49 protein-coding genes (2 of these 49 cut by a window edge) are annotated in these 57,671 nt (G+C 43.9%); 36 read left to right on the top strand and 13 right to left on the bottom strand.

All coding sequences use genetic code 11. The features are described 5' to 3' along the window. The 12 genes from K6V26_RS13420 to K6V26_RS13365 form a co-directional block, all read left to right on the top strand. On the top strand, positions 1-1,191 hold the 3' portion of the coding sequence (locus tag K6V26_RS13420) for a sulfatase family protein (protein ID WP_224265586.1). The gene continues 393 nt to the left of window position 1, outside the view; 1,191 of the gene's 1,584 nt are visible here — the last part of the coding sequence; its start codon lies off the left edge, out of view; it ends in the stop codon at positions 1,189-1,191. 4 nt (positions 1,192-1,195) lie between these two features. Further along, positions 1,196-3,697, top strand: coding sequence for a carboxylesterase family protein (locus K6V26_RS13415; protein ID WP_224265585.1), 2,502 nt, complete (start codon positions 1,196-1,198; stop codon positions 3,695-3,697). Positions 3,698-4,323: 626 nt separating this feature from the next. Then, a complete protein-coding gene (locus tag K6V26_RS13410; RefSeq protein WP_224265584.1) occupies positions 4,324-5,742 on the top strand; it encodes an energy transducer TonB in 1,419 nt (472 codons plus the stop codon). A gap of 19 nt (positions 5,743-5,761) precedes the next feature. Then, a complete protein-coding gene (locus tag K6V26_RS13405) occupies positions 5,762-7,177 on the top strand; it encodes an energy transducer TonB (RefSeq protein WP_224265583.1) in 1,416 nt (471 codons plus the stop codon). Positions 7,178-7,242: 65 nt separating this feature from the next. Then, the gene (locus K6V26_RS13400; RefSeq protein WP_046147484.1) at positions 7,243-8,598 is read left to right on the top strand and encodes a TonB family protein; all 1,356 of its coding nucleotides are present in this window, start codon (positions 7,243-7,245) and stop codon (positions 8,596-8,598) included. Positions 8,599-8,737: 139 nt separating this feature from the next. Further along, the gene (locus tag K6V26_RS13395) at positions 8,738-9,760 is read left to right on the top strand and encodes a sensor histidine kinase (RefSeq protein ID WP_007658533.1); all 1,023 of its coding nucleotides are present in this window, start codon (positions 8,738-8,740) and stop codon (positions 9,758-9,760) included. Positions 9,761-9,767: 7 nt separating this feature from the next. Then, a complete protein-coding gene (locus tag K6V26_RS13390; RefSeq protein WP_007658531.1) occupies positions 9,768-10,520 on the top strand; it encodes a LytR/AlgR family response regulator transcription factor in 753 nt (250 codons plus the stop codon). 112 nt (positions 10,521-10,632) lie between these two features. Then, positions 10,633-12,153 (top strand): 4Fe-4S binding protein, encoded by a 1,521-nt coding sequence (locus K6V26_RS13385; protein WP_224265839.1) that lies wholly within the window; start codon positions 10,633-10,635, stop codon positions 12,151-12,153. 22 nt (positions 12,154-12,175) lie between these two features. Then, positions 12,176-13,555: an aldo/keto reductase gene (locus K6V26_RS13380; protein WP_224265582.1), complete on the top strand. Its 1,380-nt coding sequence runs from the start codon at positions 12,176-12,178 to the stop codon at positions 13,553-13,555. 119 nt (positions 13,556-13,674) lie between these two features. Further along, on the top strand, positions 13,675-13,899 hold the full coding sequence (locus K6V26_RS13375) for a DUF3791 domain-containing protein (RefSeq protein ID WP_224265581.1): 225 nt from the start codon (positions 13,675-13,677) through the stop codon (positions 13,897-13,899). Continuing rightward, positions 13,896-14,375: a DUF3990 domain-containing protein gene (locus K6V26_RS13370; protein ID WP_317197534.1), complete on the top strand. Its 480-nt coding sequence runs from the start codon at positions 13,896-13,898 to the stop codon at positions 14,373-14,375. The genes K6V26_RS13375 and K6V26_RS13370 overlap by 4 nt, the downstream gene beginning before the upstream one ends. Then, the gene (locus tag K6V26_RS13365; protein ID WP_224265580.1) at positions 14,372-14,593 is read left to right on the top strand and encodes a hypothetical protein; all 222 of its coding nucleotides are present in this window, start codon (positions 14,372-14,374) and stop codon (positions 14,591-14,593) included. The genes K6V26_RS13370 and K6V26_RS13365 overlap by 4 nt, the downstream gene beginning before the upstream one ends. Before the next feature lie 105 nt (positions 14,594-14,698). On the opposite strand, the gene K6V26_RS13360 is transcribed toward K6V26_RS13365, so the two are convergent. The 7 genes from K6V26_RS13360 to K6V26_RS13330 all read right to left on the bottom strand — a co-directional run bounded on the left by K6V26_RS13360 (position 14,699) and on the right by K6V26_RS13330 (position 25,561). Further along, positions 14,699-15,472, bottom strand: coding sequence for a prephenate dehydrogenase (locus tag K6V26_RS13360; protein ID WP_007658525.1), 774 nt, complete (start codon positions 15,470-15,472; stop codon positions 14,699-14,701). A 183-nt stretch (positions 15,473-15,655) separates the two neighbouring features. Beyond that, positions 15,656-16,723 (bottom strand): bifunctional 3-deoxy-7-phosphoheptulonate synthase/chorismate mutase type II, encoded by a 1,068-nt coding sequence (locus K6V26_RS13355; protein WP_007658523.1) that lies wholly within the window; start codon positions 16,721-16,723, stop codon positions 15,656-15,658. Between the two features lie 13 nt (positions 16,724-16,736). Continuing rightward, complete coding sequence (locus tag K6V26_RS13350; RefSeq protein ID WP_046147479.1) at positions 16,737-17,927, bottom strand: pyridoxal phosphate-dependent aminotransferase; 1,191 nt, start codon at positions 17,925-17,927, stop codon at positions 16,737-16,739. After that, positions 17,902-18,747, bottom strand: a complete 846-nt coding sequence (locus K6V26_RS13345; protein ID WP_007658519.1) for a prephenate dehydratase — start codon at positions 18,745-18,747, stop codon at positions 17,902-17,904. The genes K6V26_RS13350 and K6V26_RS13345 overlap by 26 nt, the downstream gene beginning before the upstream one ends. 264 nt (positions 18,748-19,011) lie before the next feature. Then, positions 19,012-19,938 (bottom strand): hydrogen peroxide-inducible genes activator, encoded by a 927-nt coding sequence (locus tag K6V26_RS13340; protein WP_007658518.1) that lies wholly within the window; start codon positions 19,936-19,938, stop codon positions 19,012-19,014. 189 nt (positions 19,939-20,127) lie between these two features. Then, positions 20,128-21,213: an outer membrane beta-barrel protein gene (locus K6V26_RS13335; protein WP_224265579.1), complete on the bottom strand. Its 1,086-nt coding sequence runs from the start codon at positions 21,211-21,213 to the stop codon at positions 20,128-20,130. A gap of 10 nt (positions 21,214-21,223) precedes the next feature. Then, positions 21,224-25,561 (bottom strand): T9SS type A sorting domain-containing protein, encoded by a 4,338-nt coding sequence (locus K6V26_RS13330; protein ID WP_224265578.1) that lies wholly within the window; start codon positions 25,559-25,561, stop codon positions 21,224-21,226. Positions 25,562-25,966: 405 nt separating this feature from the next. Here K6V26_RS13330 and K6V26_RS13325 point away from each other — a divergent pair, with 405 nt between their 5' ends. The 12 genes from K6V26_RS13325 to wecB all read left to right on the top strand — a co-directional run bounded on the left by K6V26_RS13325 (position 25,967) and on the right by wecB (position 39,544). Next, a complete protein-coding gene (locus tag K6V26_RS13325) occupies positions 25,967-26,455 on the top strand; it encodes a Dps family protein (RefSeq protein ID WP_048318171.1) in 489 nt (162 codons plus the stop codon). Positions 26,456-26,990: 535 nt separating this feature from the next. Continuing rightward, positions 26,991-28,085, top strand: coding sequence for an MraY family glycosyltransferase (locus tag K6V26_RS13320; RefSeq protein WP_224265577.1), 1,095 nt, complete (start codon positions 26,991-26,993; stop codon positions 28,083-28,085). Between the two features lie 95 nt (positions 28,086-28,180). Next, entirely contained in the window at positions 28,181-29,386 is a 1,206-nt protein-coding gene (wecC, locus tag K6V26_RS13315) for a UDP-N-acetyl-D-mannosamine dehydrogenase (protein ID WP_224265576.1), read from the top strand. A gap of 76 nt (positions 29,387-29,462) precedes the next feature. Then, positions 29,463-30,977 carry an oligosaccharide flippase family protein gene (locus K6V26_RS13310; protein ID WP_224265575.1) on the top strand — a complete coding sequence of 505 codons (1,515 nt, stop codon included), beginning with the start codon at positions 29,463-29,465 and terminating at the stop codon, positions 30,975-30,977. A 3-nt stretch (positions 30,978-30,980) separates the two neighbouring features. Next, the gene (locus K6V26_RS13305; protein ID WP_224265574.1) at positions 30,981-32,228 is read left to right on the top strand and encodes a Coenzyme F420 hydrogenase/dehydrogenase, beta subunit C-terminal domain; all 1,248 of its coding nucleotides are present in this window, start codon (positions 30,981-30,983) and stop codon (positions 32,226-32,228) included. Then, positions 32,225-33,361, top strand: a complete 1,137-nt coding sequence (locus tag K6V26_RS13300) for a polysaccharide pyruvyl transferase family protein (RefSeq protein WP_224265573.1) — start codon at positions 32,225-32,227, stop codon at positions 33,359-33,361. The genes K6V26_RS13305 and K6V26_RS13300 overlap by 4 nt, the downstream gene beginning before the upstream one ends. A 28-nt stretch (positions 33,362-33,389) precedes the next feature. Beyond that, entirely contained in the window at positions 33,390-34,325 is a 936-nt protein-coding gene (locus tag K6V26_RS13295) for a glycosyltransferase family 2 protein (protein ID WP_242507907.1), read from the top strand. Between the two features lie 5 nt (positions 34,326-34,330). Further along, complete coding sequence (locus K6V26_RS13290) at positions 34,331-35,476, top strand: EpsG family protein (protein ID WP_224265571.1); 1,146 nt, start codon at positions 34,331-34,333, stop codon at positions 35,474-35,476. A gap of 20 nt (positions 35,477-35,496) precedes the next feature. Next, entirely contained in the window at positions 35,497-36,576 is a 1,080-nt protein-coding gene (locus K6V26_RS13285; RefSeq protein WP_224265570.1) for a glycosyltransferase family 4 protein, read from the top strand. Between the two features lie 130 nt (positions 36,577-36,706). Beyond that, complete coding sequence (locus K6V26_RS13280; RefSeq protein WP_224265569.1) at positions 36,707-37,588, top strand: ATP-grasp fold amidoligase family protein; 882 nt, start codon at positions 36,707-36,709, stop codon at positions 37,586-37,588. A gap of 105 nt (positions 37,589-37,693) precedes the next feature. After that, positions 37,694-38,398, top strand: coding sequence for a WecB/TagA/CpsF family glycosyltransferase (locus tag K6V26_RS13275; RefSeq protein WP_048317850.1), 705 nt, complete (start codon positions 37,694-37,696; stop codon positions 38,396-38,398). A gap of 9 nt (positions 38,399-38,407) precedes the next feature. After that, entirely contained in the window at positions 38,408-39,544 is a 1,137-nt protein-coding gene (wecB, locus tag K6V26_RS13270) for a non-hydrolyzing UDP-N-acetylglucosamine 2-epimerase (protein ID WP_224265568.1), read from the top strand. 78 nt (positions 39,545-39,622) lie between these two features. On the opposite strand, the gene K6V26_RS13265 is transcribed toward wecB, so the two are convergent. From K6V26_RS13265 to K6V26_RS13250, 4 genes are all read right to left on the bottom strand, one after another. Continuing rightward, positions 39,623-39,895 (bottom strand): hypothetical protein, encoded by a 273-nt coding sequence (locus tag K6V26_RS13265; RefSeq protein WP_046147464.1) that lies wholly within the window; start codon positions 39,893-39,895, stop codon positions 39,623-39,625. Further along, positions 39,892-40,206 (bottom strand): hypothetical protein, encoded by a 315-nt coding sequence (locus K6V26_RS13260; protein ID WP_224265567.1) that lies wholly within the window; start codon positions 40,204-40,206, stop codon positions 39,892-39,894. The genes K6V26_RS13265 and K6V26_RS13260 overlap by 4 nt, the downstream gene beginning before the upstream one ends. 169 nt (positions 40,207-40,375) lie before the next feature. Next, positions 40,376-40,837: a glucosaminidase domain-containing protein gene (locus K6V26_RS13255; RefSeq protein WP_224265566.1), complete on the bottom strand. Its 462-nt coding sequence runs from the start codon at positions 40,835-40,837 to the stop codon at positions 40,376-40,378. Positions 40,838-40,857: 20 nt separating this feature from the next. Next, positions 40,858-41,301: an HU family DNA-binding protein gene (locus K6V26_RS13250; RefSeq protein WP_164727204.1), complete on the bottom strand. Its 444-nt coding sequence runs from the start codon at positions 41,299-41,301 to the stop codon at positions 40,858-40,860. Positions 41,302-41,552: 251 nt separating this feature from the next. Here K6V26_RS13250 and K6V26_RS13245 point away from each other — a divergent pair, with 251 nt between their 5' ends. The 12 genes from K6V26_RS13245 to K6V26_RS13190 all read left to right on the top strand — a co-directional run bounded on the left by K6V26_RS13245 (position 41,553) and on the right by K6V26_RS13190 (position 56,013). Then, positions 41,553-41,777, top strand: coding sequence for a DUF4248 domain-containing protein (locus K6V26_RS13245; protein ID WP_010802611.1), 225 nt, complete (start codon positions 41,553-41,555; stop codon positions 41,775-41,777). A gap of 248 nt (positions 41,778-42,025) precedes the next feature. After that, entirely contained in the window at positions 42,026-42,457 is a 432-nt protein-coding gene (locus tag K6V26_RS13240) for a hypothetical protein (RefSeq protein ID WP_224265565.1), read from the top strand. A 325-nt stretch (positions 42,458-42,782) separates the two neighbouring features. Beyond that, complete coding sequence (locus tag K6V26_RS13235) at positions 42,783-43,265, top strand: helix-turn-helix domain-containing protein (RefSeq protein ID WP_224265564.1); 483 nt, start codon at positions 42,783-42,785, stop codon at positions 43,263-43,265. 11 nt (positions 43,266-43,276) lie between these two features. Next, positions 43,277-44,623, top strand: coding sequence for a replicative DNA helicase (locus tag K6V26_RS13230; RefSeq protein WP_007658471.1), 1,347 nt, complete (start codon positions 43,277-43,279; stop codon positions 44,621-44,623). Further along, complete coding sequence (locus K6V26_RS13225; RefSeq protein WP_224265563.1) at positions 44,620-46,101, top strand: DNA primase; 1,482 nt, start codon at positions 44,620-44,622, stop codon at positions 46,099-46,101. Before K6V26_RS13230 ends, K6V26_RS13225 begins: the two co-directional genes overlap by 4 nt. Positions 46,102-46,135: 34 nt before the next feature. Further along, positions 46,136-47,599 (top strand): capsule assembly Wzi family protein, encoded by a 1,464-nt coding sequence (locus K6V26_RS13220; protein ID WP_224265562.1) that lies wholly within the window; start codon positions 46,136-46,138, stop codon positions 47,597-47,599. Further along, positions 47,587-47,994 (top strand): lipocalin-like domain-containing protein, encoded by a 408-nt coding sequence (locus K6V26_RS13215; protein WP_317197533.1) that lies wholly within the window; start codon positions 47,587-47,589, stop codon positions 47,992-47,994. The genes K6V26_RS13220 and K6V26_RS13215 overlap by 13 nt, the downstream gene beginning before the upstream one ends. 50 nt (positions 47,995-48,044) lie before the next feature. Next, a complete protein-coding gene (locus tag K6V26_RS13210; RefSeq protein WP_007658467.1) occupies positions 48,045-48,830 on the top strand; it encodes a polysaccharide biosynthesis/export family protein in 786 nt (261 codons plus the stop codon). Positions 48,831-48,848: 18 nt separating this feature from the next. Beyond that, positions 48,849-51,242, top strand: coding sequence for a GumC family protein (locus K6V26_RS13205; RefSeq protein WP_224265560.1), 2,394 nt, complete (start codon positions 48,849-48,851; stop codon positions 51,240-51,242). Beyond that, positions 51,239-51,895 carry a hypothetical protein gene (locus tag K6V26_RS13200; RefSeq protein ID WP_224265559.1) on the top strand — a complete coding sequence of 219 codons (657 nt, stop codon included), beginning with the start codon at positions 51,239-51,241 and terminating at the stop codon, positions 51,893-51,895. The genes K6V26_RS13205 and K6V26_RS13200 overlap by 4 nt, the downstream gene beginning before the upstream one ends. 28 nt (positions 51,896-51,923) lie before the next feature. Further along, complete coding sequence (locus K6V26_RS13195; protein ID WP_224265558.1) at positions 51,924-53,720, top strand: fibronectin type III domain-containing protein; 1,797 nt, start codon at positions 51,924-51,926, stop codon at positions 53,718-53,720. 43 nt (positions 53,721-53,763) lie between these two features. After that, complete coding sequence (locus tag K6V26_RS13190) at positions 53,764-56,013, top strand: Helicase associated domain protein (protein WP_224265557.1); 2,250 nt, start codon at positions 53,764-53,766, stop codon at positions 56,011-56,013. Between the two features lie 10 nt (positions 56,014-56,023). On the opposite strand, the gene creD is transcribed toward K6V26_RS13190, so the two are convergent. After that, complete coding sequence (gene creD, locus K6V26_RS13185) at positions 56,024-57,370, bottom strand: cell envelope integrity protein CreD (RefSeq protein WP_046147455.1); 1,347 nt, start codon at positions 57,368-57,370, stop codon at positions 56,024-56,026. A 64-nt stretch (positions 57,371-57,434) separates the two neighbouring features. Beyond that, on the bottom strand, positions 57,435-57,671 hold the 3' portion of the coding sequence (locus K6V26_RS13180; RefSeq protein ID WP_046147454.1) for a winged helix-turn-helix domain-containing protein. It continues 54 nt past the right edge of the window; only the last 237 of its 291 coding nucleotides appear in the window; the start codon falls outside the window, past its right edge — the gene reads right to left on this strand; the stop codon is at positions 57,435-57,437.

Here is a 57,671-nt window from a genome sequence, read left to right as displayed (position 1 = left end):
CTGATCGGTAAATGGCATCTGAAAAGGCAACCGGCCGGCTTCGACCACTTCAATGTGTTCCATGATCAGGGAGAATATGTCAATCCGATCTTCAAGACTGCCGAGAACTGGGTGGACGACGATAAGGGCAAGCAAGGCACCGAGGTAAAAGGTTTCTCTACCGATATCGTTACCGACCAGACCATCGACTGGATACGCAACCGGGATAAGAACAAACCGTTCATGATGTGCTGTCATTTCAAGGCAACGCACGAACCCTGGGATTTTCCCGAACGGATGAAGCATCTGTACGACGATGTTGTCTTTCCGGAACCGGAGAACATGATGGAGTTCGGACCGGAAACGTCCGGGAGGGCATTCCAGGGCCAGCAGCTGGAGAATATGGGATGGCGTTGGGAAACCGCATCGAAAGACCCTGCCGCCTGGTGGTGCCAATATCCGGAACTGCCTTTCTCTACGAAAGGTATGGATAAAGTGGCTGCCCGTAAGAAAATCTATCAGAAGATGATTAAAGATTACCTGCGTTGCGGCGCGACTATCGACGACAACATCGGACGCTTGCTCAAGATGCTGGATGAAGAAGGACTGGCCAAGAATACAATTATCGTCTATGTTTCCGACCAGGGGTATTTCCTGGGTGAACACGGCATGTTCGATAAACGTATGATGTATGAAGAACCGTTGCACATGCCTTTCGTGATTCGTTATCCGAAAGAGATTCCGGCGGGAACACGCAACAAGGATATTATCCTGAATGTAGATTTCGCTGCCACACTTGCTGATTACGCAGGTATCAAGGCGCCGGAAAAATCACAGGGAGAAAGTTTCCGTCAGAACCTGAAAGGTGAAACACCGGCCGACTGGCGTAAGGAAATGTATTACCGTTACTGGACACACCATTCCATCCGCCCTGCCCACATGGGTATCCGCAACGAACGGTATAAACTGATGTTCCTTTACGGCGACCGTCTGAATGCAACCGGCTCGGAAGAAACTCCGACAACACCGGCCTGGGAATTTCATGACCTGCAAGTCGACCCGAAAGAAGATAAGAATATGTACAATGAACCGCAGTATCAGGATATCATCAAAGAGATGAAACAGGAATTGCTGACACTCCGCCAGGAAGTCGGCGACACCGATGCCGATACTCCCCGGATGAAAGAGATTATGGACCAGTATTATTGGTAATCAAATGAAAAGAGTTTATTTTATAACTGTCGCCAGCTTGTTCCTGGGACTGTCCCCTTTGGCGGCGCAACAGACAAAAGGGAACATCGTCGAATATTTTGGAAAAGAGCGTGTGGAACGTGTCGACGAGGGTATGATATTGCACACTTTCCGGCAGGGTTATTTCCTGCCGGTGACGGCTCCTTCCGGTTATTTGTTTACGACCTCCGACGGGCTGGGTTGGGAAATCGCGACCGGCAAATTCCGTGCGCCTTCTGCAAATGACCTGACGGCAACAAATTACGGACGGACCCGCGAAGCCGTGCAATGGACTCCTATCGAGGCCGACTCTACCGGTAAGTTCGCCAACCGTGCTTTACGCCGTGCCTATGTCTTTACGGAATATAAAGCGGATAAACCTCAGATTGCCTTGCTCGAATCGAGCGGGAATACCCGTACGTTCATCAATGGCATGCCTCACGAGGGCGACCATTACGACTTTGCCTATACGCTGATTCCTTTCCGGATGCAGAAAGGGATGAATGAGTTTATATTCACTCCCGGCCGTTTCGGTAGGGTGGAAGCCAAGTTGATTATCCCCACCAAGCCGGTGATGCTGACAAAGAGGGATATGACCCTTCCCGACATCATCAACGGGGAAGGAGAGAAATGGGCCGCCATCCGTATCGTCAATGCACAGGAGAAAGCTCTTACCGGACTGAAGATACAATGTACGCTGGAAAACGGAGAGTCTGCGACCCTTACGACGGACGATGTCATGCCTATGATGGTCCGCAAGGTGAAATTCCGTATCCCCGGCGCTACCTCTTCAAAGAAAGGGGAGACGAAGGCAACTGTTATCTTGCAAGACAAATCCGGCAAAGAGATTGACCGCACGGAGATATCCCTGCAACAGAAAGATGCTTCTTCCATCCACGAACGTACCTTTATCAGCGATGTGGACGGAAGCGTGCAGTATTACAGCGTGAATCCTTCTACTACACAGGGTGATAACCAGGCATTGTTCCTGTCCGTCCACGGCGCATCCGTGGAGGCCCGCAACCAGGCCCGCGCCTATGCACCGAAGGACTGGGGACATATCATTGCCCCGACCAACCGCCGCCCATTCGGCTTCAACTGGGAAGAGTGGGGACGTATCGACGCGATGGAAGTGCTTGCCGAAGCAGAAAAGGTCTTTAAGACAGACCCCGCCCATACTTATCTTACCGGGCATTCGATGGGAGGCCACGGAACCTGGTTCCTGGGTGTAACCTATCCCGACCGTTTTGCCGCTATCGCTCCCTGCGCCAGCTATCCGGATATTGCCAAATATTCAAGGCCGAATGCGGATGCAGCGAATGTCGGTGAGAAACATTTCCCGATGATTTGCCAGGCGGCCAATGCCGGACGTGTCCTCGATTTGAGAAAGAACTTCCTGCAATCGGGCATTTACATTCTTCACGGCGATTCGGACAATGTCGTTCCTATCGAACAGGTTCGCCGCATGCGTGAAATACTGGGTACTTTCCATCCCGACTTCTGTTATTATGAATATCCGGGCGGTTCCCATTGGTATAGCAATGAAAGTGTTGACTGGAAACCTATCTTCGATTACTTCCGGTGGCACAGTGTGCCGTCTGCCGACAAAGTGAAACAGCTGGAGTTCCATACCGCTTCCCCGGCTATCTCTGCCAAAGATTATTGGGTGACCATCAACCAGCAGGATACGGCTTACGATTTTTCTTCTGTCTCTTTCAAACAGACGGATAACGGTATTTCGGGCACGACGTCTAATGTGGCAGCCCTTACATTCGATTTTCCGGCTCTGAAACTTCCGGCAGAAGCCAGCATCACTATCGATAACGAAACAATCCCGGTAGACGGAACCCGGCCGGCTGTGCTGAAGAAGGTTTCCGGCAAATGGACTTTGGTAGAAGAGATTCCGGTAACGGAGAAATATCCTTCCCGTTACGGCGGCTTCAAGCAGGCATTCGATAATCGTGTTGTGTTTGTATATGCTACCGGAGGAAATAAAGAGGAAAATACCTGGTATCAGAACAAGGCTCGCTTTGATGCGGAGACTTTCCTGTACAGGGGCAATGGCTCTATCGACGTGATTGCCGACAAAGATTTCATCCCTTCCGCCTATGCAGACCGGAATGTGGTGCTTTACGGAAATGCCAGTAACAACAAAGCCTGGAACAAGCTCCTGAAGAACGCCCCCGTGCAAGTCTTGAAGGGAGAAATCCGCATGGGAGACAAAGTGCTTAAAGGCAACGACCTGGGAACTTATTTCGTCTACCCGCGTCCCGACAGTCCAACGGCCAGTGTCGGCGTAGTGGCCGGAACAGGCATCGAAGGCATGAAAGCGACTTATCCGAACGACTATATTTCCGGCATTACCGGTTTTCCCGATTTGCTGATATTCAATGTCGATATATTGAAAGAAGGCATTCATGGAATCCGCGTATCCGGTTTCTTCGGCAACGACTGGAGTGTGGAAAACGGTTGTTTTATAACGGAATAAAGAGGGGGCGTTTTAGAATATGAGTTAAATAAACGCGAATAACGCGGATAAAAAAATGGGTGCCCCAACTGTTTTCACTGGCTGCCGCAGCTGTTTCCGGTGGCTGCTGCAATCAAATAAAATAGCTGCCGCAGCCAATCTATTCGGGGGCAGATAGGGTCGACAAAAAGAGGTTTTTGAAAACTTTATAGTAAGATGTTCCTTGTTCCTTTTACGAGTGTGTCGTAGAAGGAACAAGGAACACACTATACAGAAGTTTCCCAAAAAGCCTTTTTGTCGACCCTATCTGCCCCCGATTCTTAAAACGGGAGTGTAGAATCAATAGAGTATGCTTTGTTATTTCGCTATCTGTCAGGTTGTTAATCTTTCTTTGATAGATTATATCCAAATCCCTTATGGCGGGTTTCTACCTGGTCGTTCGTCAGTCCAATGACGGCAAAAAGAGGCTTTCCATGTCTCTTTTGTTACTCAAAAATGGCGACTTTTAACACTTTTTTTAGTTGATTTATGCTCGTTGTGGTCACGGAATAGCGTGTTTGTTCCGCTATTTGGACATGATTTTGCCGGAGATAAGCATTATCCTTTCTTTAATTCCGTATATTTGGAAACAAATTAAAAAGAGCGGTATGGAGAATTACTATCTTTCACTAGTATGTCTCAGTTGCTTGTGGCTTGTTTCTTCCTGCAATGTCTCCACTTCCCGCAAGCAGACGGATTTAATGCCGACAGACAGTGTCGGTCAGATAACGGGCCGGGAGATGTCTGCACAGGAAGTACCGATACGATTGCTCCATAAACTGGGAGAACTTTATGGAGATAATCCTCCCGGAGTCGTCGGTTTCTCGGTAGAAAGCAAGGATTGTCCCGATTTTATCGGTGGTGTCTATATCAACGACCGGGATACGCTGGTTATCCAGATTAGGGGTGATTCTGCCGCCGTACGTAAACAACTGGAAGAAGTTCTGGATTCGAAAGAGTTTATCGTAGAACCGGCCGGGGCTTACACGCAGAAGGAACTGGCTGTTATTCAGAACAAACTGAGCGAACGATGGGAAGCATTGAAGGAAACGCCTGTTATGCAGAATGTGGTAAGTACAGGTGTTGGAATCAATGACATAGAAATCCGTTTGATGCTTAACACGCCGGAGAAGCGGAAAGAGTTTCGTGAGAAAGTAATGGATTCCCCCGCTTTTCGTTTTACCGGGCCGGAGAAGGTTGCCGAAAATGCAATGGTGGGGGGTAATGATACACGGGGCATATCTCTTCGTCCGGAGTATACGGTTTATCCGACCGATGCGGAGAAGGCTTCTTTTATTTTGTATAACAATAGCGGTGATAAGGTTTATTATGGTAGAGATTATACTATCACCTATGAAGATACGGATGGCGTATGGCGCGGACTGCCTACAGACCGAATCGTAGTCTTGATTGCTTATGGTGCGGAAAATGGGGAGCATAAGACTATTGACGCTTCTCTTTATCCTCAAGTGCATGCGAACCTTCCCGGACGCTATCGTTTTTTTCTTGATGTCACCCTTGGAGACCTTCGTATAGGGGATAACGTACGTCTGATGACAGAATTTGTCCTTTCTGATGATAAACAGGAACTGGCACATGCCACTAAAACTCCCATTCCCGAATATATCCTGCAAGGAATATCTGAACAGGAATATCTGATACAGAAAGAACGTGAACTGGAACAGGAATTAGAGACTAAGGTATTTGTGGTGGTGGAACAAATGCCGGAGTTTCCCGATGGTGGTCAGCCGGGTATGCTGGCGTTTTTAGAGAATGCTGTATCGGAAGAGGTTAGAGCAACTGGCAAGGAAGACCGGATAACTCTTAGCTTTGTTGTTGAGAGGGACGGCTCGTTGAGTAATATCGAGATTCTTCGTTCCAAAGGCGATAAGCAACTGGAAGACGAAGCAATCCGTATCATCCGGAAAATGCCGAAATGGAACCCCGGCAAACAACATGGGAAGATAGTCAGGACGAAATACACCATTCCGGTCACTTTCCGTAAAAAGCAGGCGAGTAATGGATAATCAATAAATCAGATGAGGTATGGAAAATCGACTTCTTTTATCAGTATGTATCGGTGGTCTGTTGTTTGCTTTCTCCTGCAACATCTCCACTTCTCGTAAATTGGCGGACACGATGCCGAAAGACAGTATTTGTGAGACTCCAGCTCACAATATGTCAGACCGGGAAGTCTCTGCCCAGGAAGTTCCGATGCGGCTATTGGATAAGCTGAGTGAACTCTATGGCGATAACCCTCCCGGTGTTATCGGTTTTTCGGTCGAGAGCAAGAATTGCCCCGACTTTATCGGCGGCGTCTATATTAATGACCGGGATACGTTGGTTATCCAAATCAGAGGTGACTCTGCCACTGTCCGTAAACAACTGGAAGAGATATTGGGGTCGAAGGAGTTCGTAGTCGAACCAGGTTTGACCTATACTCAAAAAGAACTTTTAGTAATTAACGAAAAACTGACTGAACGATGGCGGCAACTCGAAAGAACTTCTGTGATGCGTAATGTGAAAAGTACCGGGGTTGGAACACATGCTATCGAGGTATGCCTGATTGTCAATACTCCTGAGAAGCAGAAAGAATTTCGTGAGAAAGTGATGGATTCTCCGGCTTTCCGTTTTACCGGTCCTGAGGTGCCCCCTGTAAATACTACAGTAGGAGTGAACGATATAAAAGGCGTTGCTCTTCGTCCTGAATACACCGTTTATTCAACGGAAACCAAGCTGGTAAAATTTATCTTATACAATCATAGCGGAGGTCCTGTTTGTTGTGGTGCACATTATTATATCACCTATGAAGACGATAAAGATGTCTGGCGCGAACTGCCTATCAATGATTTTGCAGTCGATATCCTTTATGGGGTAGAGAATGGAGATAGTTGGGAGTTTTCTGCTTCTCTTTATCCCGATGTGTATCCGAACCATACCGGACGTTATCGCTTTTTCTATGAGGTTACCGTCGGTGATATGCACGTTGGTGACAAACTGTTGATGATGGCAGATTTTCGCCTGTCGGATAGCAAACAGGAACTGGCACAGGCTACCAAAACTCCTGTTCCCGAAACGGTTCTGGGTGGTTTATCCGAACAGGAATATCGTGAAAAGGAGGAACATTTATTTGCAACGCGGGTATTCACTGTCGTAGAACAAATGCCGGAATTTCCGGATGGCGGTCATTCCGGTCTTTTAAAATTCATTGAGGATAATATCTCGAAAAACATAACAAAAGAAGGACGTGTGGTTGTTTCGTTTGTTGTGGAAAGAAACGGTTCGTTAAGTGATATTCAGGTCATTCGTTCTTCTTCGTATAAAGAACTCGATGACGAAGCAATCCGTATCGTCCGGAAAATGCCGAAATGGATACCGGGCCAGCAGCGTGGTAAACCGGTAAAAGTAAAATATACCGTTCCGGTAGATTTCTATAAAGAAGAAAATAACCGACAAGAATGAGATGGGAGGCATGGGATTTTCTGTATATTTGGAAACCGTATAATATCTAATTGGAGGGCCTGTTTATGCGAATTATAGGATTTCTATTCGTGTACCTGTTTTCGTTGGCCGATTTGGGTGCACAGGTAAAAGACCGGTATCTTGAACTCACTCACGATACTCTTTCTGCCGAAATGGTTGGTACTAACTTCCTGCGTACGACATTTTCTTCCGCTCCGCAGGCTTTCTTTATGAATAAGGATTGCATGGATGATTGTAAAGCCTGGGAAATAGAGCAGTTGGACGATATCTATCGGTTCAAAGCGATTGAGGGCCATCGTCTTTTTCATTATTCTACAGACAGATTATCTGCTAAAACGATGGAAGCACCGGCTGACCGGGAGTTGTACGACCTGCTTTCGAATCTGTTCCGCCGTGCCCTCCTGCTGGCAGAAGATGTAGACGGGTATAGTCTCGGACTGGATGGGTATACCTGTTATTTCGCTTCGACGGATACTTGTGGAAAAGTGAACGTCGCTTTGAAATGGGCACCTGAGGCCGGTTCTTTGTGCCGCGAATTGACCGACCTGGGAGATTCCGTTTACAGCCGGATTGTCAGGAATGAGACTGATTGGGCTTTGACGAAGCAGGTTGCTGCCGCCCTTTTGGAGAAGTTGGAAAAAGAACCTGTCGATACAGTCCGTAATCCGGTTTATCGTGGCATCTGGCAGCTGGGATTACAACTGAAAAATCCGGTGGAGTTAAGTGAGGTGCCTCAATTTCCGGGTTTTGTAGATATTGAAAAGTATTTTTATGATAAGATGGAGTATCCTGTAGATATGTTAAAAGCAAATAGGGGAGGTTACGCCGTTTGCCAGTTTACGATAGACACAATGGGGATGGCAAAAGATGTTTTCACGCTGGAAAGTAGTGAGCCGGCCTGTGAAAAAGAGGTAAAGCGTCTGATAAATACAATGTCGCATTGGCTTCCGGCCTATGATAAAGCCGGCAAACGGGTGGAATGTATGTACGCTGTTTATGTCTCGTTTCGTCCGCAACATCATTATACCCGGCAGAAAATACGCGAAGCATGGGATAAACAGAAAGAACAGCTGTTTGTCGATTATGAATCGATGCCGGAGTTTCCCGGCGGTAGTGCTGCCTGTTTAGAGTTTATCAGGAAACATCTACAATATCCTTCTTCGTATATCGGTTCGAATAAGAATGTGAGGGTTACTTGTACATTTACTATAAATACGTATGGAGAGTTGGAGGATATTGAAGTTGTTCGTGGTAGCAATATTCCTGTATTTGATGAAGAGGCTTTGCGGGTACTTCGGCTTATGCCACGTTGGAAACCGGCTGTCGGTTACTATCAGCAACCTCGTTTTATGAAATGTCGATATACTGTTCCTGTTATATTTACAGACCCGGGGAAATAAGAAATTAGTCAAAACGCCTCTTCCGGTATTCTGACAGTGATTTTCTTTTCGTCTTCACGCTGCTTTTTTTCGTTTTCCTACCTGGGGATTGTGAAGTGCCGATTATTTTGTTTTTCTTTGTTACAGGAAATAAGATGCTATGGATTCGTTTGATACCTATATTGCCCGGAGACTTCCGCTGGTCAGCTTGATTAGTACGGTTTTTATCATATACCCAAACATCGCCTGTATCCCCTGGGAGTTGAAATATGTGGAGGGGACTGGCGTTACCGGTCTTCTTTCCTTTTTTGTGTATCGCTTCCTTTTCTTCTGGGGATTAATCAGTTTGCTGATACGCTATAATCTGAAGAAGATGCCGGCTACCCTGTTCAAGCAACGGCTGATGCGTAACTTCCTGTTTTCTTTTATCGCTTACCTGCTTTATGCCTCCATATCGTACGGGGTTTCTTCTTTGGGTATTCATACGGATGCTTTGGGCAGTATTCTGATATTCCAGTTCTTCGTGACATGCTTTCTCTGTACGTTTATCGGATATATTTCCATGTTGTATTCCCGGCAGCGGGAGAAGGAGTCGGAGATAGAGCGTTTGCGTTTTGAAAATCTGCAAAGCCGCTGCGATGCACTGGCCAACCAGATTAATCCGCATTTCTTTTTTAATTCGCTGAACGGCATCTCTTCATTGATTCGTAAAAAGGATGACGAAAAGACGCTGATGTATGTCCATCAGTTGTCCGATATCTTCCGCTATATCCTTCAGAGTGACCGGAAAGGGTTGGTCTCATTGCGGGAAGAGCTGGAGTTTATGCTGTCTTTCCAGTATGTTATGGAAGTACGTTTTGCGAATAAACTGACCTTTTCAGTCCGGGTGGAAGAAGAACGGAAAGATTTGTTGATGCTGCCTGTTCTGTCTTTGCTGCCTCTGGTGGATAACGTGGTTGTCCATAACAGGATAGACAGCGAACATAAAATGGAAATCTCAATCGTGCTGAACGAACAGGACGAACTGGTCGTATCGAACCCGGTCTATCCGAAGCTGTCCGCTCCCGATACCAACGGAACAGGACTTGCGAACCTGGAGAGCCGTTTTACTTTGTTAATGAATAAACAGATACGGATAGAATCGACAGAAGAAACTTTCCGCGTCTGTCTCCCTTTAAAATGATACTTGTATGAACGTGTTGATTGTAGAAGACGAAACAGCAGCTTACGAAAACCTGGTGGATATATTGATGGAGGTTGCCCCGGATATACAGATTGCCGGGAATACCGAAAGTGTCACCCAGACCGTCCACTGGCTTCAGTCGAACCCGGCTCCGGAGTTGATATTTATGGATATACACCTGTCCGACGGTTCGGCCTTCAATATCTTTGATAAAATAGAACTTGAAACGCCTATCGTTTTCACGACGGCTTACGACCGGTATGCGATAGAAGCCTTTAAAGTGAACAGCATCGACTATCTGCTGAAACCGATTAAGGTCGAAGATATCAGGCATGCTTTGGATAAATACGGCAAACTGAACCGGCAGGATATTCTCCAATACCTGTCACAGCTAACCCGGCTGGTCCCTGCCCCTAAATACAAGGATAAATTGCTGGTCCCTTATAAGGACAAGCTCTTGCCGGTCAACCTGAAGGATGTTTCCTGCTTTTACACATCCGGCAAAAATACCTCCATCTATCTGAAAGACGGAGCCAGTTACCCGTATTCCCGGACATTGGAACAGATAATGCCGTCCCTTAATCCGGCTGATTTTACCCGGGCGAACAAACAGTTCATCATAAACAGGGACAGTATATCCAACATCACTATCTGGTTCGACAGCCGTCTGCTGGTGACGCTCGATGTGGAGGTTCCCGAACGTATCTATGTCAGCAAGAATAAAGCATCCGAGTTTAAAGCGTGGCTGGTAAATGATTGACCGGCATTTCGCGATTATTCCCTTTTTTTTCGTTTTGACGAGACGTCTGTATCTTTTATATTAAAAATCCGGCATATTTGTACCGGATTATTAATCAATAATAGGATACATGATGTTACGAAAAATCAGACTGATAGCGGCTACCTTATGTTTCGTGCTTATCACTCTACTGTTCCTCGACTTTACAGGGACGTTGCACGGATGGTTCGGGTGGCTGGCTAAAATTCAGTTCTTACCCGCCGTGTTGGCATTGAATGTGGGTGTTGTGTTATTTTTAGTCCTTCTGACGCTGGCTTTCGGACGTGTTTACTGCTCGGTGATTTGTCCATTGGGCGTTTTTCAGGATGTTATTGCGCGGATTGGCAGGAGAGGGAAGAAGTTGCCTTATTCTTATTCGCCGGCGTTGTCCTGGTTACGTTACGGAGTATTGTTCGTTTTTGTGCTGGCGTTGGTTGCGGGGGTAGGCTCTCTGGTTGCTTTGCTGGCTCCTTACAGTGCGTATGGGCGTATCGCTAATAATTTGTTTCAGCCGCTTTGGATGTGGGGGAATAATTTATTTGCTTATCTGGCGGCACGGGTGGAGAGTTATGCTTTTTATGAGGTGGATGTATGGATGAAGAGTCTGCCGACATTTTTGGCGGCTTTGGCTACGCTGGTGGTTCTTGTCGTATTGGCCTGGCGTAATGGGCGTACTTATTGCAATACGATTTGTCCGGTTGGTACGGTGTTGGGTTTTATCTCCCGTTATTCTTTGTATCGTGTCACGATAGATACGGATAAATGTAACAGTTGCGGCCTTTGTGCCCGCCAGTGTAAAGCAGCTTGCATCAACAGCAAGGAACATAAAATCGATGGCAGCCGTTGCGTAGCCTGTATGAATTGCCTGGACGCCTGTCGTAAGAATGCGCTAACCTACGCACCGGTATGGAAAACGAAGAAACAGGCAACCGGCACGGAGAAACCTGAACTGGAAGATAAAACGAACCTTTCCCGTCGCCGGGCCTTGTCGGCAACAGCTCTGGTTATGATGGGGAGTGCCCTGAAAGCCCAGGAGAAAAAGGGGGAAGAGGTTATCATGAAAAGAGACGGGGGACTGGCACCTATCAAAGAACGGAAAGAACAGGAAAAACTGACGGCGATTGTCCCTCCCGGAGCATTGAGCATACGGAATATGAGGCAGCATTGCACGGCCTGCCAGCTTTGTATCTCTGTTTGCCCGAATCATGTCCTGCGTCCTTCCGGCGATTTGATGACATTGATGCAGCCGGAGATGTCTTATGAGCGGGGCTATTGCCGTCCCGAATGTACAAAGTGTTCCGAAGTCTGTCCGGCAGGAGCCATCAAGCCGATAACGAAAGCTGATAAATCATCTGTCCAGATAGGACATGCCGTATGGGTGAAAGCGAACTGTATCCCGCTGACCGACGGTGTCGAATGCGGTAACTGTTCCCGGCATTGTCCGACGAATGCGATAGAAATGGTTGCATCTGATGCGGATAATCCGAAATCCCTGAAGATACCGGTCATTAATACCGAACGTTGCATCGGCTGCGGTGCCTGCGAACATCTCTGCCCGTCGCGCCCGTTTACGGCTATCTATGTGGAAGGGCATGAAAGACATCGAGTTATTTAATCCGTTTTTAAAGAATAGACCTATGAAGAATCAACATATCAATCGCCGCGATTTTCTGAATATCGTAGGCATCACGGCGGCAACTACTACGGCGGCACTCTATGGCTGTGCCCCGAAAGACCAGAGAGGTTCCGGAAGCAAAGCCTCTTCGCCTGTTCCGACCGACCAGATGACTTACCGCACATTCCCCGGACTGGGGGATAAAGTGTCCCTGCTGGGCTATGGTTGTATGCGCTGGCCGACTATCCCTTCACCTGACGGGAAAGGCGACTTGATTGACCAGGATGCTGTCAACGAACTGGTGGATTATGCCATCGCCCATGGGGTGAACTATTTCGATACGTCACCCGTTTATGTGCAGGGCTGGTCGGAAAAGGCTACGGGGATTGCTCTTAGCTGGCATCCCCGGGACTCGTATTATCTGGCTACCAAATTGTCGAATTTCTCGAACTATACGCGTGAAAACTCGATGGCGATGTACCGCCGTTCATTCAGCGAGTTGCAAACCGATTATCTGGATTATTATCTGCTCCACTCCATCGGTGGCGGCCAGGGAATGAAGACATTCAACGACCGCTATGTCGATAACGGAATGTTGGATTTCCTTATGAAAGAGCGGGAAGCGGGGCGTATCCGCCATCTGGGTTGGTCGTTTCATGGAACGTCGGACGTTTTCGATGAGGTGCTGGCTATGCACGATACCGTTCATTGGGATTTCGTGCAGATACAGCTGAACTATGTCGACTGGCGGCATGCGACAGGTAGGAATGTGAATGCCGAATATCTTTATCAGGAGTTGGAAAAGCGGAATATCCCTGCGATTATCATGGAACCGTTACTGGGTGGCCGCCTGTCGAATGTGCCCCAGCATATCGTTACCCGGTTGAAACAACGCCGCCCCGAAGATAGTGTCGCCTCATGGGCTTTCCGTTTTGCCGGTTCACCCGAACTGGTGCTGACGGCTTTGAGCGGCATGACGTATATGGAGCATTTGCAGGATAATATCCGCACGTATTCCCCGCTTATTCCGCTGACAGATGAGGATAAGGACTTTCTGGAAGAGACTGCGCAACTGATGATTAAATATCCGACAATCCCTTGCAACGACTGCAAATACTGTATGCCGTGCCCGTATGCGATAGATATTCCGGCCGTGCTTCTTCATTATAATAAATGTGTGAATGAAGGAAATGTTCCGAAAAGCCGGACGGATGAAAACTACCGCGAAGCCCGTCGTGCCTTCCTGGTCGGCTATGACCGCAGCGTTCCGAAACTGCGCCAGGCAGACCATTGTGTCGGTTGTGACCAGTGTAACGAGCATTGCCCGCAAGCCATCGACATACCAAAAGAGTTACGCCGCATCGACCAGTTTGTGGAACAGTTGAAACAGGAGACGTTGTAAGGTGGTTTTAGGTTTGTCCTAATCTACGATAGGCTATAAAAAATTAAGAGGAAGGATGATACGAAGGTGTATAGTTTTTTATTATCTTTGTTTTCAGTAGAACTATTTATTAGACAGTGATGAACAAACAACAGCAAAATCGTGTAACTTACATTATCTATTGTATCAATGCTTTTGCCGAACGTTATAAGTTGAGTGCAAAACAAGCTTTTGCCTACCTGCAACGATTCAAAGGGCTTGTTTTTTTGGATGAATGTTATGAAGCCGAGCACCAGCTTTCGCTTAGCGATACCGTTGATGATCTCTCTGTTATCTGTAAACGAAACGGAGGAGCATTAGGATGATTACACTTTATCACGGATCGAATATCGTGATCGAATCTGTTGATTTGGAACGATGTAGTCCGAATAAAGATTTCGGACAAGGTTTCTATTTGACCGATATAGAGGAACAGGCCAGACAAATGGCTATTCGCCGGGTTCGTATTGCTGGTGAAGGGGTACCGGAAGTGACAGCGTATACCTTTGATGAATCGTTACTTTATACAACAGAGTTAGGCGTGAAGATATTTAATATACCGTGTGAGGAGTGGGCTTTATTTGTTATGGCTAACCGTGAAGCAGGACGTACTAATTATCATCATGATTATGATATTGTTGTCGGTCCTGTTGCTGATGATGGTGTAGCTTTCCAATTAGAGCGTTACGCGCGGCAGATGATTTCGATGGAAACGTTGGTAAATGAACTGACATTCCGTAAACTGAACCGGCAATATTTTTTCGGAACTGAACGAGCAATATCTAAATTACAGAAATTATGAATAATGAAGTCCGCTTTTTGATAGATGCACTTATAGAACGATTGGTATTGTTAGTGATGGATGATTTTAAACTTTCGTTGCTGGATGCATTGAGTCTGGTATATAATTCTCAGCTTTATGAGAAGATAACTGATCTAGAAACAGGACTGTATTATCAAAGTGCTTTATATAATTATGAGTTGCTCCGCAAAGAAATAACACTTGGAAAGATAGCATAATTTTGTAACAGTCTTTGCTAAGGTTTCTTTTCCAATACTATTGTTATTAACCAATTTCCCTTCCAATACGGTTTTATAGGTAGGGGAATTGGTTAAATAATATACTTATTCTATATTCTTACGAATCTTAGTCAGATACCCCTTCATCGCTTCGGAGTCTTTGTCTTTGATGATATCTTGCAGGATATTCAATTCCTCCTGTATCCGTGAAATCTGTTTCGGAGTGCGTGGATTGAAGAGAATTTCTGTCAATAGATAATCATCTTCGGACAGCAAGCCGCGTGCAATTTTCATATGACGTTTGAAGGTCGTACCCGGAGCATCCTGATGCTTCATGATGGCTGCAAAAACCATTGTTGAGGCGAACGGAATACCTAAAGAGTAGGCAACCACCTTGTCATGTTCTTCAAATGTATATTCGCGGATATTCAGGCGCAGGCTTGAATAGATATCCTTGAAGAAAATCTTACCCAGGTGGTCACCTTCGGAAATGATAATCGTGTTTTCTTTTTCCAGATTTCCCAGGTTGGCGAAAGTAGGACCGAACATCGGGTGGGTGGAGACATACGGGAAACCGCAGGTTTCGTAAAACTCTTTCAGGTGGGTTTTTACGGAAGCTATGTCTGAGATAATGCAATAGGGTTGCAGATAAGGCAGAACCGCTTTGAATGCTTCGATCGTGTAGTTCAGTGTTACACAGTTGATAACCAATTCAGGAGCAAACTCTGCTACCTCTTCGGGCTTTTGCAGGCGAAGGGCGTTGTAGATGAAACGCATCCGTTTCGGATCGTTTTCCAATACAGCCACTTCATGGTCGAAACTCAGCAGGTCGGTGAAGAAAGAACCCATCTTTCCGGCACCTAATATTAATATTTTCATTGTCTTATTTTGTTGATAAATTATTTCCGGCGGGTTGTTTTTGTTCTTCCGCTTTCACAACGACTTTGTGACGCCCGCCACAACACCCTTTTGGTGTCCGTCACAACGACCTTGTGATGCTCGTCACAAAACCCTTGTGATGCCCGTCACAAGGTCGTTGTGCAAAATCTGTGTGCAGTTTTGTTACTCATTCATGATAATCATCTGCTGGCGAACAGACTCTTCGTGGATCTCTTTCAGGATTTCTTTTACAAAGTCCGTGTTCAGGTCCATCGTCTGTCCCATATCCGAACGTTTTTCCAGGATTTCGCTGTAACGCGGTGACTGGAGGATGGGCATGTTATGTTCCTTTTTATACACACCGATTTCGCGGGAGATACGCATACGTTTAGCCAGCAGTTCGAGCAGTTGCTCGTCGATACCGTCGATCTGGCGGCGCAGTTCTGCCAGGTTTTCTGTTGTCTGTGTCTCGTTACGGATAACCAGCAGGTTGACAACATAATCCAGTACATCCGGAGTGATCTGCTGGGAAGCGTCGCTCCATGCACAATCCGGACAAGGATGCGATTCGATCATCAGGCCGTCGAAGCTCAGGTCCATTGCCTGCTGAGACAGCGGAGCGATCAGTTCGCGCTTACCACCGATATGGCTGGGATCACAGAAGATCGGCAGGTTCGGCATACGGCGGCGAAGTTCGATAGGTATATGCCACAACGGCAGGTTGCGGTACATTTTCTTATCGTATGAACTGAATCCGCGGTGGATAGCACCCAGTCTGCGGATACCTGCACCATACAGACGTTCGAAAGCACCAATCCATAATTCCAGGTCCGGGTTGACCGGATTCTTGATCAGAACAGGTATATCTACACCTTTCAAAGCATCTGCGATTTCCTGTACGGCGAACGGGTTAACGGTGGTACGTGCACCGATCCACAGGATATCTATTCCGGCTTTCAACGCTTCGAATACATGGTCTTTTGTGGCTACTTCGGTAGCTACATACATACCTGTTTCTTTCTTTACACGTTTCAACCACTGCAAGCCTTCGGCTCCGATACCTTCGAATCCTCCCGGTTTAGTACGGGGTTTCCAGATTCCGGCACGGAATATTTTAACGCCTTTTGATGCCAGCTGATGGGCTGCGTCCATTACTTGTTCTTCTGTTTCGGCACTGCACGGGCCCGAGATGATGATAGGACGCTGTGGGTCTACACCGGGTAATAAGATTGATTCTAATTCCATTTCCATGATCGTATAATTTTCAATTTTTAATTTTCAATTCTTTAATTCTCATAAGTGCTTCCTGTAATGCTTCGTTCTTGCAGCAAAGTGAGATACGGACGTAACGTTCGCCACAGCTTCCGAAGATAAATCCGGGGGTAATGAAAACGTTGGCTTCATACAATACCTTGTTTGCCAGGGCTTCGCTGCCTTCTGCTTCTGCCGGGATCTTTCCCCAGAGGAACATGCCAACCTGATTTTCGTCGTAGGTACAACCGATGGCGTGCATGATTTGTCCGGCCAGGTCGCGGCGGCTACGATAGGTACGGTTCATATTGTCATACCATTCTTTCGGCGCTTTCAATGCTTCCACAGCTGCATGCTGCATCGGTTTGAACTGGCCGGAGTCGATGTTGCTCTTCACTTTCAATATCCATTGAACGAACTGGGCGTTCGAGGCCAGCATTGCCATACGCCATCCCGGCATATTGTGCGCCTTACTCATCGAATTCATTTCGATACAGATATCTTTAGCTCCCGGAACACTCAGGATACTTAACGGCTGGTCGTTCAGGATGAAACTGTAAGGATTGTCGTTACAGATAATGATACCGTGTTTACGTCCGAAAGCAACCAGCTTTTCAAAAAGTTCCCTGCTGGCGTTTGCTCCGGTAGGCATGTTCGGATAGTTGACCCACATCAGCTTTACGTTGGAAAGGTCCATCTTTTCCAATGCCTCGAAATCCGGCTGCCATCCTAATTCTTCTTTCAGCTCATAAGGAATTAGATTTGCCTGTACCAGCTTGCTGACAGAGCTATAAGTCGGATAACCGGGATTGGGAACCAATACGCCATCGCCCGGATTCAGGAATGCCAGTGAGATATGCAGGATACCTTCTTTGGAACCGATCAACGGTTGTATCTCTGTTTTCGGGTCCAGTTCAACTCCATACCATGTCTGATACCAGTCGGCGAAACCTTTACGCAGTTCGGGGATACCCACATACGGTTGGTAACCATGCTCATTCGCATTATGTGCATGTTCGCACAATGTCTCGATGGTCTGTTCCGAAGGAGGCAGATCAGGGCTACCTACGCCCAGGCTGATCACATTCTTGCCTGCGGCATTCATTTCGGCTACTTCTTTCAGTTTCTTTGAGAAGTAGTATTCCTGTACGCTGCCTACACGGTCAGCGGGTGTGATGTTACACACTTTGTTTTCCTTCTGCATATTCGCCTAAAATTTTTAAGTCCTTTGTTAATGGAGTGATGGCATCCAATGCCTGTCTGTATCTTGTATAATCAGTAAATGTCAGGTCTATATAGAACAAATACTCCCATTCGCGGCCGATGATCGGTAACGATTGTATTTTAGAAAGATTCATGTCGTAAAAAGAAAGAATGGAGAGGACTTTGGAAAGACTGCCGGAGGTGTGGGGAAGAGCGAAAACTAACGAAGATTTGTTGATGTCTGATTTTTCAAGAAGATCTTCAGCCGTCCAGCGGTCTGCTATGGCAAGGAAGCGGGTGAAGTTTCGTTTGTTGGTCTCTATCCCTTCGGCCAGTATTTCCATCTTGTAGATTTGGGCGGCCAGTTTCCCGCAAATAGCAGCGTGTCCTTCCAGATTATTCTCGGCAATCCATCGGGCACTCATCGCCGTATCTTCTTTCTCAACCACCTTGGCATTCGGCAAGGTATCGAGGAAGTCGGTACACTGCATAAGCGCAATAGGGTGGGAGTTGACTTCCGTGACATCGTGTATCGATGTTCCCGGCAGTGCAACAAGCGAGTGCGAGATGCGCAGTTTGTATTCGCCGATCACTCTCAGTCCGCTTTCGCGAATCAGTTCATGATTTTGCAGCAAGCTCCCTGCAATAGTATTCTCGATGGCCATCAGTCCCAACAAAGACGGGTCTTTCTTAATGGCTGAAATAACATCTCTGAATGTATTGCATCCAACAATTTCAATATCTTCACCTTCATAGAAGCTACGGGCTGCGATGTCGTGATACGAACCGGCTATTCCCTGAATTGCTACTTTCTTTTTCATCTTTCTAATTTATTGTCACAAAAAAAAGTCCCACCGAAACCGGCAGGACTTTATATTGTTTATTGATACATATTTTCTATCATCAACGCTTTACATACAAATTCCTGCCTTCACTCTGCTAAAGTAAAAGTAATAAAAGAAATATGTAAAGCTAAATCGATTCATTTGTCTCGTTTGTTTTTAAATACGCAGCAAAAGTAACGCTTTTTTGGAAACTACAAGCAAAAAGTAATAATTTTTTTTGTTAAGCGATAAAAATAATGTTCAGACGACTTTTAATCCGGCTTGCAGCGTCAACATCTCTTTGGGTACAGACTTCTTGATGCTCTCGATCAACATACCGGCAATGGTATGACGGATAAAGTCTTTCCGTGTGATCCAGACGATTTCGCGTGCCGGTTTAGGAATGGCAAAAGGACGTACCAGTTTTTTCTGATCTTCGCTGAGTTGCAGGGTTGCCAGTTCCGGAATGAAAGTGACGCCATTGCCGCTTTCTACCATGCGCATAAATGTTTCCAGGCTTCCCAGACGGTAAGCGGCCTGGCGCAGTTTTACCTTTTCCATCTGGCAGAAACGCATTAACTGGTCGCGGAAACAGTGACCTTCATCCAGCAACCAGAGATGTTCGTCGCTGATATCTGCCGTACGGATCATATCTTTCTTGAATACCGGATCATTTTTAGCCACATATCCGAAGAACTGCTCATAATATAATGTATCGCCTTGTATCTGGTTTTCTGTGGGTTGGTTGGCGATGATGGCTGCATCTATCTCGCCATTCAGGATTGCGGCCATAGTGGGAGCCGTTTTCATTTCAAGGATGCGAATATCCAGCTCCGGATGTTTTTCAGACAACTGCTGGAAAAAACGGGGTAGCAGGTAAGGAGCGATCGTCGGAAGTACTGCCAGCCGGAACGTCCCTTTCAACGATTGTTCTTCTTCATTGACAATGTCTTTAATAAGGGAAGCCTGATAAAGAACGGTACGAGCCTGGTCGATCACCTTACGTCCGGCGGGGGTAGGGCAGACCGGCTGCATATTCCGGTCGAATAATTTAATGCCAAGTTCGTCTTCCAGTTTTTGTATCATCATACTGAGCGTAGGTTGTGTTACTCTGCAATGTTCTGCTGCTTTTGCGAAGTGGCGGTATGTATCTACTGCCAGGATGTACTCGAGTTGTTGTATATTCATAATGCTTTCAGTTTTTATCTATGGGCTTTCGTGAACATTGTTCGGTTTGTTATAGATAAATGCAAAGGTAGAAAATATATGGTAGCTTTTCTAATCTTCTTTTGTATAATAATGAGATAAACGAAAAGGCCGGAAATCATCTTCCGGCCTTCATCGCTTTTAATAGATTAAAGATCACCGATTGACCTTTTAATTCAATTTAAACCTAACCCCAAATTTTACCCCGAAAGACATAACCTTCACTTTATCTGTTACGTTTGAATTCATCATGCCATTATAAGGAATACCCTTTCCTACCGTCATGTTCCCATCCGGATGATAAGATGCAGGAGTGGCTAATAGCCCCTGGTCTTTCTTTTTCTTCATGTTGGTGAAACCGTAGTCGATGTAGCCGCCCAACAACAGGTCGGTGTCTTCGCCCAGGGTGAACAGGAAACCGAGTTCGGCAGTTCCGGCTACGCCCAGTTTCAGTTTGTTCTTTCCGCTCCAGTCCAGCTCGCGGCCGGGATCGTTGATCGTGCCGAAGCCGTGGTGAGGAACAGGCGCCTCCGATGGAGAACCCACGTCGGAAGGGATATGGGGGTAGTAACCCGAAACATTCAGTTCGCTGGCTGTATTGCCTTCGACCTTGTATTTGGCTTTGACCGGAATCTGCAACTTCACTCCCAGGCCGGCGTACATGCCCCATTTTTCCTCTTCGCCGAAATGGGTCTGGTACATTGCCAACAGCGGAATATCCAGCAGGAAGGCGGTCTGCTTCTCTTCCAGGTTCTTCAACCGGGCACGCAGTTCGAACTCACGCGGGTGGCCGGAGAAGTCATCGTCGTCGGTCATATTGCCCAGTTTCATGTATTTATCGTCGGACATATCACCTGTCAATTTGCCTGTCGTTGCATAACGGGAGATACCTACCCCCGTCGAGAAACCCCAATGACGGTTGAAGAAGTAGCTGTAACGGAGATCTATTTCATACCCCAGTTTAGCGTTGCGCTTGCCTTTCTCTTCAAAACCTTCGATCTGGTAGTTCAGCTTGTAACGGAAGGAAGAGGAGCCGACACCGCCCGATACCGTCAGGTAAGAGGTCTTCGTTGTATCTTTCTTTTCCTCCCGGTAGTCCTCGCGGTATTCCTGACGCTGGCGCTGTTGCTGCTGGCCGTTGTTATACTGGCTACGCTCTCTGCCACCCGTTCCTTGCTGGGCCGAAACGGTGGTGGCAAGGCAGCCTGCTGCGAATAAAAAGATTGTTTTCTTTATGTTTGAAATTATTGTTGACATATCTGTTAGCTTATTTTACGATGATTTTATGGGTTGTTGTTCTTCCAGAATCGGTGGTCACCTTCACGATGTAGCTGCCTGAAGCCATATTCGCGGGGATGGTGGTTTCGACTGTCGTGGTCGACTGCTTTTCGACCAGCTGACCGTTCAGGTTATAGATCTCGATGACTGCCGCCTCCGAGGCTTCGCCAGGCATGCCCAGCTTGACGGTTATCGGACTGTTCTTCTGCACCATCGTCGGGTAAACGGTGGTTACGGGGAACTGTGTCAGCGTATCGAACGTGATCGGGCAACTCACCACATAGCTGTCGTCTGCACGGTAGGCCTGGATGAAGTAACTGCCCAACAGGCCCTCGGGCACGGAGTAGTAGATCGAAGTGCCGTTCTTCTCGATTTTCTGCCCGTCATGATACCACTGGAAACGGACAAACTCGTTGTCCGGATTGGTGATGTACAGGAATTCGTTCCATTTCACCAGGACTCTCAGGCCGTTCTTGCGCACCGTCACCGTCACACTGCTCTCCATCCCACAGTCGCCGTATACATCTACGTAGTAAGAGCCTTCCTTGTCGGACGTCAGGGCAGCCTGGTAGGTGGCCGAGGTCGCTCCTTCGATCGCCTCTTTGTTGAAGAACCACTGATAGGTCAGATTCAGGCCACGGGCTTCTACGCTCAGGGTGAAGGCGTCGCCGTCACAAACGTATACGGACTGCGGTTGTTTGGTGATCATCGTGGTTTCCAGCATCTCGATTTCGAACGGATGCAGTTCCACCAGGCCCGGGTCGCTTTTCTTGCGCACATACACGTTTCCGGAGTAAACGCCCTTGCCAATTATCCGGTAGACGGGCACTGTGAGATAGTCGGGAGTCACATCTTTATAGTCGGAATCCGTAAAGCCGGCTTTAAGCGCTTCGTCGGAGAAGCGGACGGAATATTCCAGGATATTGTCCGGATCGAGCAGGCGGAATGGTATTCTGAATTCGCTTTCCGAACCGCAGTGGGAGGCGATGTCGCCCAGTTCGACCATACCGCCGTCGCGGATGATGATGGTGTGGATGTAAGGCGGCTCGGTATAATAGGCTGTCAGAGCCACGCTTTCACCGTTGTAGAGTGTCAGCTTGGTCACCGTATACACGTAGGTACCGACCAGCGTGTGGGCTTCGCCCCGGTTGAAGGTATAACGCTCGGTTCTCGGAACGGCTTCCTCCAACGGATAGTGGTAACCGGCGGGGGTGGCGGTGTATTCGATCTCCCAGCGGTCATAAGTGATGTTGTTGAAACCGACCGGACGGATCTGAACGTAGACCGGTGTGCCTTTCACTACGCTTGTCGTAGTCAGATTGTCCACATCGCGGAAGTCCTGAAGCTGGTTCGACGCCGTGAAGACCGACCATTGCAGGGCGCCGTGCGGGCCGGGACCGGGACCTTCACCATCCTTAATAATAATTGTATGTTTGTATGGTGAATCATTATAATCGTATGTCTCGACGATTTTGTTTCCATACAGGTCATACAATGTCAGTTTGGTGACAGTGTAGACATATGTGCCGATTTCCGTATGTGCTTCGCGGTTGTTGAAATTATGACGTTCGGTCTTGACGGTTGGATTCATGCCATAATAATGTTCCGCCGGAGTCACGGAGTATTCAACATCCCAACGTTCAAAAGTGATGTCTTCATGTCCGATCGGGCGGATTTGTACAAAGACAGGAGTTCCATAATTCACGGACGTTGTTGTCTGGTCGTCCACGTCACGGAAGTTAGATTGCTCGTGAGTGGTGGTCGATACCGACCATTGCAAAGCCGGTATTTTAGCTATCGGCTTCGCCTGGATGATCACGGTGTGGGTACAGGTGGCATCGCGGTAGTTATAGGTAGCGACCTCTCTGTTCCCTTTGTAAAGAATCAGTTTACTTACATTATAATAATAAGTACCCGGTAATACGTGGGCTTCTCCCTTGTTGAAGTCATAACGGATGTTTTTTGCGATTGCATCTTCCATCGGATAGTGGTAATCAACCGGCGTTGCGGTATATTCAATAGCCCATCGGTCGTAGTCAACCCTGTCCAGATAAACCGGCCTGATCTGTACATAGACAGGCGTACCTTCCATCACAGAGGTGGTAGAGTTGTTTTCTACATCTTTGTATTCATATATTTCATTAGTTGTCTTGGATACCGACCATTGAAGTTTATCCAGGTCTCCTTCAACAACCAACGGATCCCCTTCTTGGGGCGCCTTGAACTTACAGTTATAGAAACTACCGTAATTGGAGTTTGTCACGTTGTTCCCATCATCTTTAACAGCGTCATAGATGGAATAATCTTCAGAGAAGTCGATGTTATGTAATCTGATATATTCCGGGTTGGTGGCAGGTAAGTTGATTTTTGATCCATTGAATTTTATCAGGTTTGTACTCGTGAGTTCATCTGATAAAGAACTGACGGCGATAATATTAGTTTGTCTTTTACTGAAATAATCTGTAATAGTAAACCCGCCGACCTGATTATCCTTACTTATTAATTTAATAAGTTTAGGTTCCGGCAGTGTACAACTGTCTTTTGCCGCACTAGAAAATAATGTATTGATATTTTTGAACGGATCGCTTGCAGAATTAAATATGAGATATGCCCCGGTCGAAGCATCCATAAATACTGCATCGGTAGTAGATGCTGTTGGAGGGGTAGCTAATTCTCTTGATACCAGAACATCATAGTATGAATTGACATTTGTATTAGGTTTACCTCTTAATTCTAAATATTTGTACTCATTAGGAAAAGAAATACCGGTACTGGAATATTTCCAGATACGTATTTTTTTCCCCGCAGGTAAATCCAATTTTCCTGCAAAAACAATATTTCTGCTTCCCGGATTTTTGTTTGCATGGGTACTTAAACCTGTTATTGAAATATAATAGGGATATGCACCTATGTTTTTTATTGTAATGTCTTTGAAATAGTGGCCGTCACCTGTATTTATATTTATAGGCGCATATGATCCGTGTAATTTCCCGCTTTCGAAAGTAAGATTGATGTAATATCTTTTATGATTAGGATCTCTGGTGTCACTGGCAATACTGGTAAATCCTTCGACGATATTAATAACTGAATAGGAATTTGTTATATTACCAATGTTTTTAAAAGTAAGATCTCTTAGAAGAATATTATCAGCAGCATTGATCGTTATAAAATATTGGTTATTCGCTTGATTACTTTTGGAGCCGTAGGGATTTCCATAAAATTGCATACTACCTCCGTCAAATACAATATTCTCGATAACGACATTATCTAATATTTTGTATTTTACATGACCTTTATTGCTTTTATATGTGTCCCAGTATCCATAATTCGGTCCTATAATTGCAGGAGCTGTTTCCCTGTCTCCAAGTCCGATAATTTTTAATCCGTCTTTATAAAAATGTGATTCTCCGCCATTTTCAAGAGGAGCATACATCCCCGAATCAAAAAACAATGTATTATTGGCTAATAAAATATTTGAAGGTATCCTCGCGGCCGATGTTATAGTACATCCTACATCCGAATGATCGTAACTGGTAGCGGTCAGAAGCTTTGTTGTACAAGTATATTCTTTACCTTTATATGTAACAGTATGGGTTTCACCATCTTTGTAGGTCCCTGTATTTTGAGTGACAAAGTAGTTAGTACCCCCATGATTTGTTGCATCATAATCAACAACTGGATCAGTAAACGTCTGTCCGACCGTCACCGGGAATGCGGTATTATCCAGTTTTGCACCGGCAGGCAGTGCCGGGTTTTTATCCGTTATCATCGTTCCGTCGAATGTAACGCCGGCGGAGGCCTCGGTTGCATCCGTGAATTCTGTTGCTTTGATAGCTACTTTAATTGTCTTGCCATGATCCGCTTTTGCAAATGTGTAGTTTAAAGTCGCTGTCGTCGCGTTGGTTATTGCCTGGTTTCCGATATACCACTGGTAGATATGGCCCGTAGAACCATTTGCTTTGAAGGCGACAGTCAACGTTACCTGATCCCCTTCTTTAAGGAGTTCGGTCGGCATCCCGGTGAGACTGGTAACAGTCGGTTTTCCAATGACTTTGATCGGGACCAGGTTACTGGAACCTGATGCATCTTTGCATTGTAATAACTTTCCGTTGTCCTTATAAGACAAGGATACATTAGTAAATGTAATACTTTTTCCATCCAATGTCCATCCTGTGGGAGTTCCTCCGCTTACAGAGAAATAGTCACCAAGATTGATGTTGCTTCCCTCCGGTATTGAAGGTGAGGCGGTGGGTGAAATCGTTAGTTGTGCAAAAAGTACTCCTGCTAAATTCAGTAATAGCAATAAAATAAAGTTTTTCCGTATCATGTTTTAATTATTAGTGGCAAATATTCTATGTGTCAAATGTAAATTAAACTTTTTTTACTTACAATTGTTAATGAGTTGGATTAACGCTGATTATGAATTTTTATTGTTAAACAATTGATTTATGGCGTATATGTAAATGAAAATGACCGAAATGTAAAATGAAGAATGTTTAATTAAATCTTCAAAAAGAGTCTTTGTTTGTTCCGATATGTATAAATGTGCTTTTTGAGTATATCATTTATATGAATGTTTTTGATCTGATATCAGTAATCTACTTGCTGAAACCGTATTGATAGATTTTGTCTATGATGATATAGTAATTATCTGTTTGACAGGTGTTTATATCTGCTGTATCTTTGCAGTACAAGAAAAATAAAAACGTATAATAATTAAAAACAGAAGAATATGAAAACATTAGATTATTTGCATTTAGACGCATCAGCAGCAAACAAAGTAGTAGAAGCATTACAACAGTTATTGGCCGACTACCAGGTATTTTATACAAACCTTCGCGGATTCCACTGGAATATTAAAGGACACGGCTTCTTTGTTCTTCACAGCAAATTTGAAGAAATGTACGACGATGCAGCCGAGAAGGTAGACGAACTGGCAGAACGTATCCTGATGTTGGGAGGTGTTCCTGTAAACAAGTTCAGCGAATACTTGAAAGTAGCCAGAGTAAAAGAAGTATCAGGCGTATCCTGTGGTGACGAAGCCCTGGAAAATATCCTGAATACTTACGGTCAGTTTATCGCTGAAGAACGTAAACTGCTTTCTCTTGCCTCAGAAGCCGGAGACGAAGCTACAGTAGCGCTGATGAGCGACTATCTGAAAGAACAGGAAAAATTAGTTTGGATGTTAGTAGCTTATTCAACTTGCGACTGCAAGAAGTAATGAGAAATAAGTATAAGTATTAATAATTCATTCGTTGCGTTAGGAGGGAGGATGCCGTGAGGTATCCTCTTTTTGTTTTTGAAAAAAAAACAAGAATTTTATGTAGCCTCTGATACGTAAATTATAAAGCCCGTTTTCCCCTGTAAAATACCTGAAAACCGACCTGAATTCACCTGCCTTCAAATAGCTTTCCTTACGATTTGAAACCTGTGTTTGTTGTTAGTTATTTGATTGTGTAATAATGAAATACAATGAAAAATAAGCTTTTTGGAGTTTGTCTTGGATTTTATAAAATGACTAGATAAAACGATCGTTTTTTCTAGTCACGGCAAAAGTATATATAATTTTTTGAATAGACAAAATAAAAAAATCATTATCCCTTGTTTGACAAGGTTAGATGAATATTTCAATCTTTAAATTTAACAATTTAGTATTCCTAGAAAATGACTAGAAAAAACGATCCTTTTTTCTCGTCATTTTCGTCGTTACAATCTGTAACTGACGAACTTTTTTGTACCCCGAAAAACAATAGTAAATGACTAGTATTATATTGATTATCATAGGAGTGATAATTTCAATCCTATTTTCTTCTTTTATTATACCTCGTATATTGGTAGTAGCTTTCCGAAAGCGTTTATTTGATGTTCCGGATGAACGAAAGGTGCATCAAGGCATCGTACCCCGTTTAGGTGGTCTTTCATTTGCTCCCTCTATCCTTTTTACATTATCGTTTACGACAGGACTTCGTTACCTGATAGGTGATGGAATTCCTGAAGAGATGCTTTGCTTTATCATTCCGGAGTTTTATTTCTTGGTCTGTGGGTTAACACTGTTGTTCTTAACCGGCATAAAAGACGATTTGGTCGGTCTGCGCTATCGATCGAAGTTTGTTATGCAGATTCTTGCTGCTATCATGGTTCCTTTATCCGGTTTATGGATTAATAATTTATATGGTATTTTCGGAATCCATGAGTTGACACCCTGGCTGGGAGTACCATTAACTGTTTTTCTGATTGTATTTATATGTAATGCGATTAACTTGATTGATGGCATTGATGGACTAGCTTCCGGTTTAAGCTGCGTATCTTTGGCTATTTTAGGATGTTTATATGTTCATAACCATTTATGGATGTATGCTATGCTTGCTTTTGCCTCATTCGGTGTGTTAGTTCCTTTTTTCTATTATAATGTATTCGGTAAAGTCGAGCGATGCCGGAAAATTTTTATGGGAGATACAGGTAGTCTGACATTAGGTTATATCCTGTCTTTCCTGATCATCCGTTATACAGTTTGTGCTCCTGATATTATACCTTATTCAGACGGAGCGATCATTGTTGCATTTTCAACAATAATTATCCCTATGCTTGATGTAATGAGGGTCATGTTTGTTCGTTGGCGTAGCCATAAGGGGATATTTGTTGCAGATAAAAATCACATTCACCATAAACTGTTGAGTATGGGATTAACACAGAGGCAGGCAATGTTATTGATATTGACTATAGCTTGCTTATTCAGTGGTGTGAATATCTGTTTGATATCATATATTGATAATAATATTCTGATATCTTTTGATATTCTTGTATGGGTAGGTCTTAACCTATGGTTTGACAGAATACGGAAAAACACTTAACATAAAATCTGCTTAGTGTAGAATTTTAGGAGTAGCGTTGAGTTTTGAAATATTGTTAGGTAAGAATAATTAAGTTTTTTATAAACAGAAAAATTATGAAAGCATGTTTTATGGGGTTGGGATACATTGGACTTCCCACAGCGATCATTGCAGCTAAGCATGGAGTAAACGTTTTAGGTGTCGATATCAATTCAGGTGTGGTAGAAATGACAAACCAGGGTAAACTTCATATTATTGAACCCGGTATGGAAGAGTATTTACAGGAAGTGGTAAATGCCGGATTGTTGAAAGCTTCTACTACCCCTGAAATCAGTGATGCTTATTTTATGGTTGTTCCCACTCCGTTTAAAGGCAATCACGAACCGGATATCTCTTATGTCGAAGCAGCAACCCGTTCCGTTCTTCCTTATTTGAAGGAAGGAGATTTATATGTAATAGAATCGACCTCTCCGGTGGGAACGACGGAAAAGATGCAAAGTCTGATTTTTTCAGAACGGCCGGAGTTGAAAGACAAAATATATATTGCTTATTGTCCGGAGCGGGTGTTGCCGGGGAATGTCATCTACGAACTGGTTCATAACGATCGTGTGATCGGAGGAATCAATCCGGAGTCGACTGATAAGGCAATCGAATTTTACAGCCAGTTTGTACAGGGAACATTGCATAAGACAAATTGTAAAACGGCAGAAATGTGTAAACTGACCGAGAATTCATCCCGTGATGTGCAGATCGCTTTTGCGAACGAACTTTCACTCATCTGCGACAAAGCCGGTATTAATGTATGGGAACTGATCGAATTAGCCAATAAGCATCCGCGGGTAAATATCTTGCAACCGGGAGCAGGTGTAGGAGGGCATTGCATTGCAGTAGATCCTTATTTTATTACAGCCGATTTTCCGTATGAGTCACAATTGATATCCAAAGCACGTGAGATCAATAATTACAAATCCTTCTGGTGTGCCGAAAAAGTGCATAATGCCATCTTAAAATTTGAATTAGAGCACCACCGCAAGCCGATTGTCGCTATGATGGGACTTGCTTTTAAGCCGAATATCGATGATTTGCGTGAATCTCCGGCTAAATGTATTACGACAAAAGTGATGCAAGCTTGTAATAATGCGGATATTCTGGTAGTTGAGCCGAATGTGAAAGAGCACAAGGTGTTTAAACTGACCGATTATAAAGAAGCCTATGAGAAGGCGGATATTGTGGTATTTTTGACAGCCCATGATCCATTCAAAGAATTACCTTATATGGAAGATAAAGTTGTATTAGATTTTTGTGGGATTTATAGAAAATAATTACCTGGATATTTTATCCAGCCCAAATAAATTTCGTTAACGAACTTAGGTATAAAGTAGACTTTTCAATAGGAGAATGGACCAACTTAAAGCCGGAGCTTTACTTTCTTATGTAGTTTTAGGGTTGAATACTTTGATAGGATTGCTCTATACTCCATTTATGCTGCGTATGCTGGGGCAATCGGAGTTTGGGTTGTATTCATTGGCTGCTTCCGTTATTGCTTATTTAACTGTTTTGGATTTGGGTTTTGGTAATGCAATAGTGCGTTATACCGCCAAATTTCGAGCAGAAGGTAAACAAGAAGAGCAATACGAAATGTTCGGTATGTTTTTTTTGCTGTACCTGTTTATTAGTGCATTGGCCTTCATTTTAGGATTGTTTTTAGTGGGTAATGTAGATTGTTTGTTTGATACCCATATGACGACGGATGAGATAGGCAAAATACGGTTGATGTTGTTGTTGATGGCATTTAATCTGGCATTTACATTTCCGATGAGTATTTGGGGGGCTATTATCACAGCCTATGAAAATTTTGTATTTCAGAAAATAATAAACATAGCTCGCATTCTCCTGAATCCAATTGTGATGATTGTTTTGCTTTTGTTTGGTTACAAGGCTGTGGCAATGGTAGTTGTGACAACCTCTTTTAATGTTGCCACTTTAGTCATTAATTGGATTTATTGTAAAAGAAAATTACATATTCATTTACGCTTTACCCATTTTAAATGGGACTTCCTGAAAGAGGTTTCCATTTATTCGTTCTGGATATTTTTGAATGCTATAATAGACCGGATTTATTGGAGTACAGGACAATTTGTTTTAGGTATTTTCCAGGGGGCAATAATGGTTGCCGTTTATGCAGTAGCCATACAATTGAGTAATCTATATATAATGTTTTCTACAGCTATTTCTGGGTTGTTTTTGCCTAAAGTAATGGCGATGGTGACACGGAATGAAGATCGTAAAGTAATTTCTGATTTATTCATCAGGACAGGACGTATTCAGTTTATTGTAATAGCTTTTGTATTAGCCGGTTTTATAATATTTGGTCGTCAGTTTATTCTACTTTGGGCAGGAGAAGGGTATGAAAATGCTTATTGGATCTCTCTGTTGTTTTTTATACCCTTAACTGTCCCTTTAATTCAGAATCTTGGAATTACGATTTTACAGGCTCGTAATGAAATGAAGTTTAGATCTACTTTATATGTAATCATAGCTATTGTCAGCTTGGGACTATCTATTCCAATGGCAAAAAGTTATGGTGGCATAGGTTGTGCCTTTGCAACGGCTTTAGCTCTTACGGCAGGACAAATTGTGGTGATGAATATTTATTATCAAAGAAAACAAGATATAGATATTATAAAGTTTTGGAAAGAGATTGGAAAAATGTCAATCATTCCTTTTGTTGTAACATTATTTTCTCTCTTGCTTATATGGAAAATGGATATTGACATATCAAATATTACTCGTTTAGCCGGTGGTATTGTTTTATTTTCTTTATTCTATCTTCCTCTTTCCTGGTTTGGCTCTATGAATGCTTCAGAACGTTCGCTGTTTAGTGGTATGATCCTGAAATTGATAAAGAGATAGTCTATGATTAAAATAGATAGTAAGGAAAAGTGCTGTGGTTGCTGGGCTTGTGTACAACGCTGTCCAAAACATTGTATTACAATGGTAGAGGATGATGAAGGTTTCCTTTATCCCAAAGTGGACTCTTCACTTTGTATTGATTGCAGTTTATGTGAAAAGGTTTGCCCTGTAATTAATCAGGGGGAACCAAGAATACCGGATATGGTTTATGCCGCAAAGAATTTGAATGAAGAGATTCGTATGGTTAGTTCTTCCGGGGGAATTTTTACGTTGTTAGCAGAAGAAATAATAGCTAAGGGTGGTGTTGTTTTTGGTGCCAGATTCAATGAAGAGTGGGATGTTGTCCATGATTATACAGAAACGATAGAAGGTTTATCTGCTTTCCGGGGTTCTAAATATGTACAAAGTAGGGTGGGGAAATGTTATTCACAGGTAGAGGAGTTCTTGGAAAAAGGTCGTAAGGTTCTATTCTCTGGTACTCCTTGTCAGATTGCGGGTTTGAAACGTTTCCTCAGGAAAGAATATGATAATCTCTTGACGGTGGATTTCGTTTGTCATGGCGTTCCGAGTCCGGGGGTATGGCGAGAATATCTGAAGGAGGAAATTGCACGTCAGTGCGATGGGAAAAATATAGTTTTGTCTCACCCAGTTTTAAATGATAGAGAAGCTCGTATTGAGAGCATTTCGTTTAGAAACAAATGCCTAGGTTGGAAAAGATTTAGTTTTGTTCTCACTCTCTCTTTGTCCGATGGGTACGGAGATAATAAATTAGTTTTGCTTTCGGAACCTTTAAACAAGAATATTTTCCTGCGAGGCTTTCTGGCGAATTTGTATTTACGTCCGAGTTGTCATATTTGTCCAGCGAAGAGTTTGAAGAGTGGAAGTGATATTACAATTGGGGATTTTTGGGGAATACAAAATGTGATGCCTGAGATAGATGACGATAAAGGCGTGAGCGCGGTGATGGTGAGTACGGAAAAAGGAAAAGAAATCTGGGGAGAAATTACAACTATTAACTATGAGGTTGCTTTTGATGATGTGGTAGCTGCAAATTCAGCCTTGATTCATTCCGTGAACCTTAATCGATATCGGAATATGTTTTACGGAAGCCGGATGAATACAATAGAAATGCGAGTGGCAAGTTTGACAAGTATTTCCTTTTGCCAACGTTGCCGTGGGTTGTTGTCTGCGATTTTGCTAAGGTTGGGACTTCTTGATAGATTGAAGGGTAAATTGAAAAAAAGATCATGAAGATTGGTATTATTACACAACCGTTAGGTTTCAATTATGGAGGATTACTGCAAAATTATGCGTTACAAACCGTATTACGCCGTATAGGGCATGAGGTTGTTACCTTGGACCAACCGAATTGCCAGATCGGATTGTTTCAGTTGTTAGCCTCTGCTATTAAGACTTTTTTACTGAAATTGATTGGAAAAGGAAAGGGACGGCGTTATCCGTTTGTGGCAAAACCGAGTCAAATAAAACACATAGCAAGGTATACCGATTATTTTATAGACAAATATCTGGTACATTCTACGAAGATGATCGATGCTGATAAGACTGCCCGTTATGTGCGAGAAAATCATATAAAGGCATTTGTGGTGGGCAGTGATCAAGTGTGGCGGCCTAAGTATAACGTGGATATATACCATTCATTTCTTGATTTTACCCGAGGGATGGATGTGCGGAGAATAGCATATGCGGCTTCTTTTGGTGTGGATACGTGGGAGTATTCATCCCGTGAAACAGATTGTTGCAGGCAATTAGTCCAAGCTTTTCAAGCAGTGTCGGTACGCGAGGAGTCTGGTGTAACGCTATGTTCAAAATACTTAGGTGTGAAGGCTATCCCTGTACTTGATCCGACCATGCTTCTTGACAAAGAAGATTACGAGCTTTTAGTGGAACAGGAGGATGAATCTTCATGTGATGGAAATATGCTTTGTTACATATTGGATAAGAGTGAAACGAAGAATCGGATAGTAAATGAGGTGGCGGAATATTTACATTTATCACCTTTCACAGTAATGCCGATTCAACCATTGAATGGAGAGACGATGAAAAATATCAACCAATGTGTGTTCCCTCCGGTGACCAAATGGCTGAGGGGATTTATGGATGCCAGTTTTGTTGTGTGTGATAGTTTTCATGGCGCAGTGTTCAGTATAATTTTTAATAAACCATTCTTGGTGATAGCAAATCAGGGGCGTGGGATGGCTCGTTTTTATTCCTTGTTACGTATGTATGGACTAGAAGATCGATTAGTTACTGATGATATGGATATTTCCTTGCTAGAGAAGCCTATCGATTGGATCGTTGTTAATAGAAAGAGAGAGGAGATGAAAGATATCTCTTTGGCTTTTTTACGGGAAAATTTGAAATAGATTAGTTATTATGCTTGAAAAACCTAAAGTGTCAGTCATAGTTCCTGTCTATAAGGCAGAAGCTTATTTATATCGTTGTGTGGATAGTCTGTTGGTGCAGACCTTCACTAATTTTGAGATATTACTGATAGATGATGGTAGTCCAGATCGTAGTGGGGAAATCTGCGATGAATACGCAAGAAAGGATACTCGTGTACGGGTATTCCATAAGGAGAATGGGGGCGTATCGAGTGCCCGCAATCTCGGTTTGAAGTATGCACAGGGTGAATGGATAGCCTTTGTGGACAGCGATGATTGGGTGGAATCGGACTTCTTGGAGGTCTTCCGCATACTGTCTGTCGATGTGGATATGATTCACTGTGGGTTACAGTTGGAACAGAAGCCGAAAAAGTTTGTTCGTTACTCCATATTTCGTCATAGACAGCAAATCAAGCCCAGTGAACTGCTTAATCCGGTATATTTCTCTTCGTGTAGTGTCTCTTATTTTTATAAGCGAAGTTTGATAAACAATTTAGGATTAAAATTTTGTGATGTCATTAAATATTCTGAAGACCGGCAATTCATCATTAAGTATCTGTCCTCTTGTAGTAATAATGTATTACTGATAGATAATCAAGCTTATCGCTATTGTCTGAACTCTAGCTCTGCTGTGCATTCCGAAAGGAGTTATACACGATGTTTAGACGATTTAGTGGTATTACATTCATTGAAGGGGTTACCTTTAGCCACTGCAACTCCCTTTGTGTTTCGTCTATTTGTAAAGGGATTTATCCTAGCCTATTGTATTTATTGCGATAAGAGTAAACCTGATTTCCATGTAGCAATAAACGATTTAATACGCTATTCTGAAGGTTATTCGCATGAATACTTGTTGTTTCAATCTTTTGTAAAGTACCCTATGCTGACAGTTAGCGCCTTTAAATGCTATTGGTGGATTCGAACGATTTATCATAAAATGAAGTAGAAAATATGATTACAAGCTTTTTGGTATATCCTTTTATGATTTTTTCGATGTTTATGCTTTTCAGAGTTCCAGTAAACTGCTATAATGGTAGATTATTGAAAGCACGAACAAATATGATGTATTGGTTTCATGTTGCGATTGGCATTTTCATTTTTATCTTCTTTACCGGGGTAAGATGGGATGTTGGTATTGATCAATTATCCTATTGGCAAATTTATAATACTCTATCTTTGACTGATACCTTTATAAGGGATGATATGGAGATAGGTTTTGTTGGATTTATGAAGTTACTTTCAAAATTCGGATTATCTTCAACGGTGTTTTTTGCAATAGTGGGATTAATACAATTGTGCTGCACTCTGACGATTTTTAGAAGAGAAAAATTTGTGATTCCATTCTTTTGTATAGGGCTTATATGCGGTGGAATTTTCTTTTCTTGGTGCAATGGTCTAAGACAACAGCTTGTATTGTCTGTTTTTTTATGTATTTGTTCTTTCTTCTTATTGGAGAAAAAGGTCGTTCCTACTCTTATTTCTATATTTTTGTTGACGTTTTTTCATCGTAGTGCAGTTTTTTTATTTGTGCTTGTGCCCTTAATGTGGATTGATTTAGAAAAGTTTTTTATTAAAAGGAAATGGCAATATTTAATATTGTTTGTAGCTTTGATTTTATCACAATTTTCAGTATGGGAGAACCTGTCTGATTATTTGGATAAACTCTTGGTATTTGTAGAGTACGACGATAGATACAACTCTGAAGTATTGATGCGGGTAGGTTCCCGAACAGTGAATTTCGGAGCAAGAAGGATCATATTTTTGCTATTTGATATCCTAATTATTTTCTATTCAAATAGAATGCGCCAATTTTATTCATCTAAGATCTATTATTTTGTTCATGCATTGTTCCTGGTTTTAATATTTATACAACCATTGTTTATGAATAGTTTGGCTTTTTCCAGATTTGTAGATTACTTCGTTATTTACCGGGTAATTATGTTGGCTTATCTGATGTATTATTTGTTTTATATCCATTCATACATGATGGGCTGGGTGATAATTCTATTATTGGCTTGTCATCTTTCCATACAAATAATAGTTGATAAAGGCCATCACAGTGATTGTGTAAGGTATGATTTTGTTTGGAATAGATAAATTTTTAGCTCTCTATAAATATGATACAACAAAGTGACAGGATTTTAACCATTGGTCCCGACCCGAAAGCAAAGGGTGGTATGGCTTCGGTGATAGCTTTTTTGGCTCCGATGTATACACCGTTCCATTTAGTTGTTACTTATAAGGAAACATCGAAAATTGGTAAAGTACTTTTGTTTGTGAACGCTGTCCTGAAAACATTCTATTACTGTGTGTTTAAACAGATAAACGTTTTACATATCCACACTGCTAATTATACAGACTTTTATCGCAATTCTGTATTGATGTATATTGGTAAAATGTTTAATAAGAGAGTGCTATTGCATATTCATGGTGGTTTGTTCAATGAGTTTTATAGCGCTCATCCCGGCTATGTAGCATCGATCTGTAGATCGGCTGATGCCTTGATAACGGTGTCATCTACTTTTGTAAAGATGTTGCGTCAATATGAGCTGAATAAACATATATATTGTTTGCCCAATTGTGTGGAAATACCCGCACTATATCGCATGGAACAGCATCACGATAAATTACGTTTGGTTTTTATGGGGCGGATCAGCGAAATAAAAGGTATATATGATGTATTGGAATGTTTGCATAAATATAAAGAACTATTACAAGACAAAATAGAACTGCATATTGGTGGTGTTGGTGATGAAAAACGATTTCAAAAGATGATAACCAACTATAACCTATCGTCCATGATAGTGCAGCATGGATGGGTGAATGGAGAACAAAAAGAAAAATTGTTCTGTTCGTCGGATGTTTTTATTCATCCTTCACACTTTGAGTCGTCCGGTATAGCTATTTTGGAAGCACTGTCCTATGGGTTACCTGTCATTACGACATTAATCGGAGGTATTCCTGATTTCTTTGAAGATAAGAAAAGCGGAGTAGCAGTAACTCCTGGTAATGTAGACGAAATATACGAAGCAATTCTCTCGTTTGTGAATGATCGCCACTGCATTTTACAAATGGGAGAGCATGGAAGAGCGATAGCTAGGCAATTTACACCCTCACAAATAGAGCATCAATTGCAAAATATTTACGCAAAATATATCCAAAATGCTTGTGAGAGTGAAAATGCTATTAAAAAGTAGCCTACCTGAAGACTCTTTAATCAGAGATGTTGAGTGTTTCCTGTAGAAATTTCCTCGAATTACAAATTGGTTTAACATAATATTTTGGTGTGTTATTATTCTAATTGTTTCATTTTAAAAGTAATGGAGAATGTTGTTTGTAGATAGATTTAAATTATTTTGTATAATTCCTTTTAGCTTTTTAGGATATTTGTTTCCAAAGTTTGTTTTAACCTTTCGATATTATCGTTGGACAAGAAAACTTATTCGTTGGAATAATCCTAGAAATACACAAGAATATTCATTAGGTTTATTGTTTAAAAAAAATACGGATATTACTTTGTTGGCTAATTTAGCAGATAAAGTAAAAGTTCGTGAGTTTGTAAGAGATAAAATAGGTAATCAGTATTTGACTGAAATGTATGGGTGTTGGGCTTCTGCAGATGAAATAGATTTTGATCTTCTTCCTGATTCTTTCGTTCTAAAGACAAATAATGGATGTGCCAGTAATATAATTGTTAGAGGAAAAAATAGTATTGATATAGAAAAAGTCAAATCAAAATTGGATTATTGGCTTCGTTTTCCGTATGGGGCATTAACCGGACAAATTCATTATTCTAAAATTAAGCCTTTGATCCTTGCTGAGAATTATTTGGAGCAATCGAAAGATAAAGATATTCTCCCTTTTGATTATAAATTCTTTTGTTATAAAGGAAAACCTTTATATATCCTTTATTATGAAGGCCGAAAATTGAACGGACATATTACTCCTAACATGTTATATGATATGAATTGGAATCCTTTAAATAGTGAAGTTAATTTTCCAATAGATCATGTTGTTAATAAACCTATATCTTTTGAGATAATGAAGGCCTGTGTTACGTCTTTATGCGCAGATTTTGAATTTGTTAGAGTTGATTTTTATGAGATAGATAATCATCCTGTATTTGGTGAAATGACATTTACTCCTGATATATTGACTAATATACGTGAAGATTTTTATCCGTTAATGCGTTTAGGATGCATTTCTTAATTAAAAAGCCATTATATTCTACAGAGCAACATCACAACACCCCTATCTTGTATTTGCGGGGCGAATAAACTGGGTGAAATGTATTTAAAATAATTGTAAATTCTTATGCAAAACACTATCGTTACCCTTAACGGAGTAAATATTCATCCATTTACTTCCGCTCAAAAGCTATTGGATTATGTCGACCAAACTAAAGGTCTCCTTGTTGCTATTAATGCCGAAAAGATCCTTCATGCGACTGATCAGATGCGTGCTATTATTAATCGAAATATTGGATACTGCGATGGGGCAGGGCCGATGTTGGCATTGAGGCGCCATGGATATGATGATGTAATCAAAATACCCGGTTGCGAACTGTGGCTGAAAATTATTGAAGCTACCTATAAACAAAAAACATTTTATCTGGTAGGCGGGAAACAGGAAGTAATAGAAGAAACTGTCAGTAAATTGAATAATGATTATCCGGGCATTCGTATTATTAGTTTTCGGAACGGATACATCAAAACTGATCAAGAACGGCAGTCTTTGATTGCGGATGTGGCAGAGAAGAAACCCGATGTCGTTTTTGTCGCAATGGGTTCACCAAAGCAAGAATTGCTGATGGAGGAAATGTTCAGTAAACATCCGGCTATCTATCAGGGATTGGGAGGTAGTTTCGATGTGTATACAGGAAGGGTGAAACGGGCTCCTAAATGGTGGGTGGAGCATAATCTCGAATTTGCTTATAGATTGATAAACCAACCGTCCCGTATCAAGCGGCAGATACACTTAGTCCGCTTTCTGTTTCTTGTCTGGATTGGAAAGATATAATTAGTGAACATGAAAACAATAATGCTCGTCTTCGGGACTCGTCCCGAAGCAATAAAAATGGCTCCTTTGGTAAAGGAGTTTGAGAAGTATCCCGAACAGTTTAAAACAGTGGTTTGTGTGACTGGCCAACATCGCGAAATGTTGGATCAGGTGCTTCATCTTTTTGAAATTCATCCGGATTATGATTTGAATATCATGAAGCAAGGACAGGATTTATATGATGTGACTGCCCGTGTCCTTACCGGCATGCGGAATGTACTCAAAGAAGTACAACCGGATCTCGTGCTGGTACATGGCGATACGACTACTTCGACGGCTGCTGCTTTGGCAGCTTTCTATCAGCAGATACCAGTGGGGCATGTTGAAGCGGGGCTTAGGACACATAACATATATAGTCCCTGGCCGGAGGAGATGAACCGTTTGATAACGGGGAGGATTGCTACGTATCATTTTTCTCCGACACAGTTGAGCTGTCAGAATTTGTTGGATGAAGGTGTGAAGCAGAAGTCTATCCTTGTAACCGGCAACACAGTGATCGATGCTTTATATCTGGTAGTCGATAAAATTAAAGGAAATGAAGCGTTACAAAAGGTATTGACGGAAGAATTAAAAACTGCCGGATATGAAATCAGGGATCGTCGCCTTGTTCTTATTACCGGACACCGTCGCGAGAATTTTGGGGAGGGTTTCATTCAAATGTGTAAGGCTATCAAGACACTGGCGGAGAAGTATCCGGAGACAGATTTTGTCTATCCGATGCATCTGAATCCGAACGTGCGTAAACCGATTCATGAAGTTTTCGGAAATTCGGATTTGCAGAATATGTTTTTCATTGAACCGTTGGAGTATCTGCCGTTTGTTTACCTGATGGAGAAATCGGCCCTTGTGCTTACCGATAGCGGTGGAATACAAGAAGAGGCTCCGGGATTAGGTAAACCGGTATTGGTTATGCGTGATACAACCGAGCGTCCTGAAGCTCTGGAAGCGGGAACGGTCAAATTGGTGGGAACGGATTACGATAAGATTGTACAGGAAGTTTCCGCTTTGCTGGATGATAAAGGGTATTATGACAAAATGAGTAAAGCAGTAAACCCTTATGGAGATGGTAAGGCTTGCGAAAGAATTGTTCATTTTGTAATGGGGTAAAGAGGTTGTACGAATAACTTTATACACGAAAAGTCTGTTACCCCCTCCATATCAGAGAAGATAACAGACTTCAAACGATCAAACATCCGTCTCTTCATCTTCCCATTCCTCTTCCGGAAAATACTGGTCGATGATAACGAAAAACAGATGATATTTACATAAAATATGACGTATCCAGCGTTCGCTCACCAATAGCTTTTTACTGATCCGGGAGATATCCCGGTCGGTAATCCCGGAGATATCCATACTTTCAGCATGTTTTCGGTAAGCCTTCAACAGACAGTCATAGATGGCATATCCGGTCGCTTTGTTGCGGCGGATCATGTGTTGGTAATTTTCTTCGTAACTCATGCTGTGAATAATTTGTACAGACCGCCGATCAGTCCTGCAGCCATCAGGCTGTAACCGGCAATGTCTATGGGTTCGACACGTTGTTTGGTTCCCCAGTCGCTCTGGTGGAGAGCGAGAGTATCGCTCCGATAGCCGTCAGCGTCACTTCCGTCTGCTCCATCAGGAGAGACAGCAGGGTGATCGCCATCAGGAACAGGACGAGGATAGGGATGGGGACAAGGGCAGTCACCGGCTGCCGGCTTTTGCTTGCGGGGAAAGATGATCCGGACAAGGCTGGTGAGAAAGTTGAGAATGGTTTCAAGAGTTTTCATTTTGTATATATTAATATTTAGAAATAATTGAGCTATCCCGTTCCCGTGCTTGACACGGGATCGCAAAGGCACAGACCGTATCCTATAATATCTTTTGATACCGCCAGTTCTCTTGCGGCCCCGTGTCAAGCACGGGGACAGGATAGTTCAAATCTGATAAAAGGTGAACTCAGCAAACAGTATATCTTTCGATCGTCCGGCAAATCGACACCAACATCCTTTGATAGGCAGCACGGTTGTCGCCATTCACTTCGCTGATGTATTTACTGTAAGCGATCTCTTTGGCATAGGCCGAAGGATGGGCACTGAGCGAGGCAGCCACCGGATAAGCAGTGTGGATCAGACGGGCGAAATCCATAAAACTGTCTTCCGCCGATTCGTAGGTGCGGAACCATAAGGAAGTATGGCCACTGTTTTCAGAAAGATCGGTCTTTGTCCCTTTCCAGAAAGTGTTTGGATGTCCGTAGGCGGTGATACCGAAGAAGTTGTTATGCTCCTTTGCCAGCGTACTTTCTCCCCAGCCGGTTTCAATGGCCGATTGGGCGAGGATGACGATCGGATTGATTCCGAAACATTCCCCCGCTTTTTGAGCGGGGAAAAGATATTGTTTGATAAATTCCTGTTTTAACATAACGGATAATTGATACGTTACTACTCGATTTCCGGACGGTCCGAACCACCTCCTGTAGGCGGAGTGACGGTTTCGGTATCCATCTTTTCATATTTGGCATTCTTGCGGATCTCGTTGAGCATGGTGCCCGGTGAGAAGACGATACGAGCCTTGTTGAAGAGGGAGACATTGAAGTCCTTTTCATTCTCAATACCCTTGCTGCCGGCAACCATACGGAAGTTACCCAGGCGGCCCATCTGGATCACATCGCCTTCTTCCAGGCGTTCTTCCATAACGGAAAGAAGACCTTCGATGACAAGCATCACATCACCGATAAAAGCGGTGCTTCGAACAGCGATCAGATCACAGAGCTTGTTGAAATCGAGTTTCTTCAATGAACGGACCTGTGCATAAAATAATTTGGAACCTTCGGCAGCGTCTTTGCGCATGTCGGGACGTTTTACTAAGTGAAAACTTAAAGCCATGGGGGATAATTTTTTAATTTGACAATGTGCCAATATGCCAATGGAAATACTCCGAAAGCTATTGACGGTTAACTGGTTGGTTATCGATAACATGACAAAGATAAGGTGCTGGAAAAACGGCTGTGACATGAAATGTCATCATCGGCGGCGAAGGGTTAAATAAGTCCGTATAAATAATGCGCATAAATATTGAATTTCATTTCTTTATGTGGATTTAATTTCTTATCTTAGTAAGACTAAATCATAAGAATATGGACGAAGGAAAATTCAAAATCCGCAGTTACGGATGGACGGAACTGGCACTCTGTTACAACCCGGATTTGCATCCGAACTCAGCATCACGTTTGTTGCATCGCTGGGTGGTAAGAAACGAAAAATTGACCAGGGATTTAAGGGCAGCCGGGTTCTGTGAACGGCAACGAAAACTGACTCCGAAACAGGTCGGGGTGATTGTCGATTTCCTGGGAGAACCTTGAGAATTGAAAATTAAGAATTGAGAATTGAAAATTTGAAAGTCCCTTATTTCGGAGATGAAAGATATATGTTTTGAAGATAAAATAAGGGACTTTTGAATGCAAAAGATATATGTTTTTTTAGAGGAAAAGGAGATTCTTACTGTTGACAGGAAACATCTGTTGTACAGCATCAACTTAAAAGTTATGCTGACAGAAGAATTAAAACACTATAAAAAAAAATTGGTGGAATTGTAGGCAAAAATTTGGCTTTGGATAAATTGGAAGCCTATATCGGAGAGTGCCCGGACCGCCGGATCGAAATAATGAAACTGGCCTGGCTGTTGGGGAGTGATGAGTGTCACCAAAAAAAGGGTTGGACTGATTTGGCAAATAAGTTTTTTGACAAATTCCGACCGGAAATATTGACTTGGTGTGGTTTTGACCTGGTAGACCCGTGGAAGGAGAGAGTACCGGTGAACGACCGGAAATTTTTGAGTGACCTGCTGGGGCAAATGAAGGTATATTATTTCAATGATGTGTCTTTCGACTTCCTGGCTGAGCGCTTTTATCTCTGTTTTCGTCTGGAGGGAACGGTCGGTTCTTTTTGTACCGAAATGAAAGTACATGACTCCGATTATTCGGATTGTATCAAACATTTTTTGAATGAAATAAATAGGATTAATAACAAAAACAAGAAATAATAATTGATTAATACGCTGTATAACAGGTTTTTCTGTGCTTGTTTTTGCTGTGATTTTAGTAATTGCCGTCTGGTGCATACCCTCTACCTTTGCAGGGTGAAAGTGAATGATACCGGATGTTGTTAATCTTTGAAATCTGAAAAAAATGGCCGCAGGCCCTTATTTAGTTATAAATATTTATATTCTATATTAAAAGAGGAATTTCAGGACATTCCCGAGCGACTTGAAAAGTCTCCTATTAATAGGCTCATTATCAGAGAGGTATAGACACGAAGCAAATTCATTTTCATCTTGATATTAATTTCAAACTTAATTTATATAGGGTATGAAAGATTATTGTGCTGAAAATGAGAAGAATGCGTCCGATATTTTTGGAAGTGCATTCCTGACTGTTCCCCGCTTTATCCTGGATCAGTTGTTTAGTGAAAATCTGCCGGTCCGGCAAGGGGGATGGTTATATCTGCTTTTATTTGCCGGCTGTTTTTATGCAGATGGGCATGTTCGGTTGAACGACCGAATGGTAAGTTGTCGTAAAGGCGAGTTTGTCGGTACCCAGGCTCAACTGGCTCGTTTGAGCGGGATCAATGTATCGACGGTCAATCGCTTGCTTCGCCAGATGGCGGATAAGAAATTGATTACTATGAACCGTATTCCCGGTGGAACCCGTATCCGGGTGAATGGTTATGTGAACTTTACGGCAGCTCCCGAAAAACCGAAAGTCGAGGAGAATAACCTTGCCGATCAATTGAAAGCTGCCAAAAAGCAATTCGGAGGGAGACAAATGGATGATGATGTTTCAACTTGTTAAAACGGACGGATATGAAAGCATTTGAAAAAGCAGAAGCGGCGGTTATCAGTTCCGTTTTATCGGTAGAGTCGGCCATCATAGAAGTTTATCCGGTATTGAAACCGGAGATGTTCAGTCATCCGGACCTGGCGTTTGTCTACAGTGCGGCTTGTTCGCTGTATGAAAAAGGGAAGAGGGCGGACCTTGTGACGGTGGATACGGAGATGCACCGGTTGGATGAAAAACATTGGAAAGATATTAACGGGGTAGCGGTCCTGAACGACTGGATGATACAACTTCGGCATACCGCTAACCTGAAACAATATGCAGAAGAGGTGAAACGCCGTTATATGCTCCGGATACTTTCGGGGTTGTTCGGCGGATTGAAGGGGAAGGCGGATGACTTCGGGACTTCCTATGCCGACCTGATCGGAGAGGCGGAACAGAAGTTGTTGTCGCTGCGTGAGACTTGTACGGTCGGTAAACCGCTTCGACAGATCGGAGCGGTGGCACAGGAGGTGTTGCAGATGCACCGCGAACGTCTGGAAACCGGTACCGACAGCATGCGTATCCTGACGGGGATCGAGGCTTTCGATTATGTGACCGGCGGACTCTATAATGGCGAACTGACTGTGGAAGCCGGACGTCCCGGCGACGGAAAGACGGCTGTAGCCATGCATATTGCGATGAATGTGGCGATGGCGGGGAAACATGTTTGTTTCTTTAGTTTGGAGATGACGGCATTGCAAACCCTGAACCGCCTGTTTGCCGGTTATGCAGGGATAGATGCGAACCGTTTGCGTATCTCCGGAGCGAACCAGGCGGACCTGGGAAGGATGGAGCGGTTGGCGGAAGATTTTAAGAAGCTGCCGTTGTATTTTGACCATACGTCGGGAAACAGTGTCGCCAATATCCGTGCCCAGGTGAAACTGCAACGGCGTAAGAAGAAATGCGACCTGGTGGTTATCGATTATCTTCATCTGATACAAAAGGAACGTTCCAAAAACGAGACAGTGGACCAAGCGATCGGACGGATCGTAGAAGCATTGAAGCAATTGGCGCAGGAAGAGAATATCCCTGTGCTGCTTCTTTCGCAGATGAACCGTAACAGCGTGAACCGGGATGGCAAACTTCATTTGCCGGAGCTGCATGACTTACGTGACTCGGGGGTGATCGAACAGGTCGCCGATTGTGTCTATTTTGTTTATATTCCCCTGAAGAACGGGGTGGAAAATGATCCGGTGACGGGCGAAAGCCTGGTGGATGTCGGTGAACTCTGGATTAAAAAAGTACGTAACGGTTCTGTCGGGGTGGCTCGTTATCGTTTCAATGAGAGTTATACGCTTATTTCCAACTATTCAAACCGGAAGAAGCCATGACGAAAAGAGAGATCGAACAAATGAAGTCGTCTGTCTGCATCAAGGAGGTAGTCGAGGGGTATGTGCCGCTGGAACGGAAGGGGAGTAACTATATGGGGCTTTGTCCGTTTCACGAAGATCATCATCCATCACTTATAGTGAATCCAGAGAAGCAAACTTTTCATTGCTTTGCCTGCGGGGAACATGGGGATGCGATTGCTTTTGTGCAGAAGATGGAACATTGCAGTTTTATGGAGGCGGTGGGGAAATTGAAAATGGAAAATGGGAAATTGAAAATTAATAAGAAAAAGGCGGAGTCTGTTCCTGTGAATACCAATGAGAAGAAATTTTCAATTGAAAAAAACTGTAAATTTTTTTCCTCACTTTTGCCTTATGCTTGCGGTAACTCTGAATTGACGCCTGCTTACCTGGATTTTGAAGTCGGGCAATCTCCTGTAAATGTACCGAAGGAGTGGTATGCGATGCGTAACCGTGTCATTTTTCCGATCCGTGACGAAGCCGGGCAGTTAATTGCTTTTGCTGCCCGCCGGTTGGCGGATGGTAATCCGGATGAACCGAAATATATCAATACTTCAACAGCCGGTGGGTATAAAAAAAGCGATCATTTGTATGCTTTGAACCGGGCGAAGGAGGCGATTGTGCGTGAAGGTTTTGTTTTTGTGGTCGAGGGATATAAGGATGCGATAGCCATGCATGCGGCGGGTTTGACGAATACGGTCGCTTTATGCGGGACGGCTCTGACTGGCGGGCAGGTGGAATTGCTGAAACGGTACACCGGCCATCTGTGTCTGTTATTGGACGGGGATAAGCCGGGGCGTGATGCGGCACGGAAAATTGCGCTGTCGCAGGAGGCGGTTTTTCCGGAGATACAGGTTCTTTATTTACCGGAAGGAGAAGACCCGGATTCGTTGTTCCGGCGGCATGGGAGAGAGGTGTTCGTCGCCTTGATCGACCGTTGCCGGACAAGGCCGCATTATTCGGAAGAGTTGTTGTTGTCGGCTTGCCTCTTGTATGCGGATACGTATTATTTTTTCAAAGGGGAGTTTTGCCTGTTTACGGAGGTGATCCATACGATTCTCCGTTCGGATAACCTGTTGTTTGAACATGGGGACTATCGGACGATTTTGTCCCATCTGGCGGAAGGGTATCCGGAAGCTGACCTGGAGATGGTGCTGAGAGGGGTGGCGGACGGGTTGCATGCGGAGTATGACGGGATGGTCCGGCAGGATGTGGAGGCGTTCCGGCTTCTTTATCCTGAAGCATCCAATTACCGGGAGATGTATCTGGTCCGCTTGTTGTTCTTTTATACTGAAAACCGGATATTGAAGGATATCCGGAAGACGGTGAGGGCTTTGTTGCAGTCTTCTCCGGATGAGACCGGGCAACGTCTGGAAATGCTCGTTCATATAGCCGAACGACGAGAGTTGTTACGGCACGTGGCGGAGAATCTGGATAGGCCGGGGACGGTTTGGGGATGATGGGGTTGATTCAATTCTTTCTAATCAAAAACAAATGAAATCAATATCAAGCTTACTTCTTTGGGGAGGCATTCTATTGCTTCCCCTAACCTCTTATGCTCAGTTTACCAAAGGACTGAGTTATCGGGCGGAAACCGGCGTCAGCTTTAGCGGAGGGGAACATACTCCTTTCTGGTTGACAGCGAATAAGCAGGGACTTTCGTCCATTGAAAAGAATAACGGGTATCTGCGTGCCGGTGTTTTCCGGGAGTTGGAAAACGATAAACGTTTCTCATATGCTTTCGGGGCGGACCTGGCTGTAGCTTATAATTTTACATCGACTTTTGTGGTGCAACAATTGTATGCGGATTTGAAATACCGTTGCCTGGGGTTGAGCATCGGAAGTAAGGAGCGACATAGCGAATTTAATAATTCGTTACTGAGTAGCGGTGGACTGACATTCTCGGGAAATGCGCGTCCGGCTCCGCAGGTTCGTATCGGTATTCCTGAATATACGCTTGTTCCGGGGACAAAAGGTTGGTTAGCTTTCAAAGGACATATCGCTTATGGTATGTTTACAGACGATGGCTGGCAAAAAGACTTTGTGGCTCCGGGAGGTAAACATACGGAACATGTGCTGTATCATTCCAAGGATTTGTATGTGAAGATCGGTAACCGGGAGAAGTTTCCGTTGATTTTAGAAGGGGGATTGGAAATGGCTGCCCAGTTCGGAGGAAATGCTTTCATTGGAGATAAGAAGATCGATATGCCGAACGGGATAAAGGATTTCTTTAAGGTGTTTATTCCGAGTGGCGGAGATAGTAGCACACCAACAGGGGAACAGATAAATGTCTATGGAAACCATTTAGGTAGCTGGAACTTCTCTCTGACCTGGTATGCTCCAAAAGAATGGACAATCCGTCCTTATTACGAACATTATTTCGAAGACCATTCGCAGATGTTTGGTGAATATGGCTGGAAAGATTGTCTGGCAGGAATAGAAATAACGTTTCCCAAGAATCCGGTGATCGGTAGTTTCGTTTACGAATATATCTCAACGAAAGACCAAACGGGCCCTGTTTATTGGGACCATACCCCTGAAATACCTGAACAAGTGAGTGGTACAGATAATTATTATAACCACTACATCTATGCCGGTTGGCAGCATTGGGGAATGGGGATTGGAAATCCGCTAGTCATGTCTCCGATTTATAATGATGATGGAGAAATAGTCTTTAAAAGCAATCGCTTGCAGGGACATCATTTGGGGATCATGGGTACTCCTTGTGCCGACCTGCAATACCGAATCCTTTTATCGTTTACCCGCAACTGGGGAACTTATAGCTTACCTTTTTATGAGATCAAAAAGAATGGAAATGCTCTGATTGAATTAACCTATACACCCCATCAGTTAAAAGGCTGGGACTTTACAGCATCGCTGGGTGTTGACAGGGGCGGGATGTTGGGTAAAAGTGCCGGTGGAATGCTAACAATCAGAAAAACGGGATGGATACGATGAATACAATGAATACGATGAAAAGATATATAACGGCAGTGTTGCTGGTTCTGATGGTCAGTGCCTGCGGAAAAATGCCGATCAATGGAGACCTGGATGGTCGCTGGCAGATCATGAAAATAGCATATGTGTCGGGAGAGGAAGATACACCGGAACGGGCATATTACAGTGTCGCTTTGCATACAATCAATCTGATGAAGGTTGATGTAACCAGTCAGACCGGTAATATGGAATATACCGGAGATTCCTTGTTTGTAGTCATGCCAGTCAGCAAAGTTAAAGACTTATTGCCATTTGGAATGAACGGAACGGAGCAACGTTTCGGCGTCAAAGAATTAACATCGAAACATCTGGTCCTGCAATCGGATTATGCCCGGTTGGAATTCAGGAAGTTTTGATTCAACAATTTTTTAATTGAAATATCAACAAAAACAAATAATATATGAAAATGAATTTGAACAAACAACTTTTAGGAGTTTTGCTTGTGGTGCTACTGGGCTCTTGTGCATCACCCAAAAACATTATTTACATGCAGGATGTAGAACCTTTTAGGCAGGGAAATATCGAACAGATATACGAGCCGATCATCCATGAAGACGATTTGCTGGCAATCATGGTGAACAGCCGTGATCCGGAACTGGCATTACCTTTTAATATGCCGATGGTTACTTATCAGTTAGGCACAAATAACGGAACGACTGGTCAGCAGCGTGTGTTGGGCTATTTGGTAGATCGCTATGGTGATGTCGATTTCCCGATTTTGGGTAAGATCCGTGCCTCGGGCCTTAGCCGTATGCAATTAACGGAACTGATTAAGAAACGGTTGGTGGACGAGGATTTGATCAAAGACCCAATCGTAACAGTACAGTTTCTGAATTTTAAGGTTTCTGTCATTGGTGAAGTTAGCCGGCCGGGTAGTTTTACCGTATCAGGTGACCGTATCACATTGTTGGAGGCTTTAAGTATGGCAGGTGACCTTACGATTTACGGTCGTCGCGATCGTGTGGCGGTGATCCGTGAGAATAATGGTAAACGTACGATCCTGTTCCATGATTTGCGTTCGGCGGATATCTTCGATTCGCCCTGCTATTATCTTCAACAGAACGATATCGTGTATGTGGAACCGAACAAGGCGAAAGCGGGCCAGAGTGGCATCAATCAGAACAACACGGTGGGTGTGTGGGTATCGGTCGTATCCCTGTTGACCACGGTTGCAGTATTAATATTCAAATAACAAAAGAGTATAAGAGTGATGAATCCCGAACAAGAAACAAATATGCTTCGTGAAGAGGAAAATGAGTTGAACCTGATCGATATGTATCGTGTCGTACGTGCCAACTGGTACTGGTTCCTGTTATCTGTGGCGGTCTGCTGTGCAGTAGCGGTGCTTTATCTGGGGTGGGCACCTAAAATTTACCAGCGTACAGCAACGGTATTGATCAAGGACGATACGAAAGGAGGCGGCGCAGCCAGTGAGGCTGCCGTTTTTGAGGATTTGAATATGTTCAATATGAAAAGGAGTGTGGATAACGAACTGCTGGTCTTCAAATCGAAACAGTTGATGAAATCAGTTGTCAAACGTCTGGACCTGGATATCAGTTACAGCATTCGTGAAGGGTTGCGTACGGTGGAGTTGTACAGTCATTCACCTGTTGTGGTCCGTTTCCCGGAGGCAAATGAAAACCTTGAATTTGGTTTGACGGTAGTGCCGGTATCAGATAAAGAAGTGAGCCTGTCGGGTTTCTTTTCCGAAGAACTGGAGGAAGAAGGACAGGTGCTGGAAGACCAGACGTTGACTGTGGCGTTGAACGACACGGTATCGACGCCTATCGGAAAAGTAGTGGTAACTCCCAGTTTGTATTATACGGATCTTTATTATGGGAGTGAGATAACAGTTTCTAAAAGCAACCAGGACCGGGTAGCTTTGGATTATAATGAATCTCTGCAGGTTGTGCTAGCGAGTAAAACAGCTACTATTTTGAATTTGTCATTGCAGGACGTTTCTGCATCCCGTGCGGAGGATGTGTTGAATACACTGATTGCTATTTACAACGAGGATGCGATAAGCGACAAGAATCAGGTGATGGTCAATACATCGAATTTTATCAATGACCGCCTGATTATTATTGAAAAAGAACTGGGAAATGTGGATGCGGAAATTGAGGTCTTCAAAAGAGAAAATCAGCTGACCGATATCCATTCGGAAGCTGGTATGTATTTGCAGGAAGGTAGCCAGTACAGCCAGGAAGGACTTGGATTGGAGAACCAGTTGACGCTGGCAAAATATATTCGGGAGTACTTGACTGACCCACATAAGGGAGCCGACTTGATACCTGCCAATACGGGCATCTCGGATGTAAGTTTGGAAAGTCAGATTTCGGAATATAATACCTTGCTATTAAAACGCGACAAGTTGATCGGTAACAGTAGTAACAGGAATCCGGTCGTGATGGACCTGAATAATTCGCTGGGTGCGATGAAGCAGACAATTATCCGAGCGGTAGACAATCTGATCGTAGGTTTGAATATAAAAATAAAGAACATACGTGAACGTGAAGTGCAGACGACCCGTCGTATAGCAGCTGTCCCGACTCAGCAAAAGTACGTGTTGTCGGTTGAACGCCAACAGAAGATCAAGGAGGAACTTTACCTTTACCTTCTGAACAAGCGGGAAGAGAATGCCTTGTCGCAGGCGATCACGGAGAGTAATGCCCGTATTATCGACCCGGCACAGGGTAGCGAGAAACCAGTGGCACCCAAATCGATGCTGGTTCTTTTAGCAGCCTGTGTGTTGGGGATGGTGGTTCCTTCGGGTATTCTTTGGGTACAGTTGACGATGAACACGACGGTACGTTCAAGGAAAGATATAGAGGATAACCTGTCTGTTCCGTTCCTGGGTGAGATTCCTTCGCGTAACCGGAAAGACAAGAGTGAAATCCTGGTGCATGAGAACGGTCGCGACGGTGTCTCGGAGGCATTCCGTATTGTCCGGACGAATATGGAATTCATGCGTGTAAAAGCGAAAGATCTGAAAGTGGTGATGTTTACCTCTTCAAATCCGGGTGCGGGGAAAACTTTCGTATCAATGAACCTGGCGATGAGTTTTGTTCTAACGAATAAAAAGGTGATCCTTGTCGATACTGATATTCGTAAGGGTACCCTTAGCGCCCGCATCAGCCACGCTGGTGCGGGATTGACGCACTATTTGTCGGGGAGGGTGGATGATGTGGATAAGATCATTGCACCATCGGGCATCAACGACCGTTTGGACGTAATCCATGCAGGTCCTGTGCCTCCTAATCCTTCGGAGTTACTTCTGAGTAATCGCTTGGAAGAATTGGTAAATACGTTGCGTGAGCGTTATGATTATGTGATTTTGGACAATGTGCCGGCCGGTATGGTAGCAGATGCCACGATCGTGAACCGCGTGGCTGACTTGACGGTTTATGTGATTCGTGCAGGTTTGATGGATCGCCGTCAGTTGCCGGAAGTGGAAAAGTTATATAAACAGGAGAAGTTTCGCAATATGGCGGTGATACTGAATGGTATCAATATGAAACGTGCCGGTTATGGGTATGGTTATGGGTACGGTTATGGATATGGCTATGGTTATGGAAACGAAAAATCTCAAAAACATAAGAAATGAATAAAATTGTTCGACAAATGTTGATCTGCTTGTTATGGGTGGTTTGTGTATCAACGGCTTACGGTCAGCACACGGAGGATGCGTCCGTTGATACGCTAAAGCAGTCTTCCCGGGAGCAGCAAATGCAGGCCCGTTTGGAAAACTATGTACAGTTATTGTCAACGCGTAAAAAGCCTGAAAGGCCCCGGGTGATGGTGATGCCTGTGATGGGGTTCCGTACTTCCCAGATGTCGTACGGTTTGATGGTTGCTGCAATGAGACGCACGGGGGGATATATAAAAGCGAAATATAGTTTCAGCAATACTCCTTCGGATGATTTCGAATGTAACGATGTCGGGATGTCGGATGAAGATGGTGAGGTACAATGGTATACGGGGAAGACGGAAAAAAGCCGCTTGTCTGTCACAGGGGGGATCGTACAACGCCTGTGTAAACCGTTTTATCTGTATGCCGGAGTAGGGTACGGCACACGTACGCTGGTCTGGGAAACGGTGGGAGGCAAGTGGGGTAAAAACAAAGACCATTCCCTGGAGGGTGTGGAAGCTGAGATCGGAGGAATCTTGTCTGCCGGACCAATGGTATTTTCGCTGGGTTTGCAAACGAACAGCTTTAAATATCTGGAGGGAAATTTGGGAATTGGAGTTATTTTTTAATCGATGAACCGAAAAAACAGAAGAGTCCATGAATCTATTGAAGTATATATTGTTTTTTCTTCCTGCTGTGTTGATGTTGGGAAGTTGTGAAAAGGACGCCGAGCCTGAAGCCATATCGATCGGCATGCAGTTGGAGGAACCGCAGCATATAGGGCGAACGTATGTCAGGTTGAAAGGGAGCGTGACGAGTCAGATACCGTTAAAAGAGACTGGTTTTCTTTGGTGGAAGGCGGGTGACCGTGATCATGCCTCGGAGGTCGCATGCCGGGATTCTTTATCATTTGGCATGCAGGTGCTGCTGGAAGGACTGGATGCGGATGCGTCGTACGAATATTGTTTGTATGCGGGTAACGGTACGGATCGTCTGACAGGGCAGTCGGGTAGTTTTAAGACGTTGTTGTATGGTGAACCTTTGTTGTCGGATCTGTCGGCGGACGAGGAGGTCGCTAACCGTTTCACCTTCCGGGTGAAAGATGATGGAATAGATGGTACGGGGGCTAACTTGTTATCGAAAGGTGTCTGCTGGAATACAGAAGGCAACCCGACGGTAGACGACCGGAAGCTGGAAGCGGAAGGTGAGGAGGCTGCGTTTTCCGTTTCCATTCCGGACCTGGAAGAGAACACGACCTATTATCTGCGTGCTTTTGCATTAAACGATAGTTCGTATCTTGCTTACAGTCCGGAAATAAAGATTCAGACGGGCAAAACATTTCCTAAGGTCGGCAGTATCCTGTTGTCTGATTCATTGAAGAAGGAATTTCGTGCTACACTGGAAGACAGTGGAGGTGCTGAAATCATATCGAAGGGTTTCTGCTGGAATACGACTGGTACGCCGACGGTGGCAGATGAGAGGGAGACAGCGGGTAAAGAGTTTACTGCCGTGTTGTCGGGGCTGAATCCCAATACGGTCTATTATGTACGTGCGTTTGCCGAGAATACATATGGTGTGGGTTATAGTGAGGAGTTGGTGGTCAATATTATATCGCTGCCGGTAGTGGGGGCGGTAGAACGTATTGATCCGGATAACAATGTGTTCCGTTCCGTATTAGTGACAGATGGTGGAAGTGAGATAACGGAAAAAGGTTTTTGCTGGAACATGACGGGAAAACCGTCGGTGGAGGATCATGTAGTTGTGGCTGATGACGATTTTATGGCCATGATATCAGAAATGGAATCGGGTACTTATTATATACGTGCCTATGCTGTCAATAAAGCAGGTGTTGGTTATGGTGAGGAGTTGAGTGTGTCGATTCATGTGCTGACGGTTCCGGTACTTGACAGGGTTCGTGTTGTCGATTGGGAAACCAACCGGATACAGTGTTCGATACTGAATACGGGGGGCAGTAAAATAACGACTAATGGTTTTTGCTGGAGTACGCATGAATATCCGGATGTTTCGGATAATCTGTTGGAAGCGGATGATGATTTCATGGCAGTTATGGGTACCATGTATCCGGGTGTTTACTACATAAGGGCTTATGCGAGTAATAAGATAGGTACGGGTTATAGTCGTACGTTGGTGTTGGATACGCGTACAGTTCCGGTTGTGGATGAAATAGAAGTATTGGATGCTACAACGTATACATTCCGCTCGAGAGTACTGGAGAACGGTGGCGGGAATATAAGTAAATGGGGATTCTGTTGGAATACGGTCGGTGAACCGAACATCTGGGATTATAGTGTGCAGGCGGATAGTGATTTCACGGCAACGCTGGGTGATTTGTCTCCGGGTGTCTATTACATCCGTGCCTATGTGATTAATGAAAAAGGTGTTGGTTACGGTCCTGGATATTCGATTATAGTCTCTCCTGAGGGTGTGGATTAAGAAGTAAAACAGAAAGAGTCTTTTTGAAACTGGCATATTATTTGTGCTCTGCGATCTTTATCATTCTTATCATTATTTTGTCACTGAAAAATCCGGTTGTCTGCTGGTAGGAATCAGGGAAGATTCCGTTACTTTCATTGTGAAAGAGGTATGGAATAAGGAACCTGTCGGTTTGCCGGAAGTGGACAGGCTGTATACTGAAATGCAGCGTATCGGAGAAATGTGCGGCTGCAACCAGTTCCGTATTCTGGCTCATGGCGGTTATCTACCGGAGGCACTTTCCTTTGAACTGCACGGACTGACTGTTTCGGATGAAAGCTATCTGAAAAGCTTGGAAACGGGAAGGCACATTGAACTGTTCTCACATAATGAAGCGGCTTACCGGGCAATTGAGGAAGGATTCAAAACAAACAGGATCGGAGCCGTTGTACAGGCTACCGGTACAGGGAAATCCTACCTGATTGCCCGCTATATTGTCAATCATTCGGAAGATGATATTTTAGTTATTGCTCCTAACGTTACGATCATTGCCGAGATCAAAAAAGCAATCGGCAGGACAATGCCGCATGTCACCTACCGGACTTTCCAGGCATTAGTCCTGAATCGCGGTACTGTGGGTGAACTCAAAGCGGATCATATCATTATTGATGAGTTCCATCATTTCGGAGCGGAGGTATGGGGAAAAGCCGTACAGGAAGTCATTGATAACAATCCGGAGGCCCGTGTACTGGGAATGTCGGCCACTCCGATACGTCCTGAAGAGATGCTTGATACGGTAGAGGTCTATTTCAAGGGAAACCTGTTCCATGAACTGTCTTTGTCTATGGCCTGGTATTATAAGATACTGCCTGTCCCTGTCCTGGTGCAGAGCGTATTCGATCTGAATAACCAACTGGATAAGGTACAGCGTATGTTGAACAGGAGCGACTGTACATCTGAAAGGCGCAAGCGTATTCAGGACAAGATAGACTTTGCCCGTCTCGACTTTCGCGGTTCGTTGAGTGCATCGGAACTGATTCGGCGTTATCTGCCGAAAGAGGTAAAGAAAATGCTTGTCTTCTGTAAAGACAAGGAAGATCTTCAGCATATGATTCCCGAAGTCTCGAACTGGCTCGGACAGGCCGGCTTTGAAACGGAGACATTCGAGATCCATAACGGGCTGAGTAACCGGGAGAATGAAAAGACATTGCGTCGTTTTCGTAGGGAAACGGGAAAGCTGCATGTTCTTTTCTCCATAAATATGCTGATCGAAGGATTGCATGTGGAAGGAGTAGATGCCGCCATGTTCCTGCGTCGGACGGAGTCGTATGTGGTAGCCTTGCAACAGTTGGGCCGCTGCCTGAAAGCCGGTTCGGACCGGCATCCGGTAGTGCTTGACTTCGTCAATAATCTTTCGGGCCGTTCTGTTTATGAGGCTATGTCAAGGGAGTTGGCTTATCATCCGGCGATCCGTGCTCCGAAGAGCTTTAAAGGCTTTATGGAGTTTGAGGTAACAGGATTCCTGTCTGATATCCGTGCCCGTGTAGATGATATGCTGGCGGAGTTGGATGCGTGGCCGGTGATGTATGAACGTTTGATCGAATATAAGGAACGTGAAGGGCGCTGGCCGCAGGCGGCCGAAGGAAAGTTGGGAAACTGGTGTAACACCCAACGGATTGCCCGGAAGAAAGGAACGCTGTCGGAAGATTATATCTCGCAGTTAGACCGAATCGGTTTCGAATGGGAAGTACAGGACAGTCGTTGGATGCAGTATTATGAAGAACTGAAGATTTTTATAACTCAGATGCAACGTTATCCTAAGAAGGGAGAAAATAATCTGAGTATCTGGTGCAACACCCAACGGCAGGGACGTAAAAAAGGGGTGTTATCTGAAGAACGGATAGCTTTGTTGGATCGCATCGGTTTTGCGTGGGAGCAAGATTTGGATGCCCAGTGGATAAAAAATTGGGAACAGGTGGTGTTTTTTTATCACCAAAAGGGATATTGGCCTAAAAGTAATGATGGCAAATTAGGTTCCTGGTGTAGTACCCAACGTAAGTTCCGTAAACAGGGGGGACTAGCCTCCGAACGTATCAGGATGATGGATGAAGCCGGTTTTGTCTGGAATACCGACGATATCTGGATTGAAAACTATGAAAAATTAAAACTGTTTTACCAGGAGAAGCACCGTTGGCCTACTGTCCGTGAAAACAAGCTCGGCAGTTGGTGCTTCGTCCAACGTCGCTTATTCAAAAACGGTAAACTTCTCTCCTGGCGAAAACAGATGCTGGAGTCTATCTCTTTCCCTTTATAAGGTTTGTTGTTTACTTATCTGTTTCAGGTATTTGAGGATATTCATCTTCTTGTTTATACCAACTTATTTTCCGGGAGAAGAACATAATCGTTCCCAGGATTACAAACAAGCCGATACTTCCTATTAATAAGGCAACATCTTCGAGTTGCAAAACAACATACAGGAAAATATATAATAAACATAACATGCCGGTGAGTGCTCCGGTCTGTATTTTATTTTTGAAGATGCTGTGAGTATAAGCTGTGATCAGGCCGATGGTGGCGATACTGGCAATCAGATAGGCCGTGCCGAAGTTTATCTGTTCGGAGATAGACAGGAGCAGGCTGTAAAACAGGATCAATGCGAAGCCGACCAACAAATACTGTATAGGGTGGATCCGTTTTCTGGTCAGGATCTCGACGAAGAAGAAGACAACGAAGGTCAGGGCGATGAACATGATGGCATATTTGGCGGAACGCATGTTCTGCTGGTAATGGTTTACCGGGTCGATCAGGCTTACCCCGAAGGAGGAATCGTCGAATGAGTTTCCCGGGTAGTCGATCCACATTTCCGGGATACTGCGGTTGAAACTGAGGATACTCCAGTCGGCTTCGAATCCATTTTCGGTAATATGGTGCTCCGGGGAGAAGTTGCCGATGAAACCGGGGGACTTCCAGTTGCCTGTAACGTGCACTTTAGTCGTTTTGCCTATGGGGATGAAATTGATGTTACTGCTGCCGTTCAGTTTTAATTTGCAGTTGAATGTTTGGGGTTGGCTGAACAGGAGAGGGTCGGTATTCTTTAATGGCATGACCAGCATTTTTCCTATCTGCGTATCCAGGTTACCGGTGGCTTCGACCGACAATTGTTTGTTGTCCAGTTTGAAGTCGATGTTTTCTGTTATGCCCCTCAGGTCGGAAACACCGATGGATAGATAGGCCTGTTCCCAATGAATGATACTGTTTTCCGGTTTGGGGAAGTTTATTTTGTCGAAGTTTCCTGTTATGTCTATCTCGCTTTTGTAAAGGATCGTTTTGTAGATACCGTAATATCTTTCCTCTGGAAATAACTGTGTTGTGATATTCAGGTTTTCCGGTGTGATATTCAGAAGGTGTTCCTGAATGGTTGTCTTGTTGTCCGGATTTACCTGCGTCGTGGTATAAGGGATGGAAATGACCGGACCGCAAAAGGTTTGGGCATTGCTCCATTTGTTGTTAATCTTTTCGATTGTTTCCAAACTCCGGTTTTGTCTTTCCCGGATCAGATCCTGGATCATTAATCCCGGAATCAGGAGGATGAGGGTCAGGAATCCGATAATCAGTGCTTTCAGTGTGATAGACTGATTGATTTTTGCTGCTTTTTTGATTGTTGTTTCCATAAGCTAAACCTGTTTTATGTAGTTTAAAAGTACTTTGCGATTCAAAGTAGATGGGTAAAAAAAATTATTTGATAAGTTCTTCCAGTGCATTCAAATGCTCTTTGAAACTTTTTCGTCCTTCTTCGGTGATGGAATATTGGGTATTGGGTTTCCGTCCGATGAATTGTTTGACGGACTGGATATATCCGAGAGTCTCCAGGGCTTTCAGGTGGCTGGCCAAATTCCCGTCGGTCAATTCCATCAGTTGCTTCATGGTGTTGAAGTCGGCTGATTCGTTTACCGAAAGGATAGACATGATACC

The sequence above is a fragment of the Parabacteroides goldsteinii genome (assembly GCF_020091425.1).
Taxonomy (GTDB): domain Bacteria; phylum Bacteroidota; class Bacteroidia; order Bacteroidales; family Tannerellaceae; genus Parabacteroides; species Parabacteroides goldsteinii.
Note: the sequence above shows the minus strand (reverse complement) of the source record. Positions and strands in the feature narration are given on the sequence as shown.

Excerpts from the sequence above, each read along its gene's own strand:
- K6V26_RS13255 (WP_224265566.1), bottom strand. The coding sequence starts at position 40,837 with ATGTTAAAACAGGAATTTATCAAACAATATCTTTTCCCCGCTCAAAAA.
- K6V26_RS13330 (WP_224265578.1), bottom strand. The coding sequence starts at position 25,561 with ATGATACGGAAAAACTTTATTTTATTGCTATTACTGAATTTAGCAGGA.
- K6V26_RS13310 (WP_224265575.1), top strand. The coding sequence starts at position 29,463 with ATGGACCAACTTAAAGCCGGAGCTTTACTTTCTTATGTAGTTTTAGGG.
- K6V26_RS13410 (WP_224265584.1), top strand. The coding sequence starts at position 4,324 with ATGGAGAATTACTATCTTTCACTAGTATGTCTCAGTTGCTTGTGGCTT.
- K6V26_RS13380 (WP_224265582.1), top strand. The coding sequence starts at position 12,176 with ATGAAGAATCAACATATCAATCGCCGCGATTTTCTGAATATCGTAGGC.
- K6V26_RS13225 (WP_224265563.1), top strand. The coding sequence starts at position 44,620 with ATGACGAAAAGAGAGATCGAACAAATGAAGTCGTCTGTCTGCATCAAG.
- K6V26_RS13200 (WP_224265559.1), top strand. The coding sequence starts at position 51,239 with ATGAATAAAATTGTTCGACAAATGTTGATCTGCTTGTTATGGGTGGTT.
- K6V26_RS13305 (WP_224265574.1), top strand. The coding sequence starts at position 30,981 with ATGATTAAAATAGATAGTAAGGAAAAGTGCTGTGGTTGCTGGGCTTGT.
- K6V26_RS13250 (WP_164727204.1), bottom strand. The coding sequence starts at position 41,301 with ATGGCTTTAAGTTTTCACTTAGTAAAACGTCCCGACATGCGCAAAGAC.
- K6V26_RS13205 (WP_224265560.1), top strand. The coding sequence starts at position 48,849 with ATGAATCCCGAACAAGAAACAAATATGCTTCGTGAAGAGGAAAATGAG.
- creD (WP_046147455.1), bottom strand. The coding sequence starts at position 57,370 with ATGGAAACAACAATCAAAAAAGCAGCAAAAATCAATCAGTCTATCACA.
- wecB (WP_224265568.1), top strand. The coding sequence starts at position 38,408 with ATGAAAACAATAATGCTCGTCTTCGGGACTCGTCCCGAAGCAATAAAA.
- K6V26_RS13235 (WP_224265564.1), top strand. The coding sequence starts at position 42,783 with ATGAAAGATTATTGTGCTGAAAATGAGAAGAATGCGTCCGATATTTTT.
- K6V26_RS13220 (WP_224265562.1), top strand. The coding sequence starts at position 46,136 with ATGAAATCAATATCAAGCTTACTTCTTTGGGGAGGCATTCTATTGCTT.
- K6V26_RS13365 (WP_224265580.1), top strand. The coding sequence starts at position 14,372 with ATGAATAATGAAGTCCGCTTTTTGATAGATGCACTTATAGAACGATTG.
- K6V26_RS13285 (WP_224265570.1), top strand. The coding sequence starts at position 35,497 with ATGATACAACAAAGTGACAGGATTTTAACCATTGGTCCCGACCCGAAA.
- K6V26_RS13355 (WP_007658523.1), bottom strand. The coding sequence starts at position 16,723 with ATGGAAATGGAATTAGAATCAATCTTATTACCCGGTGTAGACCCACAG.
- K6V26_RS13405 (WP_224265583.1), top strand. The coding sequence starts at position 5,762 with ATGGAAAATCGACTTCTTTTATCAGTATGTATCGGTGGTCTGTTGTTT.
- K6V26_RS13195 (WP_224265558.1), top strand. The coding sequence starts at position 51,924 with ATGAATCTATTGAAGTATATATTGTTTTTTCTTCCTGCTGTGTTGATG.
- K6V26_RS13320 (WP_224265577.1), top strand. The coding sequence starts at position 26,991 with ATGACTAGTATTATATTGATTATCATAGGAGTGATAATTTCAATCCTA.
- K6V26_RS13345 (WP_007658519.1), bottom strand. The coding sequence starts at position 18,747 with ATGAAAAAGAAAGTAGCAATTCAGGGAATAGCCGGTTCGTATCACGAC.
- K6V26_RS13265 (WP_046147464.1), bottom strand. The coding sequence starts at position 39,895 with ATGAGTTACGAAGAAAATTACCAACACATGATCCGCCGCAACAAAGCG.
- K6V26_RS13370 (WP_317197534.1), top strand. The coding sequence starts at position 13,896 with ATGATTACACTTTATCACGGATCGAATATCGTGATCGAATCTGTTGAT.
- K6V26_RS13260 (WP_224265567.1), bottom strand. The coding sequence starts at position 40,206 with ATGAAAACTCTTGAAACCATTCTCAACTTTCTCACCAGCCTTGTCCGG.
- K6V26_RS13245 (WP_010802611.1), top strand. The coding sequence starts at position 41,553 with ATGGACGAAGGAAAATTCAAAATCCGCAGTTACGGATGGACGGAACTG.
- wecC (WP_224265576.1), top strand. The coding sequence starts at position 28,181 with ATGAAAGCATGTTTTATGGGGTTGGGATACATTGGACTTCCCACAGCG.
- K6V26_RS13290 (WP_224265571.1), top strand. The coding sequence starts at position 34,331 with ATGATTACAAGCTTTTTGGTATATCCTTTTATGATTTTTTCGATGTTT.
- K6V26_RS13395 (WP_007658533.1), top strand. The coding sequence starts at position 8,738 with ATGGATTCGTTTGATACCTATATTGCCCGGAGACTTCCGCTGGTCAGC.
- K6V26_RS13275 (WP_048317850.1), top strand. The coding sequence starts at position 37,694 with ATGCAAAACACTATCGTTACCCTTAACGGAGTAAATATTCATCCATTT.
- K6V26_RS13230 (WP_007658471.1), top strand. The coding sequence starts at position 43,277 with ATGAAAGCATTTGAAAAAGCAGAAGCGGCGGTTATCAGTTCCGTTTTA.
- K6V26_RS13390 (WP_007658531.1), top strand. The coding sequence starts at position 9,768 with ATGAACGTGTTGATTGTAGAAGACGAAACAGCAGCTTACGAAAACCTG.
- K6V26_RS13415 (WP_224265585.1), top strand. The coding sequence starts at position 1,196 with ATGAAAAGAGTTTATTTTATAACTGTCGCCAGCTTGTTCCTGGGACTG.
- K6V26_RS13350 (WP_046147479.1), bottom strand. The coding sequence starts at position 17,927 with ATGCAGAAGGAAAACAAAGTGTGTAACATCACACCCGCTGACCGTGTA.
- K6V26_RS13385 (WP_224265839.1), top strand. The coding sequence starts at position 10,633 with ATGTTACGAAAAATCAGACTGATAGCGGCTACCTTATGTTTCGTGCTT.
- K6V26_RS13360 (WP_007658525.1), bottom strand. The coding sequence starts at position 15,472 with ATGAAAATATTAATATTAGGTGCCGGAAAGATGGGTTCTTTCTTCACC.
- K6V26_RS13300 (WP_224265573.1), top strand. The coding sequence starts at position 32,225 with ATGAAGATTGGTATTATTACACAACCGTTAGGTTTCAATTATGGAGGA.
- K6V26_RS13210 (WP_007658467.1), top strand. The coding sequence starts at position 48,045 with ATGAATTTGAACAAACAACTTTTAGGAGTTTTGCTTGTGGTGCTACTG.
- K6V26_RS13340 (WP_007658518.1), bottom strand. The coding sequence starts at position 19,938 with ATGAATATACAACAACTCGAGTACATCCTGGCAGTAGATACATACCGC.
- K6V26_RS13400 (WP_046147484.1), top strand. The coding sequence starts at position 7,243 with ATGCGAATTATAGGATTTCTATTCGTGTACCTGTTTTCGTTGGCCGAT.
- K6V26_RS13325 (WP_048318171.1), top strand. The coding sequence starts at position 25,967 with ATGAAAACATTAGATTATTTGCATTTAGACGCATCAGCAGCAAACAAA.
- K6V26_RS13280 (WP_224265569.1), top strand. The coding sequence starts at position 36,707 with ATGTTGTTTGTAGATAGATTTAAATTATTTTGTATAATTCCTTTTAGC.
- K6V26_RS13335 (WP_224265579.1), bottom strand. The coding sequence starts at position 21,213 with ATGTCAACAATAATTTCAAACATAAAGAAAACAATCTTTTTATTCGCA.
- K6V26_RS13215 (WP_317197533.1), top strand. The coding sequence starts at position 47,587 with ATGGATACGATGAATACAATGAATACGATGAAAAGATATATAACGGCA.
- K6V26_RS13375 (WP_224265581.1), top strand. The coding sequence starts at position 13,675 with ATGAACAAACAACAGCAAAATCGTGTAACTTACATTATCTATTGTATC.